The 56,493-nt window shown below is 69.8% G+C and carries 53 protein-coding genes and 1 pseudogene (1 of these 54 only partly in view); 27 read left to right on the top strand and 27 right to left on the bottom strand.

Features of this window, described 5'->3' with window-relative positions; genetic code table 11:
* Window positions 1-542: the 5' end (the start) of an AfsR/SARP family transcriptional regulator gene (locus Aph01nite_RS26015; protein ID WP_204043611.1), read on the bottom strand. The gene continues 2,449 nt to the left of window position 1, outside the view; 542 of the gene's 2,991 nt are visible here — the first part of the coding sequence; its start codon is at window positions 540-542; its stop codon lies beyond the left edge, outside the window.
* Window positions 543-927: 385 nt separating this feature from the next.
* Between Aph01nite_RS26015 and Aph01nite_RS26010 the strand changes: the two genes are divergently transcribed.
* Complete coding sequence (locus Aph01nite_RS26010) at window positions 928-1,479, top strand: hypothetical protein (RefSeq protein ID WP_204043610.1); 552 nt, start codon at window positions 928-930, stop codon at window positions 1,477-1,479.
* A gap of 103 nt (window positions 1,480-1,582) precedes the next feature.
* Here Aph01nite_RS26010 and Aph01nite_RS26005 read toward each other — a convergent pair whose 3' ends face one another.
* Together Aph01nite_RS26005 and Aph01nite_RS26000 are read right to left on the bottom strand one after the other, a co-directional pair.
* Window positions 1,583-2,227, bottom strand: coding sequence for a GNAT family N-acetyltransferase (locus Aph01nite_RS26005; RefSeq protein WP_204043609.1), 645 nt, complete (start codon window positions 2,225-2,227; stop codon window positions 1,583-1,585).
* A 160-nt stretch (window positions 2,228-2,387) separates the two neighbouring features.
* On the bottom strand, window positions 2,388-3,683 hold the full coding sequence (locus Aph01nite_RS26000) for a pyridoxal phosphate-dependent aminotransferase (RefSeq protein WP_204043608.1): 1,296 nt from the start codon (window positions 3,681-3,683) through the stop codon (window positions 2,388-2,390).
* Between the two features lie 112 nt (window positions 3,684-3,795).
* Here Aph01nite_RS26000 and Aph01nite_RS25995 point away from each other — a divergent pair, with 112 nt between their 5' ends.
* Both Aph01nite_RS25995 and rnhB read left to right on the top strand, forming a co-directional pair.
* Window positions 3,796-4,731 (top strand): LysR family transcriptional regulator, encoded by a 936-nt coding sequence (locus Aph01nite_RS25995; RefSeq protein WP_204043607.1) that lies wholly within the window; start codon window positions 3,796-3,798, stop codon window positions 4,729-4,731.
* A 17-nt stretch (window positions 4,732-4,748) separates the two neighbouring features.
* The gene (gene rnhB / locus Aph01nite_RS25990; RefSeq protein WP_204043606.1) at window positions 4,749-5,435 is read left to right on the top strand and encodes a ribonuclease HII; all 687 of its coding nucleotides are present in this window, start codon (window positions 4,749-4,751) and stop codon (window positions 5,433-5,435) included.
* Between the two features lie 47 nt (window positions 5,436-5,482).
* Here rnhB and Aph01nite_RS25985 read toward each other — a convergent pair whose 3' ends face one another.
* Entirely contained in the window at window positions 5,483-5,869 is a 387-nt protein-coding gene (locus Aph01nite_RS25985; protein ID WP_204043605.1) for an SCO5389 family protein, read from the bottom strand.
* A gap of 118 nt (window positions 5,870-5,987) precedes the next feature.
* Entirely contained in the window at window positions 5,988-6,929 is a 942-nt protein-coding gene (locus tag Aph01nite_RS25980) for an ATP-binding protein (RefSeq protein ID WP_204043604.1), read from the bottom strand.
* Window positions 6,930-7,951: 1,022 nt separating this feature from the next.
* Here Aph01nite_RS25980 and Aph01nite_RS25975 point away from each other — a divergent pair.
* On the top strand, window positions 7,952-8,449 hold the full coding sequence (locus Aph01nite_RS25975; RefSeq protein WP_204043603.1) for a hypothetical protein: 498 nt from the start codon (window positions 7,952-7,954) through the stop codon (window positions 8,447-8,449).
* 63 nt (window positions 8,450-8,512) lie between these two features.
* Here Aph01nite_RS25975 and Aph01nite_RS25970 read toward each other — a convergent pair whose 3' ends face one another.
* From Aph01nite_RS25970 to Aph01nite_RS25950, 5 genes are all read right to left on the bottom strand, one after another.
* Window positions 8,513-10,045, bottom strand: a complete 1,533-nt coding sequence (locus Aph01nite_RS25970; protein ID WP_204043602.1) for a serine/threonine-protein kinase — start codon at window positions 10,043-10,045, stop codon at window positions 8,513-8,515.
* Between the two features lie 91 nt (window positions 10,046-10,136).
* The gene (locus Aph01nite_RS25965; RefSeq protein WP_204043632.1) at window positions 10,137-10,535 is read right to left on the bottom strand and encodes an RrF2 family transcriptional regulator; all 399 of its coding nucleotides are present in this window, start codon (window positions 10,533-10,535) and stop codon (window positions 10,137-10,139) included.
* A gap of 9 nt (window positions 10,536-10,544) precedes the next feature.
* Window positions 10,545-11,414, bottom strand: a complete 870-nt coding sequence (locus tag Aph01nite_RS25960; RefSeq protein ID WP_204043601.1) for an ABC transporter permease — start codon at window positions 11,412-11,414, stop codon at window positions 10,545-10,547.
* Window positions 11,404-12,195 (bottom strand): ABC transporter ATP-binding protein, encoded by a 792-nt coding sequence (locus Aph01nite_RS25955; RefSeq protein ID WP_204043600.1) that lies wholly within the window; start codon window positions 12,193-12,195, stop codon window positions 11,404-11,406. Before Aph01nite_RS25955 ends, Aph01nite_RS25960 begins: the two co-directional genes overlap by 11 nt.
* Window positions 12,192-13,271, bottom strand: a complete 1,080-nt coding sequence (locus Aph01nite_RS25950) for an aliphatic sulfonate ABC transporter substrate-binding protein (RefSeq protein ID WP_204043599.1) — start codon at window positions 13,269-13,271, stop codon at window positions 12,192-12,194. The genes Aph01nite_RS25955 and Aph01nite_RS25950 overlap by 4 nt, the downstream gene beginning before the upstream one ends.
* Before the next feature lie 163 nt (window positions 13,272-13,434).
* On the opposite strand from Aph01nite_RS25950, the gene Aph01nite_RS25945 reads away from it, so the two are divergent.
* On the top strand, window positions 13,435-14,103 hold the full coding sequence (locus Aph01nite_RS25945) for a Uma2 family endonuclease (RefSeq protein ID WP_307836802.1): 669 nt from the start codon (window positions 13,435-13,437) through the stop codon (window positions 14,101-14,103).
* Between the two features lies 1 nt (window position 14,104).
* Here Aph01nite_RS25945 and Aph01nite_RS25940 read toward each other — a convergent pair whose 3' ends face one another.
* From Aph01nite_RS25940 to Aph01nite_RS25930, 3 genes are all read right to left on the bottom strand, one after another.
* Entirely contained in the window at window positions 14,105-15,481 is a 1,377-nt protein-coding gene (locus Aph01nite_RS25940) for an LCP family protein (protein WP_239161979.1), read from the bottom strand.
* Window positions 15,482-15,565: 84 nt separating this feature from the next.
* Window positions 15,566-16,936, bottom strand: a complete 1,371-nt coding sequence (locus tag Aph01nite_RS25935) for an LCP family protein (protein ID WP_204043597.1) — start codon at window positions 16,934-16,936, stop codon at window positions 15,566-15,568.
* A gap of 306 nt (window positions 16,937-17,242) precedes the next feature.
* Complete coding sequence (locus Aph01nite_RS25930; protein ID WP_204043596.1) at window positions 17,243-18,253, bottom strand: LacI family DNA-binding transcriptional regulator; 1,011 nt, start codon at window positions 18,251-18,253, stop codon at window positions 17,243-17,245.
* A 361-nt stretch (window positions 18,254-18,614) separates the two neighbouring features.
* Between Aph01nite_RS25930 and Aph01nite_RS25925 the strand changes: the two genes are divergently transcribed.
* From Aph01nite_RS25925 to crcB, 11 genes are all read left to right on the top strand, one after another.
* A complete protein-coding gene (locus Aph01nite_RS25925) occupies window positions 18,615-20,369 on the top strand; it encodes an ABC transporter substrate-binding protein (protein ID WP_204043595.1) in 1,755 nt (584 codons plus the stop codon).
* A gap of 96 nt (window positions 20,370-20,465) precedes the next feature.
* On the top strand, window positions 20,466-21,461 hold the full coding sequence (locus Aph01nite_RS25920) for an ABC transporter permease (RefSeq protein WP_204043594.1): 996 nt from the start codon (window positions 20,466-20,468) through the stop codon (window positions 21,459-21,461).
* Window positions 21,458-22,363 carry an ABC transporter permease gene (locus Aph01nite_RS25915; protein WP_204043593.1) on the top strand — a complete coding sequence of 302 codons (906 nt, stop codon included), beginning with the start codon at window positions 21,458-21,460 and terminating at the stop codon, window positions 22,361-22,363. Before Aph01nite_RS25920 ends, Aph01nite_RS25915 begins: the two co-directional genes overlap by 4 nt.
* Complete coding sequence (locus tag Aph01nite_RS25910) at window positions 22,363-23,304, top strand: ABC transporter ATP-binding protein (protein WP_204043592.1); 942 nt, start codon at window positions 22,363-22,365, stop codon at window positions 23,302-23,304. The genes Aph01nite_RS25915 and Aph01nite_RS25910 overlap by 1 nt, the downstream gene beginning before the upstream one ends.
* Window positions 23,304-24,083: an ABC transporter ATP-binding protein gene (locus Aph01nite_RS25905; protein WP_204043629.1), complete on the top strand. Its 780-nt coding sequence runs from the start codon at window positions 23,304-23,306 to the stop codon at window positions 24,081-24,083. The genes Aph01nite_RS25910 and Aph01nite_RS25905 overlap by 1 nt, the downstream gene beginning before the upstream one ends.
* Window positions 24,080-26,509, top strand: a complete 2,430-nt coding sequence (locus tag Aph01nite_RS25900; protein ID WP_307836801.1) for a glycoside hydrolase family 2 protein — start codon at window positions 24,080-24,082, stop codon at window positions 26,507-26,509. The genes Aph01nite_RS25905 and Aph01nite_RS25900 overlap by 4 nt, the downstream gene beginning before the upstream one ends.
* Before the next feature lie 57 nt (window positions 26,510-26,566).
* Window positions 26,567-27,523: an ROK family protein gene (locus Aph01nite_RS25895; RefSeq protein WP_204043591.1), complete on the top strand. Its 957-nt coding sequence runs from the start codon at window positions 26,567-26,569 to the stop codon at window positions 27,521-27,523.
* A 10-nt stretch (window positions 27,524-27,533) separates the two neighbouring features.
* Window positions 27,534-29,483 carry a glycoside hydrolase 5 family protein gene (locus Aph01nite_RS25890; RefSeq protein ID WP_204043590.1) on the top strand — a complete coding sequence of 650 codons (1,950 nt, stop codon included), beginning with the start codon at window positions 27,534-27,536 and terminating at the stop codon, window positions 29,481-29,483.
* A gap of 21 nt (window positions 29,484-29,504) precedes the next feature.
* Complete coding sequence (gene manA, locus Aph01nite_RS25885) at window positions 29,505-30,599, top strand: mannose-6-phosphate isomerase, class I (RefSeq protein ID WP_204043589.1); 1,095 nt, start codon at window positions 29,505-29,507, stop codon at window positions 30,597-30,599.
* Window positions 30,600-30,614: 15 nt separating this feature from the next.
* Window positions 30,615-31,061, top strand: a complete 447-nt coding sequence (locus Aph01nite_RS25880; RefSeq protein ID WP_204043588.1) for a FluC/FEX family fluoride channel — start codon at window positions 30,615-30,617, stop codon at window positions 31,059-31,061.
* Complete coding sequence (crcB, locus tag Aph01nite_RS25875; RefSeq protein WP_204043587.1) at window positions 31,058-31,414, top strand: fluoride efflux transporter CrcB; 357 nt, start codon at window positions 31,058-31,060, stop codon at window positions 31,412-31,414. Before Aph01nite_RS25880 ends, crcB begins: the two co-directional genes overlap by 4 nt.
* Here crcB and Aph01nite_RS25870 read toward each other — a convergent pair.
* Window positions 31,411-31,626, bottom strand: coding sequence for an RNA-binding S4 domain-containing protein (locus Aph01nite_RS25870; protein ID WP_204043586.1), 216 nt, complete (start codon window positions 31,624-31,626; stop codon window positions 31,411-31,413). The two genes, crcB and Aph01nite_RS25870, sit on opposite strands and share 4 nt — an antisense overlap.
* A gap of 16 nt (window positions 31,627-31,642) precedes the next feature.
* A complete protein-coding gene (locus Aph01nite_RS25865) occupies window positions 31,643-32,137 on the bottom strand; it encodes an anthrone oxygenase family protein (protein WP_204043585.1) in 495 nt (164 codons plus the stop codon).
* 93 nt (window positions 32,138-32,230) lie between these two features.
* Between Aph01nite_RS25865 and Aph01nite_RS25860 the strand changes: the two genes are divergently transcribed.
* The 6 genes from Aph01nite_RS25860 to Aph01nite_RS25835 all read left to right on the top strand — a co-directional run bounded on the left by Aph01nite_RS25860 (window position 32,231) and on the right by Aph01nite_RS25835 (window position 39,381).
* Window positions 32,231-33,943 (top strand): phosphatidylglycerol lysyltransferase domain-containing protein, encoded by a 1,713-nt coding sequence (locus tag Aph01nite_RS25860; RefSeq protein WP_204043584.1) that lies wholly within the window; start codon window positions 32,231-32,233, stop codon window positions 33,941-33,943.
* Between the two features lie 14 nt (window positions 33,944-33,957).
* Complete coding sequence (locus tag Aph01nite_RS25855; RefSeq protein ID WP_204043583.1) at window positions 33,958-34,770, top strand: PIG-L family deacetylase; 813 nt, start codon at window positions 33,958-33,960, stop codon at window positions 34,768-34,770.
* Between the two features lie 41 nt (window positions 34,771-34,811).
* On the top strand, window positions 34,812-36,578 hold the full coding sequence (locus Aph01nite_RS25850; protein ID WP_204043582.1) for an ABC transporter permease: 1,767 nt from the start codon (window positions 34,812-34,814) through the stop codon (window positions 36,576-36,578).
* Between the two features lie 82 nt (window positions 36,579-36,660).
* Window positions 36,661-37,215, top strand: coding sequence for a carboxymuconolactone decarboxylase family protein (locus Aph01nite_RS25845; protein WP_204043581.1), 555 nt, complete (start codon window positions 36,661-36,663; stop codon window positions 37,213-37,215).
* Window positions 37,216-37,312: 97 nt separating this feature from the next.
* The gene (locus tag Aph01nite_RS25840; protein ID WP_204043580.1) at window positions 37,313-37,855 is read left to right on the top strand and encodes a carboxymuconolactone decarboxylase family protein; all 543 of its coding nucleotides are present in this window, start codon (window positions 37,313-37,315) and stop codon (window positions 37,853-37,855) included.
* Complete coding sequence (locus Aph01nite_RS25835) at window positions 37,855-39,381, top strand: NAD(P)-binding domain-containing protein (RefSeq protein ID WP_204043579.1); 1,527 nt, start codon at window positions 37,855-37,857, stop codon at window positions 39,379-39,381. The genes Aph01nite_RS25840 and Aph01nite_RS25835 overlap by 1 nt, the downstream gene beginning before the upstream one ends.
* Here the strand turns inward: Aph01nite_RS25835 and Aph01nite_RS25830 are convergent.
* A complete protein-coding gene (locus Aph01nite_RS25830; protein ID WP_204043578.1) occupies window positions 39,370-40,527 on the bottom strand; it encodes a carboxylate-amine ligase in 1,158 nt (385 codons plus the stop codon). The genes Aph01nite_RS25835 and Aph01nite_RS25830 overlap by 12 nt on opposite strands.
* Before the next feature lie 144 nt (window positions 40,528-40,671).
* Between Aph01nite_RS25830 and Aph01nite_RS25825 the strand changes: the two genes are divergently transcribed.
* Window positions 40,672-41,547, top strand: coding sequence for a DMT family transporter (locus tag Aph01nite_RS25825; RefSeq protein ID WP_204043577.1), 876 nt, complete (start codon window positions 40,672-40,674; stop codon window positions 41,545-41,547).
* 1 nt (window position 41,548) lies between these two features.
* Here the strand turns inward: Aph01nite_RS25825 and Aph01nite_RS25820 are convergent, their stop codons facing one another.
* The 3 genes from Aph01nite_RS25820 to Aph01nite_RS25810 are packed head-to-tail and all read right to left on the bottom strand — an operon-like array spanning window position 41,549 to window position 45,269.
* Complete coding sequence (locus tag Aph01nite_RS25820) at window positions 41,549-43,801, bottom strand: xanthine dehydrogenase family protein molybdopterin-binding subunit (protein ID WP_204043576.1); 2,253 nt, start codon at window positions 43,799-43,801, stop codon at window positions 41,549-41,551.
* Window positions 43,798-44,790, bottom strand: coding sequence for an FAD binding domain-containing protein (locus Aph01nite_RS25815; RefSeq protein ID WP_204043575.1), 993 nt, complete (start codon window positions 44,788-44,790; stop codon window positions 43,798-43,800). The genes Aph01nite_RS25820 and Aph01nite_RS25815 overlap by 4 nt, the downstream gene beginning before the upstream one ends.
* A complete protein-coding gene (locus Aph01nite_RS25810) occupies window positions 44,787-45,269 on the bottom strand; it encodes a (2Fe-2S)-binding protein (protein ID WP_204043628.1) in 483 nt (160 codons plus the stop codon). The genes Aph01nite_RS25815 and Aph01nite_RS25810 overlap by 4 nt, the downstream gene beginning before the upstream one ends.
* A gap of 123 nt (window positions 45,270-45,392) precedes the next feature.
* On the opposite strand from Aph01nite_RS25810, the gene Aph01nite_RS25805 reads away from it, so the two are divergent.
* Window positions 45,393-46,109, top strand: coding sequence for a TetR/AcrR family transcriptional regulator (locus Aph01nite_RS25805; protein WP_204043574.1), 717 nt, complete (start codon window positions 45,393-45,395; stop codon window positions 46,107-46,109).
* On the opposite strand, the gene Aph01nite_RS25800 is transcribed toward Aph01nite_RS25805, so the two are convergent.
* The 8 genes from Aph01nite_RS25800 to Aph01nite_RS25765 all read right to left on the bottom strand — a co-directional run bounded on the left by Aph01nite_RS25800 (window position 46,043) and on the right by Aph01nite_RS25765 (window position 54,176).
* The gene (locus tag Aph01nite_RS25800; RefSeq protein WP_204043573.1) at window positions 46,043-46,705 is read right to left on the bottom strand and encodes a potassium channel family protein; all 663 of its coding nucleotides are present in this window, start codon (window positions 46,703-46,705) and stop codon (window positions 46,043-46,045) included. The genes Aph01nite_RS25805 and Aph01nite_RS25800 overlap by 67 nt on opposite strands.
* Window positions 46,698-48,056, bottom strand: coding sequence for a TrkH family potassium uptake protein (locus Aph01nite_RS25795; protein WP_204043572.1), 1,359 nt, complete (start codon window positions 48,054-48,056; stop codon window positions 46,698-46,700). Before Aph01nite_RS25795 ends, Aph01nite_RS25800 begins: the two co-directional genes overlap by 8 nt.
* A 157-nt stretch (window positions 48,057-48,213) precedes the next feature.
* Window positions 48,214-49,230, bottom strand: coding sequence for a zinc-dependent alcohol dehydrogenase (locus Aph01nite_RS25790; RefSeq protein WP_204043571.1), 1,017 nt, complete (start codon window positions 49,228-49,230; stop codon window positions 48,214-48,216).
* Between the two features lie 85 nt (window positions 49,231-49,315).
* A complete protein-coding gene (locus Aph01nite_RS25785; RefSeq protein ID WP_239161978.1) occupies window positions 49,316-50,260 on the bottom strand; it encodes a DNA polymerase domain-containing protein in 945 nt (314 codons plus the stop codon).
* Window positions 50,261-50,286: 26 nt separating this feature from the next.
* A complete protein-coding gene (locus Aph01nite_RS25780) occupies window positions 50,287-51,318 on the bottom strand; it encodes a hypothetical protein (RefSeq protein ID WP_204043569.1) in 1,032 nt (343 codons plus the stop codon).
* 121 nt (window positions 51,319-51,439) lie between these two features.
* Window positions 51,440-53,167: a cytochrome c oxidase assembly protein gene (locus tag Aph01nite_RS25775; protein ID WP_204043568.1), complete on the bottom strand. Its 1,728-nt coding sequence runs from the start codon at window positions 53,165-53,167 to the stop codon at window positions 51,440-51,442.
* 2 nt (window positions 53,168-53,169) lie between these two features.
* The gene (locus Aph01nite_RS25770; protein WP_204043567.1) at window positions 53,170-53,625 is read right to left on the bottom strand and encodes a hypothetical protein; all 456 of its coding nucleotides are present in this window, start codon (window positions 53,623-53,625) and stop codon (window positions 53,170-53,172) included.
* A gap of 71 nt (window positions 53,626-53,696) precedes the next feature.
* A complete protein-coding gene (locus Aph01nite_RS25765; RefSeq protein ID WP_239161977.1) occupies window positions 53,697-54,176 on the bottom strand; it encodes an NUDIX domain-containing protein in 480 nt (159 codons plus the stop codon).
* A gap of 208 nt (window positions 54,177-54,384) precedes the next feature.
* Here Aph01nite_RS25765 and Aph01nite_RS25760 point away from each other — a divergent pair, with 208 nt between their 5' ends.
* The 3 genes and pseudogenes from Aph01nite_RS25760 to Aph01nite_RS25750 form a co-directional block, all read left to right on the top strand.
* Complete coding sequence (locus tag Aph01nite_RS25760) at window positions 54,385-54,474, top strand: K(+)-transporting ATPase subunit F (RefSeq protein WP_204043566.1); 90 nt, start codon at window positions 54,385-54,387, stop codon at window positions 54,472-54,474.
* A complete protein-coding gene (kdpA, locus tag Aph01nite_RS25755) occupies window positions 54,475-56,109 on the top strand; it encodes a potassium-transporting ATPase subunit KdpA (protein ID WP_204043565.1) in 1,635 nt (544 codons plus the stop codon).
* Window positions 56,109-56,493: pseudogene (locus tag Aph01nite_RS25750) on the top strand (potassium-transporting ATPase subunit B); the annotation flags it as partial. The gene kdpA and the pseudogene Aph01nite_RS25750, both read left to right, overlap by 1 nt.

Raw genomic sequence — 56,493 nt, 5'->3', positions numbered from 1 at the left:
AGGGTCTCGACCACGCCGAGCCGCCGTTCGATCAGGCGGTCCCGCTGGTGGTCGGCGTACGGGCCGACGGCGCCGGCCAGCGGCTCCCCGGTCCACAGGGCGAGCGCGGTACGCAGCGACTCGGCCGCCGCCGCGGTCTCACCCTTGCGGTGCGAGGTGTCCGCGTCGGCCGCGGCGCGCTCGAAGACGGCCAGGTCGAGCGCGCCGGGGGATAAGCGCAGCGCGTAGCCGCGGCCGACCGAGGTGAGCAACTCCGGCGGCGTACGCGGCGAGCGGTCCGGCTCCAGCACGGTACGCAACCGGGACACGTAGGTCCGCAGGGCGCCCAGCGCGCGCGGGGGCGCGTCCTCGCCCCAGATCGCGTCGATCATTTCGGACGGCGTGACCGCCCGGCCCTCGCGCAGCAGCAACATCGCCAGGATGGAACGTTGCAAGGGGGTGCCCAGGTCCAGTTCGACCTCGCCGGCTTCGGTGTCCCGCCAGGCCCGGACTGGTCCGAGCACGGCGAAGCGCAGCCCGTCCTCGGCACCGTGACCAGCCATTCGCCATCCTCTTTGCCCTATTGGCATGTTATTCGACCAAATGATAGATCCCACTGGGGCTGTCCAGTAGTGCGGGTTCCTCTCGTTAAATGCGCCGTTGGTTGTCATTCACCTTATTGATCGGGCGTTGATCGGTCGTTGAGCGGGCCGGTCCACGCTGTAGTCATGTGAGTCATGACCCCTGCGGGGGCGGTCATGGCTCGTTCACATAGGTGCTCGACGTGAGGTCCCTTCCCCCTCAGGAAGGGGCCTTTTCGCTGGTCAGAGGGTGTCTTGCAGGGCCCTGGTAAGGAATCTGTAAGTGGCCTGCAGGCGGGCGCGCCTACAAATGAGCCAACCCCGGAACGGGGCGATCGTCCTCAGATCACAAAGCAGGAGCATCCTCATGCGCGTCCGTCAGATTCTCGGCGCCACCGCCGCGACCGCGATCCTCGCCTTCGGTGCGATCGGTCTCACCTCCACCCCCGCCTCCGCCGCCCCCACCACCTCCGCCAAGATCGCCTCCGCGGACTGGGACTACGACGACGACTGGGGCTCGTACTGGTCCTGGAACCACAAGGCCAAGGCCAAGGGCTGGATCGAGGTCGAGTACGACCACCACGAGGACAACAAGGTCGAGGTCGGCGGCAAGGTGTACGACAAGGACCACCGCAACAGCAAGTGCGGCTACGTGAAGTTCCGGTCCTACGACTGGGACGGCGGCAAGTGGGACTGGGACCACGTCTGGGGCTACAAGGCCTGCGGCTGGGACAAGCCCTTCCACTTCACCAAGCACGACATCGCCAAGCTCCAGGTCCAGGTCTGCCAGATCAACAAGTGGGGCGGCGCGCCCTTCAAGTGCGGCCAGTGGAAGACCATCTACGACGCCTGGGACCACGACTACGGCTACGACTGGGACCACGACCACGACGACCACGACGACCACGACGAGGTCTGAGCTCTCCATAGCTAGCTGAACTTCACAGGAAACGCAGCGCGGCCCGTCCCCATTCGGCAGGGGGGCGGGCCGCGCTGTTTCCGGTCGCGAATAGTAGGGGTGGTCAGGCTGCTACCACGAGGCCGAGCCTCGCGTGGAGCCGTTCTCGGACCATCGGCCATTCGGAACGGAGGATCGAGTAGTACGCGGTATCTCGGACCGTATCGTCGGCGCCCCGGCTGTCCGCCCGTCGCACACCGTCCAGGTGCGCGCCGAGGGCCTCGATGGCGGCCCGAGATCGTGTGTTGCGTACGTCTGCCTTGAGGGTGATCCGGTGAACCTGCCAGGTCTCGAAGGCGAGGGTGAGCATCAGCAGCTTGCTCTCCCGGTTCACACCCGTGCCCTGGGCGCAGGCGCCCAGCCAGGTGTAACCGATGTCCGCCACGGACGGGACCTCGCCCACCACGCCCTTGGTACCCGGCGGCCAGGGCATCGGGCCCTGCCAGTACTCCAGGTGCATCAGACGGGTGGCACCGACCACGCGATCGGTGTGCAGCCACCGGATGGCGAAGGGCATCGATCGGCCCTCCGCCTGCTCAGCCATGGCGGCCTCCACGTAGGAGACCATGTCGTCCCGACCGGCGGGAACGCGAGTGAAGGTGTACGTAGAACGATCCTCACTCGCCGCTGTGACGAGATCGTCGACCACCGCGAGGCTGAGCGGTTCCAGGCGCACAGAGCGCCCGGACAGGGTGACAAAAGCGGGCATGAGCACATGATGGGGGCTCCATGGCATGTGTGGTACCAAATGACACACGACATCTTGTGGAGACTCTGGTTAATCACCGAGAGGAACCCCGAAACCGCAGCTCAGCCGGTGTGGATCGTATCTTGATCGGCCGTTCCGCAGGGTAAAGATTCGAGAAAGATCACGGAGTCGCATGGGCGGGAGTGAGAACGCCCATCCGGCGCCGTTCCGGCGCGCCCGCGGGGGCCAGTCCGGCTAGGGCGGATTCGAGATGGATGAGCGATTCGGCCACCCACGGCAGGGTGAGCGGATCGTCGGCGTGCAGGCAGGCGAGCCGCTGTTCGGGGGTGTCCCCGTAGAGCAGGCTGGTGGCCACCCGGACCCGTGGCGTGCGCGGATCGTCGCCGAAGGCGCTCCCGGGAAGCACGCCGACCCCGTGCCGTTCGATGAGGGTGTGCGCCAGGTCAGCCGAACTCTCGAACCCCGAAATTTCGGGATACAGGTAGAAACCGCCTTGGGGGGTGGCGACGGACGCGCCGGCCCTGCTGAATCGTTCGGCCACCGCGCGGGCCACCAGGCCGTGCAACCGCCGGGACTCCGCCACGCGTCGCACGATCTCCTCCGGCTCGGTCAGCGCGTACGCGGCGGCGTGCTGCACGGGGGCCGCCGCGCTGGACCAGATCTCACTGGCCACCGCGAGCAGCCGCGCCCGCAGCGCCCAGCCCGCCGGGGTGTGCGCCAGCCTCGCCGTCCCGAGCCGCCAGCCCCCCACGGCCAGGCTCTTGCTCAGCCCGCTGGTGATGATCGTCCGCTCCGGCGCCACCTCGGCCGGGCTCAGGTACTCCGCCCCCGGATCGTGCACCAGATCCCGGTAGATCTCATCCGAGATGATCACCAGATCCAGCTCGCGGGCGATCTCGGCCAGCCGCCGGATCGTGGCCGGGCGCGCCAGCCTGCCGGTCGGGTTGTCGGGCAACGTCACCAGCAACGACCGCACGGTACGCCCCTGAGCCCGCGCGTGCAGCACCGCCGAAGCGACCAGATCGGGATCGGGCGCCCCACCCTCGCCGGGAGGCGCCGGAACCAGGATCGGCCGGACGCCGATGATCTCCGCCTGGGCGGCGTAACTGACCCAGCTGGGCCGGGGCAGTACGATGTCCGCCGGGCCGTCCTTGCCGATGGTCAGCAGCAGCCCGAACAGCAGCGCCTTGCTGCCGGGGCCGCAGACCACCAGATCGGGGTCGGTGGGCAGGTCGCGCCTGGTCCAGTAGCCCGCGGCGGCCTCGCGCAGCGCGGGTGACCCCGCTACCTGGCCGTAGCCGTTCTCGCCGCTCGCCTCGGCCAGGCGGGCGCGCAGGGCCGGGTGCACGGGCAGGCCGGCCTCACCGAAGGCCAGGTGCAGGACCCGTTGCCCGGCGCGGCGTCTTCGCTGGATGTCCTCGTTGGCGGCCAGGGTGGCCGAAAGGGTAACGTGCATGTCTTTTCCTCCATCGCTAGAACGTTCCCAGCGTGAGGCGGAGGTGGCATCGCTACAAGCGAGGCTTTTCGGTGCCCGGCATAAGGAGATCTGATGCTCAGGGGGAAGCGCCGTGCTTGATCTGAGGCGGCTGACCTTGATCTGCGAGTTCGCCCGGCGGGGGAGCATCGCGGCGACCGCGTCCTCGCTCGGCTACAGCGCCTCGGCCGTCTCCCAGCAGCTGGCCGCGCTGGAGCGGGAGGCCGGGGTGGCACTCATCGACCGGACCTCGCGCAGCGCGGAGCTGACCGACGCGGGGCGGCGGCTGGTCGAGCACGCCGAGCGCATCCTCAGCCTGGTGGAGAGCGCGGAATCCGACCTGTCCAGCCACGCGGCCACCCCGTCCGGCCGGGTGGTGGTGACCGCCTTCCCGACCGCGGCCGTCGCGTTCGCGCCCGCGCTGGCCCGGTCGCTGCGGCGGCACCGGGAGCTGTCGCTGCGGCTGATGCAGAGCCGGTCCGGCCGGGGCATGCGGGAGGTCGAGTCCGGCGAGGTGGACATCGCGCTGGTGGACGACTGGTGGGGGCGGGTCCGCCAGCACGCCACGCTGACCGTGTTCCCGCTGCTCAACGATCCGCTCGTGCTGGCCGTACCGCGTCGCCACCGGCTGGCGGATCCGGACGCGGCGATCGATCCGGCCGAACTGCGGGACGAGGCGTGGATGGCCACTCCCGAGGGCGAGCCGTCCCGTACCGCGGTGGACCGGTTGCTGGCCGATGTGGGCGGCGCGCCTCCGGTGGCCTGGGAGTTCGAGGGGCTGGGGACGATTCTGAGTCTGGTGGCCAAGGGCACGGGGATCGCCGCCGTACCGGCGCTGTCGCTGGCGGCGGGGGTGCGCGGGGTCGTGGTCAGGGAGTTCCCGGGCGAGACGATCGAGCGCCGGATCTACGCCGTGGCCCGCGCCTCCAGCGTGCACCGCGCCTCGGTGGCCGCCGTGCTGCGCGCGCTGCACGTGGCCGCCGGGTATCTCGCGGCGGATCTGCCGCATCTCAGTCTGGCCGCGCAGTAGCCCCGCGGGACAGTAGGTTGAGCGGCGTGACGGATGCCCCCACCTATGACCTGGAACGCCTGCTCACCACCGCGGGCGGGGCGACGGTCGTCGCCGGAGTGGACGAGGTGGGCCGCGGCGCCTGGGCCGGCCCGGTGTCGGTCTGCGCGGTGGTGACCGACCTGTCCGAGCCGCCGGCCGGCCTCACCGACTCCAAGATGCTCACCGTCAAACGCCGCGCCGCCATGGTCGAGGCGATCGAGGGGTGGGCGGTGGGCATCGGCCACGGCGAGGCCGGCGTCGAGGAGATCGACACGCTCGGCATGACCGAGGCCCTGCGGCGGGCCGCCCGCCGGGCGCTGGAGGCCCTGCCGGTGCGGCCGGACGCGGTGATCCTCGACGGCAAACACGACTACCTGGGCCCGCCCTGGCCGGTGCGCTGCGAGATCAAGGGCGACCTCACCTGCGTCTCCGTCGCCGCCGCCTCCGTCCTGGCCAAGGTCCGTCGCGACACCCACATGGCCACCCTCGGCTTCGACGCGTACGGCTTCGCCGACAACGCCGGCTATCCGTCCCCCGCGCACCAGCAGGCCCTGGCCGAGCTCGGTCCCACCCCGCACCACCGGCTGTCCTGGTCGTACCTGGACGACCTGCCGCAGTGGCGGCACCTCAAGCGCCACCGCAACGCCCTGGCGGGCGAGGGTCAGCTGTCGCTCTTCGGCTGATCGCATCCGTGGCCCCACCCGGCTGGGCAGGGCCACGGGGGATCGGTTCAGCAGTCCACGAGTTCGGGCTTCTGGTTCAGGATCTGCGCCCGGGGGCTGGTGAACTCGGCGAGCGCGGCCGTGGCGCCCGGGTGGAAGACCGCGACGCGGTGGCAGTTCTGGAAGGCCAGGCGGATGCCGAAGTGGCGTTCCAGGGCACCGCGCATCGAGTCGCTGGCCAGGCAGCGCAGGAGCTGGCCACGGGCGGCCTCGTCCGGCGGTGCGACGAGGTTGTCGGCGAACTCGGCGCCGCTGGTGGCACGCTGCTCGACCAGGCCGCTGATCACCGACCAGGCGTAGGGCAGCGAGTCGCGTACGCAGGCCACGAAGGCCGCGTCGTCGACATCCCCTTCCGTGGCCTGGTCGAGCAGATCGCGGGAAACGGTCAGCGACATGTGCTTTCTCCTCTCAAAGAGATCTAACTGACTCAAAGAGATCCATCCGACGCTATGTCGGCATCTCGGTGCCTCCACCTGTCGGGGAGGAGACACTCGTATCCACTCGTTCAGGCCGTCAAGCCAGGGCGGGGGCAGGGCCGTAGGCGTGGTCGGGGTCGATCTGGGTCGTCAGGTCGGTGCCGGTGGCGCGGTTGGCCCAGGAGTGGGCGTTCTTCACGTGGAACTCGGCGGTCTGCCGGGCGAAGCGGTCCCAGTCCTTCTCCTGGGCGTCCACGGCGGCGCGCATGGCGGCCAGGGCCGCGAGGTTGCCGGGCTCCAGGTCCCGGAGCGTGAACGACCGACCTTGCTCCATGGCCCGTACGGCGGGGGAGTGCGACATCGTCGTGAGCAGGGCGTCGCCGACGTGGTCCCGCAGGAAGGCGACGTCCCCCGGCGACTGCACCTTGTTGCCGACGACCGCCAGCGGCACGTCGAACCCGGCCGAGTACTCCCGGTACTGCTCGTAGACGCGGATGCCCTGCCGGGTGGGCTCGGCCACCAGGAAGGTGAGGTCGAAGCGGGTGAACAGGCCGGAGGCGAAGGAGTCCGCGCCCGCGGTCATGTCCACCACCACGTACTCCCGCGGGCCGTCCACCAGGTGGTTGAGGTAGAGCTCGACCGCGCCGATCTTGGAGTGGTAGCAGGCCACGCCCAGGTCGTCGGCGTCGAAGGGGCCGGTGGCCATCAGGTGCAGGCCGCCGTCGCGGACGCCGAAGTTGTCCAGGAAGAACGCGTCGCCGACGCCCGGCCTGCGGGAGCCGCGGCCGGGCGGCGTGGTCTTGACCATGGCCGCCGCCGACGGGATGAGCGGGTTGTCGCCGCGCAGGTAGTCCTTGATGTCGGTGAGGCGGGCGCCCATCGGCGGGGGCGTCGTCTCGACGCCTAGGGCCAGGCCGAGGTGCTGGTTGATGTCCGCGTCGATGGCGACGACCGGGCCACCCGTCGTCGCGTACCTCGCGAAGAGGGACGACATGGTGGTCTTGCCGCTGCCGCCCTTGCCGACGAACGCCACTCGCATGAGCGCACTCCTGAGTGAATGTGAAAACCGTTTCCACTGTCAGTCAGCATCATGCCACAGGTCGGGGCGGCCTGGGGAGGCGGTACTTCGGGCTGGATATCGCGGTAATTGTGTTAGCAGTCGGAAATCAACGAAAACGCTGGGGCAGGGCCATTCAGAGGCCCTTCAAAGGCTTCATTGGTGATGGAAGTGGACGTTTATCTTTCTAGGTTTTGAGCTCGAAGCGCAGGGTAGGTCTGGCGCTGTCGCAATGAGCAGCCAATTGAGGTCGCAGACCTTTCACCCCCGAATTGGCCGGCAGGCGGTGGACGTCGTTAAGGGGGAAGTGTGTACCGATTCTGGGATGTTCAGGCGAGTTGGGGGGCTAAGCGCCTCCTCGCTCTCCTGACTACCTACGTGCTCACGCTCGTCGAACTCGCGCGAAAGGTTCTTCCGAAGCGCGCGGAATTTAGCAAAGGCGTAGCTGGTCAGGCTATGTCCGAAACCCGGCGACCGGCCCTTTTTCCGAGTTCACCGCGTTGGCCGGCCGGGGAGCGCTCGGCTCGCGGCCGGTGGGCCTACGGGGATCTGGCCTCGGAAATCCCGGTTCCAGGGAAACCATCGCTGATGTCCGGAAAATGCTGCCGGGGCGTCGCGGAGGCCGTACCACGGATAACGGTGCGTGGGAATTGGTGCCGGAAGGTCCCGGATTCCGGGCGGTCGGCGCCGGTCTCCGGGGATAGATTCGGGGAAGCCGGGGTTTCGTCCTTCCGTGCGGTCATGCGGCTTTTTGAAGGGTTCACTTGTGGCCGTCTCATCCCATTTAGGTGCCGTGCTCCGCCTCCATTGTCGTTCTTTACTTGAGTAACACCAGTCACGTGTTTAACGGCAATAACCCAGGGCATCAAAGCCCTTGAGAGCTTCAATCCCCCCGTAAGTGAATGCGTGTTTTGTCGATTAGGGGATTGTCTATGTCTGTTATGGCATTGACTGGGCGGTGTCGGCGCACCGTCTCAGCGGTCAGACGGGCCATGGTGGCGGCCGTGGTCATGACACTGACGCTCTGCGCGGCTTTCGTGCTGCCCTTCGCGGCGGCCTCCCATGCGTACGCGCAGCAGCGGCCGGCCCAGCAGATAGACGTCTCCAGCGGCATAAACGGCGTCAGTGAAATACGCGGTGTCGGCGAGATGCGCGGGGTCCTGGTCATGACTCCGCACCGCTCGCACCGGGTGAACCTGCGAACGTCGGTGTGGACCACCACGACACGCGGGGCGCCCGATCAGAATCGCCCAGATCCAGCCTTCATGGGCGTCAAACTGACCGACCTCACCAAGCTCCACACCTGGTATGCCAGCGTGCGCAATCCCGGTCAGGCCTCCAACATGGCCGTCTCGGCCCTGGCCGGCCCGGCGGGCGCGCCGCAGATCCGGCAGCGCGGTCAGCACGGTCACGAGACCGCGCACCTGGCGGCGTTCACGGTTCCCGGAGCACGCGGCCCGCCCACCGGATCAGCTGGGCACCACCACACTGATCATGATTGATTTGCAGTTTCTCCAGCCGAGACCACGCTGACCGAATGCCGCGATCACAGGTGTCACGCGGCGTCAGGCGGGGTCCTTCGGCGGTTCGTACAGGCGGAAGACGCGGACCATGGTGGGGCGCAGGCGATCCCAATCGTCGGCCATCGTGGTCCAGGTGAGCACGCTCGTGGTGGTACCGGTGGAGATGACCCGCCGGTACTGGTGGTAGGAGACGCCCTTGACCAGGTGTGTGTCGGTGGAGGTCTTCCGCTGCAGCCAGGCGAACTCCCAGTCGGCGGCGGTGCCGTGTTTCGACGCCACCGTGCGCAGCCGTACCTTGTCGTAGTTCTTCACGTTCGGATACAGGAACGCCTCAGCCTCGTGCAGCGCCGCCAGCGGGTCGGTGCCGCTCTGGTTGGTGACTTCCACGTTCAACTGGGCCCGGCCGTCCGGGTCGAGCCACCAGAGCGAATACTGCGTTTCCTCCAGGCGCCATTTCCGGGGCACGGCCGCGCGCCACCCGGCGGGCGCCTCGTACCAGGCCAGTTTGAGCCGCGGCGCCGCGACCGGGCTGGGCGAAGGCGAGGGTGTGACGGCTGACGCCGCGCTCGGCGTCGGGCTGGACGAGTACGCGCTGAGCGTCTCGGTCACCCCCGGCTGCGGCCGCATCAGCGCCCACCCGCCGACCGCGCCCGCCAGCACCACCGACGCCGCGCCCAACGCGATCAACCGGCCACGGCCCCGCCGCGGCTTGGCCTCCGGCACCGGTGGCGGCGGCTCCAGCTCCGCCAGCATGCGGTCCGCCACGTCCGGCGGCAACCGCCGTTTCGGGTCCCGCGCCAGCAGGCCGGTGAGCAGCGGCTTCAACTCCGCGGGCACGGCGGACAGGTCCGGGCCGCCCATCGCCTGCCCGGGTTTCGCGCTCGGCCACACCGCCGCGGGCGGCCGTCCGGTGACGGCCAGATACAGGCTCGCCCCCAGCGACCACAGGTCGGAGGCGTCCCGCGCGCCCTCCCCGCCGGAGCGCTCCGGCGCCAGGAACGCACCCACACCCCGGGTCGCGCTGGCCGCTTCCCCATGCGCGGGGGAACGTTCCCCCGCACGCCCGGCGAAGGCCGGATCGTCGGCCAGGACGCTCACCCCGAAGTCGGCTAACAGCACCCGCCCGTCGTGCCCGACCAGGATGTTGGCCGGGCGTACGTCACCGTGCCGGAAGCCGGCGGCGTGCGCGGCGGTGAGCGCGGCGAGGATCTGCCGCATGATGGCGGCCGCGCGCTCCGGGCTGAGCACGCCGTCGCTGGCCACGATCCCGTCCAGCGACCGGGACCGTACCAATTCCATGATGATCCAGGGGGTGCCCTCGTCCTCGGCGACGTCGTAGACGGCGGCCACGTTCGGGTGCCTGAGCCGTTCGGCGTGGCGGGCCTCCCGGGTGACGCGCTGGGCGAGGGCCAGGCGGCGGCTCTCCCTGAGCCCGGACGGGAGCAGCACCTCCCTGATCGCGATCGGGCGGTCGAGGAGGGTGTCGTGGCCCTCCCAGACGATGCCGGTGCTGCCCTGGCCGAGTGCCCGTACCAGCCGATATCGCTTCACGATCAGCTGACCCGGAGTTCCCATCACGCCTGCCTCTGCACACGGCGAATACCACTGGATGGGGAGTCTTCCATAACTAGAGGGGCGTAAGGGACCTACCGCGCAGTCCGTCACATCAGCGTGATAGGTCGGGCAAGGAGCCCCCTGCGACGTGCGCGAGCGTGATCTCCGCGAGCAGGTGGTTCTGATGCTCGCGCAGCGCTCCCAGCACCTTTTCCAGCGGTTCCGACACCCCGGGGAAACGGTCGTTCTCCTGGGTGACGCCCTCGATGACCAGGATGATGTCGGCCAGGCTGATCTCCGCCGCCGGGCGGGCCAGCCAGTAGCCGCCGTCCGGCCCGCGCTGGCTGTTGATCAGCCCGGCCCGGCGCAGCTGGAGCAGGATGTTGTCGAGGAACCGGCGCGGGATGTGCTGCGCGGCGGAGATGCGTTCCGCCGGGACCGGGGCGCCGGGCGCGGCGGCGAGTTCCACCGCCGCGCGCAGCGCGTACTGGGTGCGTGCCGACAGGCGCAGCACCTGCCGTCAGCCGATCCGCTGGTCCAGGCCCCACCGCTGGCGCAGGGCGCTGTCCGCCACCCCGAACAGCACGTCCACCAGCACACCGATGATCAGGATCACGATCATGGTGGCCAGCAGGCGGGCCGAGTCGGCCAGCTCACGCGCGTAGTGCAGCTGCTCGCCCAGCGAGGGCTGGTTGGCGATGATCACCAAGATCTCGCCCGCCATCAGCGACCGCCAGGCGAACGCCCAGCCCTGCTTGAGCCCGGCCAGGAACGACGGCAGCGAGGCCGGCAGGATCAGGTGCCGGTAGAGGGCGATCCGGCGCAGGCCGAGCACGTGCCCGGCGCGCAGCAGGATCGGCGGGGTGTAGTCGACTCCGGTGATCAGGCCGTTCGCGATGGACGGCGCGGCGCCCAGCACCACCACGAACGTGATGGCGCTCTCGTTCAGGCCGAACAGCAGGATGGCCAGCGGGAACCAGGCGATCGACGGCATCGTCTGCAGGCCGGTGATCAGCGAGCCGAACGCGGCCCGCAGCAGCCGGATCCGGGACACCGCGGCCCCGATCACCACACCGACCAGGATGGACAGGGCGAACCCGCTCAGCCCGCGGCGCATGGTGGTCGCGATCGCGTGCCAGAACTCGGCCGTGCCCAGGCGGTTCGCCAGCTCCTCCAGCGCGGTGAAGGGGCCGGCGAAGACGTACTCCGGCCAGAAGCCGGCCAGCACCACGCCTTCCCAGATGGCCAGCACGATGCCGACCGCGATCAGCATCGGCCAGATCCGGCCCCACAGCAGGGCCGCGACGCCGCGCTTCCGCTTGACCTGGATCTCCAGCGCGTCCAGACCCGCGATCTGCTCGTTCAGCCGGTTGGGCGCCTCAACGGCCATGGCGGCGCACCTCCTCCTTGAGCCGCTCAGTGATCGTGCCCGCCAGCTCGGCCACGTCCGCCGACTCCGTACGGCGCGGGCGCGCCAGCCGTACCGGATAGTCCTCGATGACCTGTCCGGGGCGGCTGGACAGCAGCACCACCCGATCCCCGAGCCGTACGGCCTCGCGGACGTTGTGGGTGACGAACAGGACGGCCAGGTTGCGCTCCCGCCAGATGCGTTCGAGCTCGTCGTGGAGCAGGTCGCGGGTCATCGCGTCGAGGGCGCCGAACGGCTCGTCCATCAGGAGCAGGTCGGCCTCCTGGGCGAGGGCGCGGGCGAGGGAGACCCGCTGGCGCATACCGCCGGAGAGTTCGTGGGGGCGCTTCTTGGCGAAGCCGCCCAGGTGCACGACGTCCAGAAGTTCGGCGGCCCGGGCACGCCGGGCCCTGCGGTCCAGTCCCTGGACGCGCAGGGCGAGTTCGATGTTGCCGGAGACGGTGAGCCACGGGAACAGCGCGGGCTCCTGGAACATCATCGCGATCTTGCGTTCGCCGGTGTCGATGTCGCCGGTGGTGGGGCGGTCGAGGCCGGCGACCAGGTTGAGCAGGGTGCTCTTGCCGCAGCCGGACGCGCCCAGTAAACAGACGAAGTCGCCCTGCACGGCGTCCAGGGACACCTTGTCGAGGGCGAGCAGGCTGTTGGCGCCCCGGCCGTACACCTTGGAGACGGCGTCCAGCCGGACGGCGGGGCGCTGCCCATCCGTCCGGCCGGATCCGAGCTCCTGAGCAGGAGCTGTCACTTGTCGCTCACCGCCGTCTCTCCCTTGGCGGCCAGGACCCCGTTGAGGACGGTCAGGTCGTAGATGCCGTTCAGGTCCACCGGCTGGAGCAGGCCGACCTTGATGGCGTGGTCGGCGCTGCCGACCAGGGAGGAGGCGATCGGGTCGTTGGTGAACTCGATGTTCTTGAACGCGGCGTCCAGGACCTCGGGCTTGATCGGCTTGCCGGTCAGCGCCTCCAGCTGCTTGTTGACCGCGGCCGCGGCTCCCGCCGGGTCGGACTTGATGAACGCGGTGGACTCGACGTGGCCCTCGATCAGCTTCTTGACCAGGTCAGGGTGCTCCTTCGCCCACTCCTGCCGGACGATCAGGTGGGTGATGACGAACTGCTTGTTGGGCCACAGGTCCCGCTCGTCGATCAGGACCTTGCCGCCGCTCTCCTGGATGAGGCGGCTGGCGAACGGCTCCGGCACCCACGCGGCGTCGATGTCGCCGGTGGCGAAGGTCTGCAGGGTCAGCGAGTTCTCCTGCGGCACGATGGACACCTCGCCGCCGCCCTTGGTGTCGGTCTTGATGCCCTTCTCGTCGAGGTAGTAGCGGAGCGCCACGTCCTGGGTGTTGCCCAGCTGCGGCGTCGCGACCTTCTTGCCCTTGAGGTCCTCGATCGTGTTGATCTCCGGCTTGACCACCAGGTAGACACCGCCGGACGCGGCCCCCGCGACGATCTTGATGGCCTGGCCCTTGGACTTCTCCCAGGCGTTGATCGCCGGGTTCGGGCCGATGTACGTGGCGTCGATGGCGCCCGAGAAGACCGCCTCGATCGCCGCGGGCCCCGCGTTGAAGGTGCTGGTCTTGAGCGTGACGTTGCTGCCGAGCGCCTTGGTGAAGAAGCCCTTCTCGACCCCCACCAGCGCGGTCGAGTGCGTGATGTTCGGGAAGAACCCGAGCCGCACCTCCCCCGCCGCGGCCGGCGCCTCGCTCCCGGCCCCGGTCGTCGTCCCAGCGGAGCCCCCGCCCCCGCCGCAGGCGGCCGCGAGCGCGGTAACCGCCACTGCGACCAACGCGGCCGCCACTCCGCGAACCCTGCGAGCATCCATGCGCTTCTCCCTGATTCCTACTTAATAAGTCGGGTTATCAGTATTTAAAGCGATCCCCACATTCCCGTCAAGTTCAGTAGGTATTCGTTACCGTGCCGTGAGAGATCGTCACGCCGCGATCGGCTCACTACGTCACGTAGCTGCACGTATTGTGTCGGTGAGCATGTCGAAAGCGGGTGACTGTCTGCCGGTGTCTTGGCCGGTGGCTGACCGGACGAGCCGAAGGCGAGGGCGCGTGGGTGTCGTTTACGACGACCGGATCCACTCCTACGATCACGGGCCCTACACGATTACCGATCTCGATCGGATGCCTCCGGACGTGCGATACGAGCTCGTCGATGGATGGATCCTGACGTCCCACCGGCCCAGCGCTCGCCGTGATCATGTGGCTAGCGCCATGCGCTCCCTCTTCGAGCGGGCAGTGGCCGATGTCGACCTCTCCATCCACGGCCCTTTCAGTGTCTTCACCGGCGCGGGCATCCGAGTCCCCGACATCGGCATCGTCGACGGGGCGGCCGCGCGGCTTTCCGTCCAGCGTGGGGAGCGAGCCCATCAGGGACTGGACGTGCGGCTGGTCGTGGAGGTCGTTTCTCGCGGCAGCGGGAGCGAGCGCACCGCCCGGTACGAGAAGCCGGACGAGTACGCCGCCAGCGGGATCGCGCACTACTGGATCGTGGATCTGGAACCCACGGTCAACATCACCTGCCACAGCCTCGTGCCCGGCTCCCGCGTGTATCGCCGGGTTGGTCGGGTCTTCGCCGGAAGCGTGTTCAAGGTCGACGACCCCCTGCCGATCGAGTTCGACCCCGGAATCCTGCTCGACCTTCCCTGACTCAGCCGCAGGTGGTGTCGAGGGAGACCGTGTCGGCGGGTGGGGTGAGGCCGAGGTCGCGTTTGGTGGGGAGTTCGCGGTGGAGTGGGGCGGTGAGGGCCTCTTTGACTTTGGACTGGATGAAGGGCCAGTCGGGGGTGGCGGTGTTGATGAGTGGGGGGACGAACTGGAGGCTGCGGATCTGCGCGAGTTTGACCTTGGCGGCGAGGGTCATGAGGGGTGGCAGGAGGGTCTGGGGGATGTCGGTGGAGATGTAGCGTTTGGCGACCGTGGCGAGCTGGTCGAAGCCGCGGAGGACGACGAGCGGGTTGGCCTGTTTGGCGACGGCGTTGAGCAGGCACTTCTGGCGGCCCATGCGGACGTAGTCGTCGCTGTCGGTGCGGGAGCGGCCGAACCAGAGGGCCTCCTCGCCGGTGAGCCTGCGGGTGCCGGCCCGGACCAGCCCTTCGCGGTACGTGCCGTAGACGATGTCCTCCTTGACGGTCACGGTGATGCCGCCGATGGCGTCGATGAGCTGGGCGAAGCCCTTCATGTCGACCATCGCGTAGTAGTCGATGTCCAGGCCGAGGATGCCGCCCACGGTGGCCTTCAGCAGGGTGCTGCCGCGCTTGCCGTCGGGCACGCCGGGGACGATGGACGGGTGGTCCTCGCCCCACTGGTAGACCTCGTTGAGCAGGCCGGGTGAGTCGCCGCCGCCGGTGAAGCCGTCCGGGAAGGCGGTCCTGGCGGGGCCCTCGGGCAGCGGGACGTTCTGCAGGTTGCGCGGCAAGCTGAACAGGTAGGTCTGGCCGGTCCTGGTGTCGACGCTGGCGACGGTCATGCTGTCGGTGCGCGCCCCGGGACGGTTCTTGGCGGCGTCCGCGCCGATCAGCAGGATGTTGACGCGCGGCTTGGTGGACAGGTAGCTCACGTGCCCGCGCTCGTCGCCGGGCGGGAAGCCGGACTTTTCCGCGGCCGAGAACACCGTGGTGACCAGGTCGTTCGACACGTACGCGACGCGACCGGCGTACGCCAGGGGCGCCGCCACCACCAGGCACATCGCGCCCACCAGGGTGCCCGCGAACACGCGCCGCCGCCCGCCCAGCCGCGGAGGCCGGACCAGCCGGTAGGACCACATGATGACCAGGGCCCAGGCCACGGCGATCCCCACGGTGAGCACGACGGTGGCGGTGAGCCAGCCGGGCCGTACGAGCAGGGCGAAGGCGGCGGTGCGGAAGCTGGTCACGATGGCGATGCCGGTCGCCAGCAGGAGGGTGTAGACGCCGGCGAGGATCAGGCCGGTCTTGGTACGGCCCGCCCACAGGTGGGCGATGCCCCAGAGCAGCGCGGAACTCAGGGTCAGGCCCAGGGCTCGCCCCAGGCTCCTGTTTTCGCGCATCCGTGCTCCAAGTCAGCTATGCCCCTCTATGCCCTCAGGCCGGGGCTAGTAACAGGCTAGTTGGCTGGTCAGAGCATCGGATGATCAAGCGCACGTGTCGTGGGTGGCGTCGAAACTGTCGATGTCGTCCAGTGTTTTCGGGGGTTTCAGGCCCTGCCAGTCGGCCCCCAGGACCAGAACCAGGCGCGGCGTCGTGCCCGATTCGATGCGGAATGTTGTCGTTTGCGTGATTTCGCGATAGAGGCGCGGCGCGCGGGTCAGGCCCGCCGGGGTGTACTTGATCACGGTCTTCGGGGCGACCTTGGGCGCCTGCTCGACCCGGACGATGTGGTAGCCGCGCTGCTCCAGGTTGGCGGCGGCGACGCTGCCCAGGCTGCTCCGGCCGGAGGCGTTCCGCACGATGACGTGGATCTGGGACTTGGGGATCTTCTGCTCGCCGGTGGCCAGGTCGCTGGCGACCTGGTCGGAGGCGACCATCTTGAACAGGCGCTCGGCCTGGGGCTGCACCCACTCGACCCGGCCGGGGCTGGTCAGCGAGTACCGCCAGGGCGTGGTGACGAAGCGGATCTGGCCGGCCGTGATGCCCTTCGCGCTCAGCGCCAGGTCCTTCATGACGCCGACGGACAGGTCGGGGTCGGTGGTGATCGAACGGGTGACCGCGTCGAGGAAGTCGAAGAGCTGGGCGGGATCGGTCAGGGTCTCCCCGCTCATCGCCTTCTTGGCCATCGCGGCCAGGAACATCTGCTGGCGCTGGATGCGCCCGATGTCGGAGCCGTCGCCGAGGCTGTACCGGGCCCGGACGTAGCCGAGGGACTGCTCGCCGGTCAGCACGTGACGGCCCGCGCTCAGCGTCAGCAGGGCCTTGCGGTCGGCGATGCCGGGCGGCGGCACACAGACCGGTACGCCCCCGAGCGCGTTCACCATCTCCTTGAAACCGGTGAAGTCCACCTTCACGAAGTGGTCGATCCGGATGCCGGTGAGGTTCTCGATGGTCTTCCAGGTGCAGCCGATGCCACCCGAGTTGAACGATTCGTTGATCATGCCCACGTGCGCGCGCTGGCCCGCGAAGCCGGCCCTGGCCGGGCAGGCGGGAAGCTGGACCAGCGAGTCCCGCGGGAAGCTGATCAGCAGGGCGCCGTCCCGCTTCGGGGAGACGTGGGCGAGGATGATCGTGTCGGTGCGCTCGCCGCCGAACTTGCCGTAGCGGGCGTTGGCGCCGTCCCGCTTGTCGGAGCCGACGAGCAGCACGTTCACCGCCTCGTTGACGATCTTCACAGGGCGGTCGGCGCCGAGGTCCTGGGGGGCGACCCGCTCGTGCGTGACGTTGCCGGTGAGCTTGACGTACGACGTGGTCAGGAAGATGCCCGTGCCGGCCAGCACACCCAGGGCGCCGGCCAGGAACGACCACACCCACGCCCGCCACTTGGGCACCGGGCGCACGTCAACAGCACTCACGTGCTCACTCCTGCAGGGGGGTTCGGCGAGAACGGCGGAAAGTGTAGCGAGCGATCCTGAACGTCAGATTTCAGGCCACACATCCACCACAACATGAGATGCCGAAATTTCGCGAAAAGTTGTGGTTCGTTCTTGTGTGCGGCCGCGCTCTCAGGGCCGGCGGCGGTGCCCCCTCCGGGGGTCGGCCAGGCGGCCCGAGGGAGCGAAGCACTCGAAGCACGTGGCCATCAGGCCCGGAACGGGTCAGCCGGGCGGCCGAGGGGCGAGGCTAGGCCGGGAGGGCGAGGCTAGGCCGGGGGAGGGAGGCTAGGCCGGGGGCGGGCCGGTGCTGCCCCGGGGGTTCAGCCGGGCGGCCTGGTCCTCCAGGGCCGTCACCGAGGTCCCATCGATCAACGCCAGCAACAACTGCGCGGCATGCGCCCCGTACGCCGGGATGTCCCGGCTCAGCGCGGTCAGCGGCGGCCGGACCACCTGCGACAGCGGCGAATCGTCCCACGCCACGATGGACAGGTCGGCCGGCACGCTCAGCAGCATCTCCTGCGCCACCGACAGCCCGGCCACCGCCATGATGTCGTTGTCGTACACGATCGCGGTCGGCCGGTGCGGCGCGGAGAGCAGCCGCCGGGTGGCCCGTGCCCCCTCCTCGCCCGTGTAGTCGGTGTGCACGGTCACGCACAGGTCGAGCCCGGCCCCCGCCTCGCTGAACGCCCGATCTCTTATCGCGGTGTGCACCAGTTTGGGCAGCCCGGCCACCCGCGCGATCCGCCGGTGCCCGAGCGCGACCAGGTATTCCACGGTCTCCCGTACGGCCGCCTCCTCGTCGGACCAGACCGATACCAGCGACCCGGACTCGGACGGGTGCCCGATCACCACGGCCGGCATGTCCAGCGCCTCCAGCGCGGGAATGCGCGGATCGTCCATGTGCAGGTCGACCACGATCGCGCCGTCGATGCGCCCTTCGCCCCACCAGCGGTGGTAGACCGCCGTCTCCGCCTCGTGGTCCCGGACCACCTGGAGCATCAGCGCGCAGGAGCGGGCGGACAGCTCCCCCTCCAGCCCGCTGATCAGTTCCATGAAGAACGGCTCCATGCCGAGGATGCGCGCCGGGCGGCAGAGCGCGAGCCCGACGGCGTTGGCCCGCGCGCCGTTGAGCGCCCGCGCGGCGCTGTTCGGCCGCCAGCCGATCTCGTCGGCGATCGCCAGGATCCGGGCCCGGGTGGTCTCCGAGACCCCCGGCTGTCCGTTCAACGCATACGAAACCGCGCCCTTCGACACCCCCGCCTGTCGTGCGATGTCCGCGATGGTCGGTCTTCTCACTGTCCACCTGACGTCTACTGAACCGGTCTAGTTGCTGCCCGAACAGGGCACACCTTACTACGTCAACTGACTCAAATGTCTCGGTGCCATCACACCTCATAACGCACCTATTGACACCCCCGACATCCAGATTTTACGGTCACGGTACTTATCCGGTTCAGCCACCCGTACGACGGGAAAGGAGTCGAGACGCGGAGGCTGTTCGGGGCCGGGAGCATGTTGTTTGCAAGTGTGGGAGCGCTCCCACGTACGGTCCAGGGGAGGCGAAGGCACCGCCTCTCACGGTCGATCCATCGGGGATTAGGCCTGCTGATGTACGGACCTCCACGCGGGTGACCCGCGAGGAGGAAGGAGACAAACGATGCGAAACCGAACTCGGTTTCTGATCCCGTTCGTGGCGGTCGGCTTAGTGACGGCCGCCTGTTCGAGCGGGGGCACGACGCCATCGACGCAAGGTTCCGCCCCCGCGCCGAGCGCGGCGGCCCCCGCCGACTCCAAGTCGTTCCCCCGGAACGAGACGCTCTACTCCAGCGGCACGATGTGGGGCCCGCCGGCGAACTGGAACCCGCTCCGCGAGTGGGACTCGGCCACCGGCACCAAGGGCCTGCTGTACGAGACGCTCTTCCTCTACGACGCGGCCACCGACAAGTTCCAGCCGTGGCTGGCCGAGAGCGGTGAGTGGACGGGCGACAAGGAGTACACGCTCAAGCTCCGCTCCGGCATCACCTGGTCGGACGGCAAGCCGCTGACCGCCGACGACGTCAAGTTCACCTTCGAACTCGGCAAGATCGAGACGGTTCCGTACCACAACATCTGGACGTTCCTGGACTCGGCCGAGGTCGTCGACCCGCAGACGGTCAAGTTCACCTTCAAGGAGGCCCGCTACCAGCAGTGGGCCAACCACGTCTACCAGCGCGCGATCGTGCCCAAGCACCTGTGGGAGTCGGTCAAGCCCGAAGAGGTCGTGGACTACGCCAACGAGAACCCGGTCGGCACCGGGCCGTACAAGTACCACAGCCATGACCAGGACCGGCAGGCGTGGGTGAAGCGGGACGACTGGTGGGGGATCAAGGCCCTCGGCAAGGACGTCAAGCCCAAGTACATCGTGGACATTGTGAACTCCAGCAACGAGGTCGCGATGGGTCTGCTGCTCCAGAAGGGCCTGGACCTCAGCAACAACTTCCTGCCCGGCGTGGCGAACCTGGTCCGCGGCAACTTCGGCGTCTCGACCTACTACGCGGACGCGCCGTACATGCTCTCGGCCAACACCGCGTGGCTGGTGCTGAACACGAAGAAGAAGCCGATGGACGACCCCGCCTTCCGTAAGGCCATGGCCTACTCGGTGGACACCAAGCGGATCGTCGAGAACGTGTACGGCAACCTGGTCAAGCCGGCCGACCCCACCGGCATGCTGCCCCAGTGGGACAAGTACGTCGACAAGACTGTGACCGGCTCCATGGGCTTCGCCTACGACCCCGAGAAGTCCAAGCAGCTGCTGGCCGACGCCGGCTACAAGGACACCGACGGCGACGGCCTCATCAACAACAAGGACGGCTCGAAGATCGACCTGAAGATCATCGTGCCGACCGGCTGGACCGACTGGATGGAGTCCATCCGCGTCATCTCCACCAGCGCCAAGGAAGTCGGGATCAGCCTGACCCCCGAGTTCCCCGACTACAACGCCCTGGTCGAGGCCCGCAGCACCGGCAAGTTCGACATGCTCATCAACAACGAGCGCCAGCTGTCGAACACGCCCGAGCGGTACTACGACTACATCTTCAACCTGCCGGTCCAGAAGCTCCAGAACACCGTGAACTTCGGCCGGTACGAGAACAAGGAAGCGTGGGACCTGGTCGGCAAGCTCGACGCCACCAAGACCGACGACGTCGAGGGCATGAAGGCCATCACCTCCCAGCTGCAGAAGATCCAGCTGGAGGACATGCCGGTCATCCCGCTCTGGTACAACGGCCTCTGGTCGCAGGTCAGCAACTCGGTCTGGAAGAACTGGCCGAGCGACGCGGCGAACACGCCGAAGAACCCGCCCACCATGTGGCGTAACTGGCTCGAACTCGGCGGCGTGCTCGTGCTGACCGAACTGCAGCCGGCCGGCGCGTAGCCACCAGGAATGGAATCGAGGATCGGGCGGGCCTGAGGAGGCCCGCCCGCATCCCCCGCCTGGTCAGGCTGGGGGACCAATCCCCCGGAGGATGGTTTGCGACAATATTTCGGCCGGAAGCTGCTCATCTACGGACTGACGTTCTTCGTCGCGGTCACCGTGAACTGGATGATCCCGCGGTTCATGCCGGGGGATCCGGTGGCGAGCATGGTCGCCAGGGCGCGGATCTCCGACCCGGAGGCCGTGGCGGCGATGCAGCAGTACTACAGCAATCTCTTCGGCTTCGATCAGCCGATCCTGGCCCAGTACTTCAACTTCTGGGGCGCGCTGTTCGCCGGGAACTTCGGCATCAGCATCTGGGCGTATCCGCTGCCGGTGTCCGAGGTGATCATGGACGCGGTCCCGTACTCGCTGGGGTTGCTGATCCCGTCCATTCTGCTCAGCTGGTTCGTCGGGAACTGGGCGGGTGCGCTCGCGGCCCGGCGCAAGATCCTCGACAACACGGTGCTCCCGGTCGGATACGTGCTGACCGCGATGCCGTACATGTGGATCGCGATCCTGCTCTGCTGGGGGTTCGGGGTCGTCTTCCAGGTGTTGCCGGTGGCCGGAGGCTACAGCTTCGCGTTGCAGCCGGATCTCTCGTGGGAGTTCGTCTGGAGCCTGTTCCAGCACTGGCTGCTGCCGTTCGTCTCGCTGTTCCTGGTGGCGCTCGGCGGCTGGGCGATCGGGATGCGGAACATGATCATCTATGAGCTGGAAGCCGACTACTCCAACTATCTGGCCGCGCTCGGCGCGCCACACCGGCTCATCCGGCGGTACGCCTTCCGCAACGCCGTCCTGCCGCAGATCACCGGACTGGCCCTGCAGCTGGGCGTGCTGGTGGCCGGCGCGCTGGTCACCGAGATCGTGTTCTCCTATCCCGGCCTCGGCAGCCTGATCCTCAAGGCCATCCAGAACCAGGACTTCTTCCTCCTCCAGGGCACCTTCCTGTTCATCGTCCTGGGTGTGCTGATCGCCAACTTCGTGATCGATGTCGTGTACGTGATCGTCGACCCGCGGACGCGGGCGGGAATGGCAGGGGCGACCACATGACCACCACTGACCCGATCACCGCGATCACCGCGCCGGACCCGGACACACCGCCGATCAGCAATCGTCGCGAGGCCCTCTACTTCGCCGTACGGAACGGGAAACTTCTCGTCGGCGTGGGCATCGTCACGATATTTCTCCTCATCGGGATCGTCGGGCCGTTCCTGGTGAAAAGCCCGCCCATGGAATACGTCGGCCAGCCCATGATGCCGCCGGACGGCGAGTACTGGCTCGGCACCACCACGTTCGGCCAGGACGTGCTGGCCCAGTTCGTCTACGGCGTGCGCAGCGCCTTCGTGGTCGGCGTGCTCGCCGGCGGCCTGGCCGCGCTCATCGGCATGGTGATCGGGTTCGTGGCCGGCTACCGGGGCGGCCTGGTCGACGAGATCCTCAACATGCTCACCAACGTGGTCCTGGTCATCCCGACCCTGGCCGTGCTGCTGATCATCAACGCCTACCTGGGCGTCCGCAGCGTCGGCATGCAGTCCCTGTTCATCGGCCTCACCTCCTGGCCCTGGGTGGCCAGGGCGATCAGAGCGCAGACGTTCTCGCTGCGGAGCCGCGACTTCGTGGACCTGGCGCGGCTGAGCGGGGTGCGCACCGGCCGGATCATCCTGCGGGAGATCGCGCCGAACATGAGCTCCTACCTGTTCATGACCTTCATCCTGCTGTTCGGCAGCTCGATCCTGATCGCCTCCTCTCTCGACTTCATCGGCCTCGGCCCGACCGACGGCGTGTCGCTCGGAGTCATGCTCAACCACGCCAACCAATGGAGCGCGCTCCCGCTGGGTCTGTGGTGGTGGTTCATCCCGCCCGGCGTCGCGATCACCGCCATCGTGGGCGCGCTCTACGTCGCGAACGTCGGCCTCGACGAGGTGTTCAACCCCAAGCTGAGGGAGCTCTAATGACCCTGAGTGTGCAGGACCTGAGGGTCTACTACCGCACGCTGCGCGGCGAGGTGAAGGCCCTCGACGGAGTCAGCTTCGACGTGGCCGACGGCGAGATCCTCGGCCTGGCCGGCGAGTCCGGCTGCGGCAAGACCACGCTGGGCAAGTCGCTGATCCGGATGGACGGCCGGATGAAGCACGTCGGCGGCCGGGTCGAGCTGGACGGCGAGAACCTGCCGATCGGCGACACGGTCAAGATGAACCCGTTCCGGTTCACCGAGGTGTCGATCATCCCGCAGTACTCGATGAGCGCGATGAACCCGACCCGCAAGATCGGCCGGATGGTCCGCGAACTGCTCGACTCGCGCGGCGTCACGGTGGACCTGGACGAGCTGCACCGCCGGCTCGACCTGGTGGAACTCAACCGGGACGTGCTGGGCAAGTATCCGCTGGAGCTGTCCGGCGGGATGAAGCAGCGCATGGTGATGGTCATCTCCACGCTGCTCAACCCGTCCCTGCTGATCGCCGACGAGATCACCTCGGCCCTGGACGTCTCCACCCAGAAGGCCGTGGTCACCACGCTGAAGGGCTTCCGCGAGCTGGGCTTCGTGAAGAGCATGATCTTCATCACCCACGACATCTCGCTGACCAACCAGCTGGCCGACACGATCATGGTGATGTACGCGGGCAAGCTCGCCGAGAAGGCGCCCGCGGACGCGATCGTGAACCGGTCGCGGCATCCGTACACGCAGTTGCTCATCTCCTCGCTGCCCGAGGTGGGCGTGCGGTACGCGGAGAAGAAGCTGACCGGCATTCCCGGCAATCCGCCGTCGCTGCTCAACCCGCCGGTGGGTTGCCGGTTCCAGGATCGTTGCCCGCTCGCCTTCGACAAGTGCCGGGAGGAACCGCCGGCCGTCGAGGTCGAGAAGGATCACTTCGTCGCGTGCTGGAAGGCATGATGCTGAAACTCCAGGAAGTCTCGAAGGTCTTCAGGGTCGGCGCCTTCGGCGGCAAGACCATGACGGCCGTGGACGAGGTCAGCTTCGAGGTCGGCCGCGGCGAGGTCGTCTCGCTGATCGGGGAGAGCGGCAGCGGCAAGAGCACCATCGGCAAGATGGTGCTCCGGCTCATGTCGGCCAACGGCGGCTCGATCACCTTCGACGGCGACGACATCTCGAAGCTGGACAAGCGCGCCTACTACCGCAAGGTCCAGGGCGTCTTCCAGGACCCGTTCAGCTCCTACAACCCGATCTTCAAGGCCGACCGCGTGTTCAGCATGATCAAGGAGGTCTACTTCCCCAAGGAGGCCGACCGGGTCTGGCGCGACAAGGTGGCCTCCGCGCTCAACGACGTCCGGCTCGACGCCGGGCAGGTGCTCAACAAGTTCCCCCACCAGCTCAGCGGCGGCCAGCTGCAACGCCTGCTGATCGCCCGCGCGCTCCTGCTGGACATCGACTTCCTGGTGGCCGACGAGATCACCAGCATGCTCGACGCGTCCACCCGGATCGACGTGCTCAACCTGCTGGCCGACCTCAAGCTGCGCGGCCTCGGTGTGCTGTTCATCACGCATGACCTGGCACTCGGCAACTACATCAGCGAACGTACGGTGGTGCTGCACCAGGGACGGATCGTCGAGTACGGGCCGACCGCGAAGGTGTTCGAGACGCCGGAGCACTCCTACACCAGGAAACTCCTCGCCTCGGTACCGCAACTGCACCGCAAGTGGGAGGGCGTGTGATCACGACGTTGCACGAAGGCTGGACCGTCACGGCGGTCTCCTCGACCGGGCAGTCCCGCCCGGTCGTGGCGGGACTGCCGGCGACCGTGCCCGGATGCGTGCACACCGACCTGTTGACGGCCGGGGTCATCGCCGACCCCTATCTGGACGACAACGAGGTCAGGCTGACCTGGATCGGCAGGACCGGCTGGTCGTACGAGACGGCCTTCGTCTGGGAGGGGACCGAGGACGACCGGGCCGACCTGGTCTGCGAGGGCCTGGACACGGTGGCCACGGTGCTCCTCAACGGCGTGCAGCTCGGGCAGACGGCCAACCAGCATCGTTCGTACCGGTTTCCGGCCAAGCATCTGCTGGTGGAGGGCCGGAACACGCTGAAGATCCTCTTTGAGGCGCCGTACACGTACGCGGAGCGGCAGCGGGCCGCGCTGGGGGACCGGCCGGGGGCGTACGGGCAGCCGTACCAGTTCATCCGGAAGATGGCGTGCAACTTCGGCTGGGACTGGGGCCCGACCGTGGTCACCTCGGGCATCTGGCGGCCCATCTACCTGCACACCTGGAGCGCCGCCCGGCTGGCCGAGGTGCGCCCGCTGGTCACCGTGGCCGACGGCGTGGGCGAGGTCGAGGTGCACGTCACCGCCGACCGCGCCAGCCAGGTCCCGCTCACCCTGACCGCCACCGTCGCCGGTGTCGTCGAGCAGGTACGGCTCGCGCCCGGCGAACGCACCGCCGTCCTCAGGCTGACCGTCCAGGACCCCGACCTGTGGTGGCCGCGCGGCTACGGCGACCAGCCGCTCTACCCGCTGACCGTGCGGCTCGGCGACGGCGTGTCGACCGACGTGTGGACCAAGGAGATCGGCTTCCGCACGGTCGAGCTGGACCGGGAGGCCTTCCGGATCGTCGTCAACGGCGTACCGGTCTTCATGAAGGGCTTCAACTGGATCCCCGACGACTGCTTCCCCAACCGGGTGACCCGGGAGCGGCTGGCGCAGCGTTTCGAGCAGGCGATCGGGACCGGGGCCAACACGCTGCGGGTGTGGGGCGGCGGGCTGTACGAGAGCGAGGACTTCTACGCCCTGGCCGACGCGCTCGGCATCCTGGTCTGGCAGGACTTCCCGTTCGCCTGCGCGGCCTACCCGGAGGAGGGCGCGTTCAGGTTCGAGGTGGAGGCCGAGGCGCGGCAGCACGTGACCCGGCTGGCCAGCCATCCGAGCCTGGTGCTGTGGTGCGGCAACAACGAGAACCTGGAGGGGTACGCGGACTGGGGCTGGCAGGAGAAGCTCCAGGCGCGCAGCTGGGGTTCCGGGTTCTACTACGAGCTGCTGCCCCGGGTGGTGCGGGAGCTCGACCCGACGCGGCCGTACTGGCCGGGCAGTCCGTACGCGGGGTCGCCCGAGCTGCCACCGAACGATCCGGCGCACGGCTCCACCCACATCTGGACGGTGTGGAACCGGGAGGACTACACGTTCTACGCCACGTACCAGCCGAGGTTCGTGGCGGAGTTCGGGTTCCAGGGGCCGCCGACGTACGCGACGCTGCGCCGGTCGGTCAGCGACGAGCCGCTGACGCCCTCCTCCAAGGGCGTGATGCACCACCAGAAGGCGGTGGACGGCAACGGCAAGCTGCTGCGCGGCCTGGGCGACCACCTGCCGGAGCCGGGGACCTTCGACGACTGGCACTACTACACCCAGCTCAACCAGGCCCGCGCGATGATGTTCGGGGTGGAGCGCTTCCGGGCGCTCGCGCCGTACTGCATGGGCACGATCGTCTGGCAGCTCAACGACTGCTGGCCGGTGACCTCCTGGGCCGCCGTCGACGGCGACGCCCGCCGCAAACCCCTCTGGTACGGCATGCGCCGCGCCTTCGCCGACCGCCTGCTGACCTTCCAGGACGCCTCCGTCGGGGCGGCGCACGGCGTGGCCGGGGACGTCGCCGTGCTCGCGGTGGTCAACGACACGGGCGAGCCGTGGGCAGGGGAACTCGCGGTGGTCCGGCAGTCGATCGCCGGGGAACCGCTGGCCAAGCAGGAGTTCCCGGTCACCGTGCCCCCGCGCGGCACGCTCGCCGTTCCGCTGCCGGCCTCGCTGGGCGCCGCCGACCCGGCCCGCGAGCTCCTGATCGCCACCCTGGGCGACGCCCGCGCGCTGCATTTCTTCACCGAGGACCCGGCGACCGACTTCCCGCCGGCCGAGTTCGAGGCGACCACCGAGCCGACCGGCGACGGCGTGCGCGTCTCCATCACCGCCCGGACCGTCCTGCGTGAGCTGGCCATCTTCCCCGACCGGCTGGACCCGGAGGCCACGGTGGACGACCAGCTCGTGACCCTGCTGCCCGGCGAGACGGCCACCTTCCAGGTGACCGGGGACGTGGATCCGGACGCGCTGCTGGCCTACCCGGTGCTGCGGTGCGTGAACGAGGCCCAGCTGTGATGCCGTAAGTCCGATATGGGATGGTTCCGACAAAGTTTTCTTACTGAGGGGCGGAACATGACGGTTTTGGCGATCGATATCGGAGGGACCAAGTTCGCGGCGGCCATGGTGGAGCCCTCCGGGACGATCACCGCCCGGCTGGAGCTGCCGGTCGGCCCGGACGCCACCGCCACCCTGGCCGAACTGGTCGGCCGGATCGCGGTGCCCGGCCTGACCAGCGAGTCCGGGCTGACCGGCGTGGGCATCGGCTCGGCCGGGCCGCTGGACGTGCTGGCGGGCACGGTCAGCCCGGTCAACATCCCGGGCTGGCGGGACTTCCCGCTGGTCAAAACGGTGAGCGAGCTGCTGCCCGAACTGCCGGTACGGCTGGCGGGCGACGCGCAGTGCATGGCGCTGGGCGAGTGGTGGCAGGGCTCGTACGGGGTGCGGGCGTCGGACGCGGGGCCGTACAAGACCTTGCTGGGGATCGTGGTGTCCACGGGGATCGGCGGGGGTGTGGTCGTGGACGGTGCGCCCTACCTCGGCCCCACCGGAAATGCCGGACATATCGGTCACATCAGTGTGGATCGGGATGGCGAGGTCTGCCCGTGCGGGGCCATCGGCTGCGTCGAGACCATCGCCAGCGGGCCGAGCATGGTGCGCTGGGCGCTCGACAACGGCTGGCGGCGCGCGGTGGAGCCGTCCTTCTGGGCCGGCCGCCAGGTGGACGCGCGCGCCCTCGCCACCGACGCCAAACGCGGCATCCCGGTGGCCACCCTCGCCTTCCAGCGGGCCGCGGACGCGCTCGGCACCGCCATTCTCACGGCCGGCGCGCTCTTTGACGTAGACAACGTTGTCATCGGTGGTGGCGTGGCCGCGGCGGGGGCGACCCTGATGGTCCCGCTCCGGCAGGCCATCGCACGCCAGGCCGGCATGGACTTCCTCCACCGCCTGCGCGTGGACGCCACCTCCCTCGGCCGCGACGCCGGCCTGTACGGCGCGGCGGCCCTCGTTCTCGGGGACCAACCATCCTGAAGGAGCATCCGTGAGATTGACCGCCATCCTGACCATGGCGTTATCGGCGGCACTGATCGCCACCCCGGCATCCGCGACGTCCACCACGCACCACGACGATTTCGTGAAACGCCAGGGCGCCAAACTCACCCTGAACGGGAAGCAGTTCCACGTCTCAGGCTCGAACAACTACTACCTGATGTACAAATCGCAGGCCATGACCGACGACGTGCTCAACGACGCGGCCGCCGCCAAGTTCAACGTCATCCGCACCTGGGGCTGGCTCGACATCGGCAACCAGGACGGCAGCAACTCGGTCGCCGGCAAGGCGGACGGCGTCTACTTCCAGTACTGGAACGGCACCCGCCCCGCCTACAACGACGGCGCCGACGGCCTGCAGCGCCTGGACTACGTGCTCTACCGGGCCCGCCAGGCGAAGATCAAGCTGATCATCCCGTTCACCAACAACTGGGCGGACTTCGGTGGCATCGACCAGTACGTGCGCTGGGCCGGCCTGGACAACCACGACGACTTCTACACCGACCCCACCATCCGCGGCTGGTACAAGGACTGGATCGACCACGTCCTCAACCGCACCAACACCCTGACCGGGATCAAGTACAAGGACGACCCCACGGTCATGATGTGGGAGCTCGGCAACGAGCCGCGCTGCAAGGGCTCCGGCCTCTACCCGCAGTCGGCCACCTGCACCCCGCAGACCCTCACCACCTGGGCCGACGAGATGACCAGGTTCATCAAGTCCAAGGACGCCAGGCACCTGGTCGGCGTCGGCGACGAGGGCTTCCGCTGCACCGACCCGGCCAGCTCGGACTGGACGATCAACTGCGGCGAGGGCGTCGACAACACCGCCCTGGCCAAGCTGCCCGCCGTGGACGTGATGTCCTTCCACCTCTACCCCGACCACTGGGGCAAGGACGCCGCCTGGGGCACCGAGTGGATCAAGAGCCACATCAGGACCGCGCGCCAGATCGGCAAGCCGTCCGTGCTCGGCGAGTTCGGCTGGCGCGACAAGGCCACCCGCAACGTCGTGTTCCAGCAGTGGACCGAGGCCGTGCGCTCCTCCGGCGGGACCGGCTGGCTCTACTGGATCCTGTCCGGCATCCAGGACGACAACTCGCTCTACCCGGACTACGACGGCTTCACGGTCTACTGCCCGTCGCCCGTCTGCCAGACGCTCACCAACGCCGGCACCGAGCTGGCGGACGGGCAGCGCTCGCTGCCTCCGGTGGCCGACCACGACACGGTCACCGTCGACTTCGGCACCGGCGCGACGCTGGACGTGGCAGCCAACGACATCGCGTACCGTACGCAGGTGAAGGCGAGCACCATCGATCTGGACCCGGCCGTGCCCGGGCGGCAGACCAGCTTCGGGAACTTCACGCTGGCCGCCGGCAAGGTCTCCTACACCCCGCCGGCCGAGTTCGCCGGGCGCGCCTTCGCGCACTACACGATCAAGGACGCGGCCGGCCGTACCTCCAACGTGGCCGACATCACGGTCGTGGTGAAGCCGGACCCGACCGGCGCGATCAAGCTGTTCTCGTTCGAGGACGGCGTCCAAGGCTGGGCTCCGGGCAACTGGCAGACCGACGCGGGCACCGTCGAGCAGACCTCGGCGTACGCGACCGACGGGGTCTCCGGCCTGCGGATCAACTCCACCGGCGGCGCGTGGTTCGGGGCGCCCTTCACCGAGCCGGTGAACCTGGCGAACAAGTCGCAGTTCAAGTGGGACCTGAAGACCGGGCCCGCGGGCACGTCGGTCGCGGTGGCCCTGCAGTTCGGGCCACAATTCACCTGGTGCCAATCCAACTTCACCTGGGCGAACCAGGACAGCGTCGTGCCCGTGGAGATCGACCTGACCACGGACATGTCCTGTTCACTGGAGGATCTCGCTGATGTGCGGGGAATGTTCCTGTGGATTAGCCCAGGTTCGTTTGACATTGACAACATAAGAGCTGAATAGCCGCTTACCGAAGGACGCCACGTGGATCTGCTGACCAACCCGATCAAGGACTACGCCTGGGGCTCTCGCACGGCGATCGCCGCGCTGACCGGGCGGTCCGCGGCTGGTCCCGAGGCGGAGATGTGGCTCGGCGCGCATCCCTCCGGCCCGTCGCTGCTCCAGCGCGACGGGTCGGAGCGGGCGCTGACCGCCGTCATCGCCGCCGATCCCGTGGCCGAGCTCGGAGCCGGGGTGATCGAGCGGTTCGGGGAGCGGCTGCCGTACCTGCTGAAGCTGATCGCGGTGGATCGGGCGCTGTCCATGCAGGTGCACCCGTCGCTGGAGCAGGCCGCGGAAGGCTTCGTGCGGGGGGACCACAACTACAGCGATCCGTGGCCCAAGCCGGAGATGATCTGCGCGCTCACCCCGTTCTCCGCCCTCGCCGGGTTCCGCCCGCCCGCCGAGGCCGCCGAGCTGGTGCGCGCCCTCGGCCTGCCGGCCCTCGCGCCGGTCGCCGACGCGCTCGCCGCCGGGGACGTGCTCGCCGCGCTGCGCGTCCTGCTCGGCTGGCCGTCCGCCGGCCGCGCCGGCCTGGTCCGGGACGTGGTACGGACGGCGGGGAACCCCCTGGTCACCCGGCTGGCGGAGCAGTACCCGGACGACCCCGCCGTGCTGGCGCCGCTGCTCATGCGCCACCACGAGCTGGCCCCCGGCGACGCCCTCTACCTGGGCGCCGGCGTGCTCCACTGCTACCTGGACGGGTTCGGGGTGGAGATCATGGGCAGCTCGGACAACGTGCTGCGGGCTGGGCTGACCCCCAAGCCCATCGACATCGAGGAGCTGCTGCGCGTCACCGACCCGGCCGCCCAGCCCACGCTCATCGACCCGGTGGCCGACGTCTACCTGACGCCGTCCCCGGAGTTCCAGCTCCGCCGCTTCACGCCCGGGGAGAGCTACCGCGTTCCCGGCGGGAGCCCACGCATCCTGGTCTGCGTGGAGGGCGTGGTGCGCGTCAGGAACGAGGAGGGCGACGAGGTCAAGCTGGGCGCGGCCGACTCGCTGTTCGCGGCGGCGGGCGAAGGGCAGCTGGAACTGTCCGGCAGCGGCATGGTGTTTTGCGCGGAACCCCGCCTGTGACGAAGCTGGGTGGTCATGCGTGAGCCCATCGACCCCGACATCGACCTGCACGTTCCGGCGGAACGCGCCGAGCTGAGCCCGTCGCCGTACCCGGTGCTGGCCGCCATCGCGGCGGGCGGCGTGCTCGGGGCCCTAGCCCGGTACGGCGTCGCCACGGCGATCCCGCACCCGCCGGGCGGCTTCCCCTGGTCCACGTTCCTGGTGAACGTGTCCGGGTGCCTGCTGATCGGGATCCTGATGGTGCTGGTCACCGAGGTGTGGACGGGCAGGCTGCTGCGCCCCTTCCTCGGCGTGGGGGTACTGGGCGGGTACACCACCTTCTCCACCTACGTCCTGGACATCCACCAGGCGATGACCGCCGGGTCCGCGCACGTCGCGCTCGCCTACCTGGCGGGCACGCTGGTCGCGGCGGTGCTGGCGGCCTGGGCGGGCATGGCCGTGACGAGCTGGGTCCTGCGATGACCGTGCTGCTGGTGGCGCTCGGCGCCGCGGTGGGCGCGCCGCTGCGCTACCTGACCGACCGGTACATCCAGTCGCGCCACGACTCGGTCTTCCCGTGGGGGACCCTGACGGTCAACGCGGCCGGCTCCTTCGTGCTCGGCCTCCTGGTCGGCCTGCCCGTCCCTGGACCGGTGTCCGCGCTGCTCGGCACCGGTTTCTGCGGCGCGCTCACCACCTACTCGACCTTCAGCTACGAGACCGTGCGCCTGGTCCAGGAGGGCTCCCGGGGGTACGCCGCCGCCAACCTCGGCGCCAGCGTGCTGATCGGGCTCGGGGCGGCCACGCTGGGCCTGATGGTGGCCCAGGCGGTCTAGCCGGCCACCACCCGGATCTCGAAGCCGTCCCCGCTCACGACCATGCCGTCCCGGACCTTGCGGCGTTTGCGGAACTCGACCTCGCCGTCCACGAGCACGTTGCCCTCGGCGATGAAGTGTTTGGCCTCGCCGCCGCTCTCCGTGACGGCGCAGTATTTGAGCAGGTCGCAGAGGGCGATGTAGTCCGATGCCAGGGTGAAGGTCTCGCGCACCCACCCAGCATAGGTCTCACCAGGAGGAGGCCCAGGTGGCCAGGGCGATCCCGGCGACGAGCAGGCTCAGGCCGCTGAACACCGTACGGCCGTGGTTCCACCGGGTCCAGCGGGGGTAGAAGGCGGCCCAGGCCTCGGCGTCGGGGGCGGTGGAGCGGTCGATGGCGTTGTTCAGCGGGATGTTCACGGCGATCGTCGGGATGAACGTGCCCGCCAGGTAGACCGCGGTGGAAGCCAGGAAGAGCAGTCCCGGCCGGGTCTGGCCGTCGAGCAGCAGGAGCACACCGGTCAGGATGCCCGCCGGGATCGTGCCGAGGAAGGACAGGAAGAACACCGGGTTCTGGATCTTGGCGTTGATCTGGCGCATCACGGGGACGGCGTGTTCCGGGCCGGCCGCGTCCAGGCCCCACATCACCGAGACCGAGTACGCGTAGAAGACCCCGGCGATCCAGCCGGTGAGGACCAGCGTGGCGAACGCCGCGATTACCGTCAGGGCGAACATTCCAACCATCTCCCCTCGTTTGGTCAAGCCTACGAAATGATCGTCCGGCCTGCACCATCTCCCGTACGACCTGCGTAGCGTTGGTCCCCGGGGGGAGAACGGATGCCTGGGCGTTCGCGTGTGCCGCGGATCCTGTCGATTTTCTTGACGGTGCTGGCGGTCTATTCGACGGTGATCGCGTTGATCCCGCCACTGCGGCGGCTGCTGTCCGGGCTGACCGGGTTCGTGGACAGCTGGCTGTTCCCGATCGCGCCCAATCTCGCGTACGCGGCGTTCACCGCGCTGCTGGCCGGGGCGCTGGCGCGGCGCAAGCGGGTCGCCTGGCAGGTGGTCGTGATCGTGCTCGGGATCTCCCTGGTGCTCAGCGTCGCGGGCATCCTGGTGCAGGTCTCGGCGCCGCGCGGCACGGTCGCGGGCGGCGCGCTGGTCCTGGCCGAGACGGTGTTCAGCCTGGTCGTGGTGGTCCTGCTGCTGGCGCTGATGGTCTGGTCCAGGCCGGAGTTCTACGCCCGGGTGCAGCCCGCCTCGGGCCGCAAGGCGGCGCTGACCCTGGCCGGTCTGCTGCTCGTCGTGTTCGTCATCGCGTACCCGCTGGTGACCGCGTTCGACGGGACCATGCCGCCGCACCTGCGGACGCTGTGGACGCTGAGCCACACCCTCGGCGGGGTGATCGACGTCCCAGGACAGGGACATCCGCCCACGTGGGTGTCGTTCCTGATCGGGCTGATGAGCGCGAGCGCGCTGATCATCTCCTTCGCGGTGCTGTTCCGGTCGCAGCGGGCCAAGGCCGTGCTGGCCGACGAGGACGAGGAGCGGGTCCGGCGGCTCATGGGCGAGCGCGACTCCCTGGCGTACTTCGCGACCCGCAGGGACCGGAGCGTGATCTTCTCGCCCAGCGGCAAGGCGGCCGTCTCCTACCGCGTCGTCAACGGCGTCAGCCTGGCCGGCGGCGACCCGGTGGGCGACCCCGAGGCGTGGGACCACGCGATCCGCGCCTGGACCGACCAGGCCGCCGCGTACGGCTGGACGCCCGCCGCCATCGGCGCCAGCGAGGACGGCGCCCGCGCCTACCAGCGGGGCGGCCTGAAGGTCCTGGAACTCGGCGACGAGGCGGTCATCGACGTGCGCTCGTTCACCCTGTCCGGCCGGGAGATGCGCGGCGTACGCCAGGCCGTCAACCGGGTCGAACGCGCCGGATACACCCTGCGCATCCGCCGCCACGCCGACCTGAGCCCGGACGAGATGCGCGCCATCATCGACCGCGCCGAGGCCTGGCGCGACACCGAGACCGAACGCGGCTTCTCGATGGCCCTCGGCCGCCTCGGCGACCCGCGCGACGGCCAGTGCGTGCTGGTGGAGGCGCTGCGGGCGGACGGCGACGAGGCGGCCCTGCTGTCGTTCGTGCCGTGGGGCAGCACCTGCCTGTCGCTGGACCTGATGCGCCGCGACAGGTCCGCCGAGAACGGCCTGATGGAGTTCATGGTCGCCGGTCTGGTCGCCGCCGCGCCCGGCCTCGGCGTGGACCGCGTCTCGCTCAACTTCGCCGTCTTCCGCTCCGCCTTCGAGGAGGGCGCCAGGATCGGCGCGGGCCCGGTGATCCGCGCCTGGCGCAAGCTGCTGCTGTTCCTGTCCCGCTGGTGGCAGCTGGAGTCGCTCTACCGGGCCAACGTGAAATACCACCCCGAATGGGTGCCCCGATTCCTCGCGTACGGGGATACCAGGGACCTCGTGAAAGTGGGCATCGCGTCCGCCGTCGCGGAGGGATTCCTGCGCCCGCCGAGCCTGCCTCAGCTCCTGCGGCGCGGCCAGCCGTGACTTAGGGTGGGCGGATGGAGCTGACGCTGATGGCCGTGCACGCCCACCCCGACGACGAGGTGATCAGCACCGGCGGGATCCTGGCGCGCTACACCGAGGCGGGCTTCCGTACCGTCCTGGTGACCTGCACCAACGGGGAGGCGGGTGACGGGCCCGGGGGCGTGAAGCCGGGCGACGACGGCCACGACGGCGAGGCCGTGGCCGAGCGGCGGCTGGCCGAGCTGCAGGCGTCGGTCGCCCACCTGGGCGTCACCGACGTGGAGCTGCTCGGCTACCGCGACTCCGGCATGGTCGGCTGGGAGACCAACAACGACCCGCGGGCGTTCTGGAACATCCCCATCGAGGAGTCCACCGCCAAGCTGGCCGCGCTGATGGAGCGTTACCGGCCGCACGTCGTGGTGACCTACGACGAGGGCGGCGGCTACGGACACCCGGACCACATCCAGGCGCACCGCATCGCGGTGGCCGCCACCGAGGCGACCGGCATTCCGGACAAGCTCTATTACACCGCCGTGCCCCGGGCCCGGGTCAGGGCGATGGTGGACTATCTGCGCTCCACGGGCGTGGAGCTGGGCTTCGAGCCGCCCGCCGACTTCGGCACCCCGGACGAGCTCATCACCAGCGTCGTGGACGTCACGCCGTACGTGGACAGGAAGATCAAGGCGCTGCGCGCGCATGCCAGCCAGGGCGAGAACATCTGGCTCCTGCAGATGCCGGACCAGGCCCAGCAGGTGGCGCTCGGCCACGAGTCCTTCGTCCGGGTCCGCTGCCGGATCGACGCCCCTGACCAGGAAGAGGACCTGTTCGCGGGCTTTCCCGCGGGCTAACACCCTGCCCGGGGCCGGCCGCCCCGGCCGAGACTGGCGGCGTGATTCCGGTTGCCGCGCTCTGGCTGCGCCTCGAACTGGGCAGGCGCCGCCGAACGCTGCTGGTGCTGGGCCTGCTGGTGGCGTTCGCGGGGGCGACCGTGCTGACGTCGCTGGCGGGGGCCCGGCGCGGCGACGGCGTGGCGGACCGGCTGCTCGCCGTCGTCCCCGCCGGCAGGGCCGCGATGGCCACCATCGAGTCCGCCTGCCTGGCCGCCTTCGGCCTCGCCGCCCTGCTGGCCGCCGTCGTCCTGATCGGCCAGGCCGTCATCCGGTACGCCTCCGCCGGCGCCGCGGAACTGCGCGCTCTGGTGGCGCTGGGCCTCACCCGCCGCCAGGGCACGGGGCTGAGCGCGCTCGCCCCGGCCGTGGCCACCCTGGCGGGCTCGATCGCCGCCGCCGGGCTGGCCGTGGCCGCGTCCTCGTGGATGCCGTTCGGCGTGGCGGCGGACCACGAGCCGGCTCCGGGCGTGGACGTGGACTGGCTGGTGCTCGGCGCCGGCCTGGTGCTCACTCCGGCGCTGGCGGCGGGCGCGGCCGCGGTGTCGGCGTGGGTGGGCCTGGCCGCCCCGGGGCGTACGCGGCCGGGACGGCGGTCGGCGGTGGTGGGCGCGATGAGCGCGCTCGGGCTCCCGGTGGGCGTGGTCGTCGGAACCAGGTTCGCGCTGGAGCCGGGACGCGGCCGGTACGCGGTGCCGGTGCGGCCCGCCCTGGTCGGCGCGGTGACCGGCGTGCTCGGCGTGCTGGCCGCGTTCACCTTCTCGGCCGGGGTCGCGGACGCCGCCGGGAACCCGGCCAGGTTCGGGCAGAACTACCAGCTGATGGCGATCTTCGGCTCCGACGGGCGGGACTTCCAGCCGCCCCGGCCCGTGCTGTCGGCGCTGGCCGAGGACCCCGACGTGACCGGGGCGACGGACCTGCGGATCGGGGCGGGCAGGATCGGGCGGCTCACCGTGCTCACGCACAGCTTCGACCCGGTCGGCGAGGCGGTCCCGCTGGTGCTCACCGAAGGCCGCCCGCCCGCCGTCGCGGAGGAGGTCGTGCTGGCCCCGGCCAGCGCGCGGCAGCTCGGCGCGGCCGTGGGCGGCACGGTCACGCTCGGCGGCGACCTGGCCGCCCGCGAGCTGACGGTGACCGGCATCGGCTTCGGCGTGGAGACCTCCACCCGGGGGTACGAGTCCGGCGCCTGGGTCACCTCGGACGGCTACGACGTGCTGTTCTCCGGTTTCAAGGAGCACGGGAGCCTGCTCGCGCTGCGCGCGGGGGCCGACCGGGACGCGGTCGCGAACCGGCTGCGGCAGCGGCTGGGCGGCGGCCTGCTGATCTTCACGCCGGTCGTGCCCCGCCAGTTCGGCGAGATCAGGCACGTCCAGGTGCTGCCGCTGGTGCTGGGCGGCTTCCTGGCCCTGCTCGCGGTCGGCGCGGTCGGCCACGCCCTGATCACCGCCGTGCGCAGGCGCGGCCACGATCTGGCGGTGCTGCGCGCGCTCGGGATGACCCGCGGCCAGTGCCGCCTGGTGGTCGTCACCCAGGCCTGCGCGATCACCCTGCTCGGCCTGCTGGCCGGTGTGCCGCTGGGCATGGCGCTCGGTCGCATCCTGTGGCGGGCCGCCGCCGGGATCATGCCGGTGCAGTACCACCCGCCCACGTCGCCGTGGACGCTCATCCTGATCGCGCCGCTGGCCCTGCTGATCACGGCGCTGCTGGCGACCGGCCCGGGACGGCACGCCGGGCACCGCAACCTGGGTCAGGCATTGCGGGCGGAATAGCGCGCAATTCCGGAGATGCGGCGAAGATTGCGCCGGGCGAATCTGGTCAAGTCACATGATTTCGTCTGCGGAGGAGGCGTTCATGCCACACATCACCCTCAACTCTGATGAGCCTGGCATTCGGGGGCTGTTCAGGTTCCGGCCGGAGACGGCCCTGCCACTGAACGAGCTGGCGGAAGTGCTGCTGTGCGGGGAGAGCACGCTCTCCCGCGGCGAGCGCGAGTTGATCGGTGCGTACGTGTCGGCGCTGAACGCGTGCCGATTCTGCTACTCCACCCACGCGGCCATCGCGGCCGTGCAGCTGGGGGAGGACCTGGTGCTGGTGGAGAAGGTCCGCGCGGACGTGGCCAGGGCGCCGATCTCCGACAAGCTCAAGGCGCTGCTGGGGATCGCCGGGGCCGTGCAGGAGTCCGGCCAGAAGGTCTCCGAGCAGCACATCACGACGGCCAGGGAGGCCGGCGCCACGGACATCGAGATCCACGACACCGTGCTGATCGCGGCGGCCTTCTGCATGTTCAACCGTTACGTCGACGGGTTGGACACTTTCGCGCCCGACGACCCGGCGGTTTACGCGGCCCGCGCCCAGCGTACCGACGGGTATTTGGCCGTATTGGCCGATTCGCTACGTTTGGGATAGTACGCAATTTGCGGCATAAAACCGCCGGGCTTGACCGGTACGGGGCGATCACCCACCCTGCGTGGTGGAGGCCACGTCTGATCGCCTAGGAGTGTTGATGCCGCACATTAAGCTGGGGAACGAAGCACCGGGAATCATCGGCCTGTTCGATTACCGGCCGGAGACCGCTCGACCGATGAGCGCGCTCGCCGAAGTGCTCCTGCGCGGCGAGAACTCGCTGCCGCGCGGCGACCGGGAGCTGATCGCGGCGTACGTCTCCTCGCTGAACGACTGCCGGTTCTGCTACAACTCGCACGCCGCGTTCGCCGCCGCCCAACTGCCCGAGGGCATGGACCTGGTCGAGCAGGTCCGCGCCGACCTGGGCGCGGCCCCCGTCTCGGCCAAGCTCAGGGCGTTGCTGACGATCGCCGGGGCGGTCCAGGAGAGCGGCAGGAAGGTCGGCGAGGAGCACATCGCCGCCGCCAGGGAAGCGGGCGCGACCGACGTCGAGATCCACGACGCGGTCCTGATCGCGGCGGCCTTCTGCATGTACAACCGGTACGTGGACGGCCTGGCCGCGCTGACCCCGGACAACCCGGCCGACTACGCGGTGATGGCCCAGTTCATCGTGGCCGCCGGATACATCCGGGACGAGGTCTGATGCCCCGGTACCTCATCATCGGCGCCGGTCCCGCCGGCCTGCAGCTCAGCTACTACCTCAAACGCGCCGGAGCCGACTACGTCACCCTCGAACGTACGGAGGCTCCCGGCGCCTTCTTCAAGGAGTTCCCCCGGCACCGCCGGCTGATCTCGCTCAACAAGGTGCACACGGTCGAGGACGAGCCGGAGATCAAGCTCCGCTGGGACTGGAACTCGCTTCTCAACGACTCGCCGGACCTGATGTTCCCGCGCTATTCGAGCGAGTACCTGCCGGCCGCGGACGACCTCGTCCGGTATCTCGCGGACTTCCAGCGGGAGCACGAACTCAATGTAAGTTTCATGACTCCGGTCGACCGAATTGAGAAAGTCGACGGCCGATTCCTGGTGCACACGCCCGCGAAGACGTACGAGGCGGAGTGTGTGATCGTGGCCACCGGCTGGGGCGGTCCCAATATTCCGGATATTCCGGGCATCGAGCTGGCAACCGGCTACGAGGACATGGAAGTCGACGGCTCCGCGTACGCGGGCCAGCGCGTGCTCGTCATCGGCAAGGGCAACTCGGCCTTCGAGACCGCGCAGGCCATCCTGCCGCACGCCGCCATCGTGCATCTGGCCAGCCCGCACGGCGTACGCCTGGCCTGGCACACCAAACACCCCGGCGACGTGCGCGGACAGTACGGCGCGTTCCTCGACAGCTACTGGTTCAAGACCCTGCACGGCGTGCTCGAATGCGACATCAACCGCATCTGGCGCGAGGGCGACAATTTCAAGGCCGCCATCACGTACACCCTGGCCAACGGCGAGCAGGCCCTCCTGGAGTACGACTCGGTCATCCGCTGCACCGGCTTCACCATGGACCGGAGCATCTTCGACGAGTCCTGCCTGCCCGACCTCGCCCCCAACAAGCGCATCCCCGCGATCCGGCCCGACTGGCAGTCGGCCAACGTGGACGGCCTCTACTTCGCGGGCACCCTCATGCAGGCCCGCGACCTCAAACGGGCGTCCTCGGCGTTCATCGACGGCTTCCGCTACAACCTGCGCACGATGACCGCCCTGCTCGCCGAGCGCTACGAGGACACCCCGCTGGAACGCCAGGTCATCCCGCTGGACCACGAGAAACTCGGCGCGACCATGCTCGACCGGGTCAACTGGAGCTCCGCGCTGTGGACCCAGTTCGAGTACCTCTGCGACGCGTACGTGATCGACCGGGCCAGCGGGCAGATCCAGCAGTACCAGGACCTGCCCGAGGACTACGCGGTCGAGCGCTTCGGCGACCAGGCCGAACTGTTCACGATCACGCTGCGCTGGGGGCGGCAGGACTACGGCGACGTGTTCGCCATCCAGCGCGACCCGACCCCCGACATGGCCCACGAGAGCGCCTTCCTGCACCCGGTGATCCGCTCCTGGCGGCACGGCGAGCAGGTCGCGGAGCGGCACCTGCTGGAGGACCTGCTGGCCGTGTGGCGCAACCCGGTCCGCCATGTGGAGCCGCTCTACGCGTTCCTGGCCGAGCAGCTAGCCCGCTGAGAGCGTCTCCTCGATGAGGTGATCGACCACGTCCGCCGCCGAGCCGCGGCGGGCGTGGACGGCCATCTGCCGGGCCGCGCCCGTGCCGACCTGCTCCAGCCGCGCCACCCGCTCGGCCACCAGGTCGAGGTCCCCGGTCTCCTCCAGGGCCGGGCGGATGTGCCGCAGCAGCTCCGCCACCTGCTCGGACGCGGGTGAGAGCCGCCCGGTGATCGGGTCGATGGCGTCTCCCGCCAGGCCGTCCCTGGCCGCCTGCCAGTACGACGCCCGCAGCAGTTCGCCCCGGAGTTGCGGCCCCGGATCGCCGCGCTCGACGCGTTCCAGCGCGGTCACCACCAGCCCCCGGATCACGGCCGCGAGCAGCGCCGACTCCGCCGCGGTGGCCGGCACGTCGGTGACCCGGACCTCCAGCGTGGGGAGCCGGGCCGACGGCCGGATGTCCCAGAAGATCGTTCCGGGGTCCACCAGGACCTTGGCCTCGGTCAGCTTCGCGATCACACTGTCGTACTCGGCGGCCGAGCCGAAGTACGGCGGCGGGCCCGCCACCGGCCACTTGCCCCAGCAGAGCGTCCGCCAGCTGGCGTAGCCGGTGTCCCGGCCGCACCACAGCGGCGAGTTGGCCATCATCGCGATCAGCGCTGGCAGCCACGGCCGCAGGTGGTTGCTGACCAGCACGGCGCGTTCCCGGTCGGGCAGGTGCACGTGGACGTGGCCCGCGCAGATGCTCTGCTCGTCGTGGAGGGAGCGGTAGTTGGCGATGCCGATGCCGTACCGGGGGTGTTCGGTGATCAGCGGGGGAACCACGTCGCCGAGTACGGCGGTGCCGGAGGCGACCACCCGCAGCCCCTCGCCGGCCGCGGCTGAGGCGACGGCGGCCCGCATGCGGTGGAGCTGGGACTCCAGTTCGGCGGTGTCGGCGCAGGGGTTGGTCTTGGCCTCCACCTGGTAGCGGGTGATCTCGGTGCCCACCCGCGCGCCCAGGGCCGCCTCCGCCCTGGCCACCACGGCCGCCGACGCGGGAGCCACCTCGCGGGTCTCCGGATCGACGACCAGATACTCCTCTTCCACTCCGACGAGGGGACAGGCCGCGTCGAAGGGCGCCGCTTCTTCGGTGTCCGCTTTTTCGATGTCCGCGGTGGCAGTCATGCCGCTCCTTGTTTCCGTACCCCTGACGCGCGAAAGGGTAGCCGTGCTTCTGGAGGCGCGGGCGGAATCCCCTGGAGGAGCGCACAAATTAGGTGTCCGAATATTTCGATCGATATCGACATATCCGCCGAATATCGTCGTTCCATGAACGAAACGGTGACGGCGGTGGACAGGCGGGCACTCGTTGCCGCTGGGATCACCCTTGTGTTGTGGGCTTCGGCCTTCGTGTCCATCCGCAGCGCGGTCGCGTCGTACTCGCCGGGCGCGCTCGCCCTCGGCCGGCTGCTGGCCGGATCGCTCACGCTCGGGGCGATCCTGCTGGTGCGCGGCGAGCGGTTACCGCCCAGGGCCGCCTGGCCGGGGATCGTGGTGAGCGGCGTGCTGTGGTTCGGGGTCTACATGGTCGCCCTCAACTGGGGCGAGCAGGAGGTGGACGCGGGCACCGCCGCGATGCTCGTCAACATCGGGCCGCTCGTCATCGCGCTGCTCTCCGGATTCCTGCTGAAGGAGGGCTTCCCGCGCCCGCTGCTCGCCGGGCTGGCGGTCTCGTTCTGCGGTGCCGTACTGGTCGGCTACACGATGTCCAGCGGGGGCTCGTCCTCGGTGCTCGGCGTGGTGCTGTGCGTGCTGGCCGCCGTGACGTACGGCATCGGCGCCGTGGCCCAGAAGCCCGCGCTCACCCACGCGTCGGCCCTCCAGGTGACCACGTTCGGCTGCCTGATCGGCGCGCTCGTCTGCCTGCCGTTCGCCGGCGACCTGATCACCCAGGCCGGGACCGCGCCCCTCTCCGCCACCCTCAACCTGATCTACCTGGGCGTCTTCCCCACCGCGCTGGCCTTCACCACCTGGGCGTACGCGCTGGCCAGGACCACCGCGGGCAAGCTGGGCGCCACCACCTACCTGGTGCCCGCGATGGTCGTGCTGATGGCCTGGGCGCTGCTCGGCGAGGTGCCGGGCTGGCTCACCCTGGCCGGGGGCGCGCTCTGCCTGGCCGGCGTCGCGATCTCCCGCAGGCGCTGAGTCAGAGCAGCTTGTCGAGGGTGATCGGCAGGTCCCTGATCCGCCTGCCGGTGGCGTGGTGGACGGCGTTGGCGACGGCGGCGGCCACACCCGTGACGCTGACCTCGCCGAGGCCGACCACGCCCAGCGGCATGGTGGGATCGGGGTCGTCCAGGCAGCGCACCTCGATCGTCGGGATATCCGCGTGCACGGGCACGTGGTACTCCGACAGGCTGGCGTTCACGATCCGGCCGGTACGCGGATCGACCAGCGTCTCCTCCGCCAGCGCCATCCCGATGCCCATGATGATCCCGCCGCGCAGCTGGCTGGCCGCGGTCTTGGTGTTGATCACCCGGCCCACGTCGAAGACGCCCAGCCAGCGGGAGACCCGCACCTCGCCGGTCTCGGCGTCCACCCGGACCTCGCAGAACTGCGCGCCGCAGGCCGCCTTCATCCAGCGCCGCCGGTCCATCAGGAACTTGGACATGAACCTGACCTGGCCGGTGAGCTCGCCGAGCCGGGTCTCCGAGCCGACCTGCGCGTCGATCGACTCGCGGCCGGCGCGGCGCAGGATCTCGCCGTAGCTCTCGCCGCGGGAGTCGCGGTAGAGGCCGCCGTCCCTGGCCGTCACGTCCTGCCGGCGGTGGCCGCGCAGCGGGGAGCCCGGCGTCTTCCTGGCCAGCGCGAACACGCCGTCGGTGAGCTTCTCGCAGGCGTCCAGCAGGCTGGCGGTCACGGTCGCGGTCTGGGCGGACGCGCCGGCCGTCCCCGCGCCCGGCAGGTCGCTGTCGCCGTACTCGATGGTGACCGCGTCCAGGGGCACGCCCAGGGTGTCGGCGGTGATCTGCGAGATGGCGGTGGCCGTGCCCATGCCCATCTCGTGGAAGCCGCAGCGGACCAGGACGGTCCCGTCGGCCGACAGGCGCAGGGTGAGGTTGGCCTGGAACTGCCAGGCCGGGTGGTACGCGGCGGCGACGCCCATGCCCACCAGCCACCTGCCGTCCCGCGTGGCCCGCGGTTGCGGCGCGCGCTCGGCCCAGCCGAACTCCTTGGCGCCCTGCTCGAAGCAGTCCAGCAGCAGGCGGTGCGAGAACGCCTTGCCGTCCACCGGGTTGCGGGCGGGCTCGTTGCGGGCGCGCAGCTCGATCGGGTCCAGGCCCAGCTGGTACGCGAGCTCGTCCACCGAGGATTCCAGCGCGAACGAGCCGATGGACTCGCCGGGGGCCCGCATGATCGTGTTGGGCAGCGCGTCCAGCCGTACCAGGCTCTGCCGGACCTGGAGGGCGGCGGCGTCGTACATGTGGCGGGAGACCGTGGTGATCTGCTCGGTCCAGCCGCCGACCTTGCCGACCCGGCTGACGCTGCTGTGGATGAGCGCGGTCATCGAGCCGCCGGCCTCCGCGCCGATGGCCACCCGCTGGATGGACGGCGTGCGCCCGCCGACCGTGCGGTAGACGCTTTCCCTGGTCAGCATCAACCTGACCGGCCGTCCCGTCACCTTCGCGGCGAGCGCGGTGAGCACCGTGCCGGGCCAGACGAGCGACTTGCCGCCGAAGGCCCCGCCGACGAACGGGGAGATCACCCGGACGTTCTTCTTGGGCACGTCGAACCGGATGGCGAGCTGGTCCCGCGCCCAGGTGGTGTTCTGGGTGGCGTCGTGCAGGACCAGCTGGTCGCCGTCCCAGTACGCGGTGGTGGAGTGGGGTTCGATCGCGTTGTGGTTGACCCCGGGCGTGGTGTACCGCAGATCGACCGAGAAGGGCGCCGCCGCCAGCGCCGCCTCCGCGTCCCCCTTCTGGGTGTTCGCCGACGAGAGCAGCGTGTTCTTCTGCGGCCTGGCGTTGGCCTCCTCGGCCGCGAAGTCCACCGTGGCCGGCAGCTCCGTGTACTCCACCTCGACCAGGTGCGCCGCCTCCCGGGCCGCGTCCAGCGTCTCGGCGACCACCACGGCGACCGGCTGGCCGTTCCAGTGCACCTCGTCGGTGTTGAGGAGGCTGACCGAGGAGCTGGTGGCCATCGTGCTCAGGTCCATCGGGGTCGGCTTGGGCGGCGGCTTCATCGCGGGCGCGTTCAGATGCGTGATCACCGCCACCACGCCCGGCGTCTTCCGCGCCAGTCCCGCGTCGATCCTGGTGATCCGCCCGCGCGCGACCGTCGCATGGACAAGAGCCGCATAGGCCAGATCCGGGTACGGAAACTCCGCCGCGTACCGGGCCGCCCCGGTGGCCTTGAGCGTGCCGTCCACCCGGTCGACCGGCTTTCCGACGTACGTCATGCCGCGCTCCCCTCCACGTGCAGCTGCCGCAACGTCGCCGTGATCGCCCGCTTGGCCAGCTCGATCTTGAATCCGTTCTGGGACAGCGGCACGGCCGCCGTTAGCTCCGCCTCCGCCGCGCGCAGGAACGAGTCCTCCGTCGCCGGAGCGCCCAGCAGCACCCGCTCGGCCTCGTGGGCCCGCCACGGCCGGGCGGCGACCCCGCCCAGCGCCAGCCGCGCCTCCGTGATCACGCCGTTCCGCACCTCGGTCGCGGCGGCCACGCTCACCAGGGCGAACGCGTACGACGAGCGGTCCCGCACCTTGCGGTACCGGGACCGCGCCGCCGCCGGCAGGTCGGGCAGCTCGATCGCGGTGATCAGCTCGTCCGGCGCGATGGCCGTCTCGTGCTGGGGTGAGTCCCCCGGCAGCATGTGGAAGCCGACCAGCGGGAGCCGCCGCGTCCCGCGTACGCTCTCCAGCTCGATGATCGCGTCCAGTGCGGCCAGGGCCACGCACATGTCGGACGGATGGGTGGCGACGCAGTGCTCCGACGCGCCGAAGATGGCCGCGTTGCGGTTGAACCCGCCGATCGCGTCGCAGCCCGAGCCCTGCTCCCGCTTGTTGCAGCGCGCGGCCAGATCCGCGAAGTACGGGCAGCGGGTGCGCTGGAGCACGTTGCCGCCCACCGTGGCCATGTTCCTGAGCTGGCCCGACGCGCCGGCCAGGATCGCCTGGGCGAGCACGGGGTAGCGCGTGCGGATCAGCCGGTGCGCGGCCAGCCGGCTGTTGCGGACCATCGCCCCGATCCGCAGGCCGCCGTCCGGCAGCTCCTCGATCTGGTCCAGCGGCAGCTGGGTGATGTCGATCACCGTGTCCGGGCGTTCGATGTTCTGCCGCATCAGGTCCACCAGGTTGGTGCCACCGCCCAGGAACTTGGCCCCGGGTGTGGTGATCGCCCGTACGGCGGTGGGCACGTCGTGGGCGGTGAGGTAGGCGAAGTCCTTCATCGCGCGCTCCCGGCGCTCTCCTGGATGGCCGCCACGATGCCGTTGTAGGAGCCGCACCGGCACAGGTTGCCGCTCATCCGCTCCCTGATCTCCTCGGCCGTCAGCTCGATCTCCTCGTCGGCCACGTGCTCGGTGACCGCGCTCGCCATGCCCGCCGCGTGCTCGGCCAGCATGCCGAGGGCCGAGCAGATCTGGCCCGGGGTGCAGTAGCCGCACTGGAGTCCGTCGTGCCGGACGAACGACTCCTGGAGCGGGTCGCTGACTCCCTCGATCGTGGTGATGTCCCGGTCGGCGTACTGCACGGCCAGGGCCAGGCAGGAGCTGATGCGCTCGCCGTCCACCAGGACCGTGCACGCGCCGCAGGCGCCCTGGTCGCATCCCTTCTTGGTGCCGGTCAGCCCGAGGTGTTCGCGCAGCGCGTCCAGCAGGCTGACCCGCGGTTCGACGTCGAGCTTCTCAATCGAGCCGTTCACCCGCATGCGTATATCGGCCACGAGGCTCCTCCGATCGAAATCCCTGGGCACGACGTTAACGGAACGGTGCTCTCTTAACAAGATGCAAAAGAACGGTGTTCTTTTAATTGACTGTATGCTTGCGGGGACATGGCACAGGTGACCTTCATCCGGGCGCGGCGACCGGAGCAGAAGCGGCTGCGGCGCGAGGCGATCCTCGTCGCCGCCCGTGAGCTGGCCATACAGGTGGGCGTGCAGCAGGTGAGCCTGGGCGGCGTGGCCGCCGCGGTGGGCCTGGCCAAGTCGAACGTGGTCCGCTACTTCGGCACCCGCGAGGAGATCTACCTCGAACTCGCGGCCGACGCCTGGCAGGAGTGGGGGGAGGCCGTCACGCCGCTGCTGCGCGCCGGCGGCGACCCGATCGCCGTGCTCACCGAGACCCTGGAGGCCAGGCCGCTCTTCTGTGACCTGCTCAGCCAGACCGTGATCACTTTAGAACGCAACGTCTCGATGGAGGCGGCCCGCGTCTTCAAGCGGCTCATGCTGCGGATCATCGCCGAGGTCGGCGCCGAGGTGGCGGCGGCCCGTCCCGGCCTCACCGAGAGCGAGGGGGCCGAGCTGGTCGGCACGGCGAGCGCCCTGGCCGGAACGCTCTATCCGATCGTCAACCCCTCACCGGTCATGGTCGAGCTCTACGCGCAGAACCCCGACATCGCCGCCGCCTGCCCGCGGTTCGCCCCCACGATGCTCAGGACCCTCACCGCGATCGCCATCGGCCTGCCCGCGATGCGGGAGCGGGATCAGGGGAGTTCGGCGAAGCGTTCCACGTCCTCGGTGGGGCCCGAGACGATGATGATGTCGCCGTAGGAGAGCTCGGTGTCGGCCGTGGCGTAGGTGAACCTCTCGTCGGGGGACTTGACGGCGACGATGGTGACGCCGTACTTGCGGCGCAGGTTGGAGCTGCCCAGGGGCATGCCCACGTACTCCTTGGGCGGGTGGGTCTTGGCCAGCGCGAAGCCCTCGTCCACCTGCATGAAGTCGAGCATCCTGCCGCTCACCAGGTGGGCGACGCGCTCGCCCATGTCGTGTTCGGGGAAGACCACGTGGTGGGCGCCGATGCGGCGCAGGATCTGGCCGTGCTGGACGGTCACCGCCTTGGCCCAGATGTCGTTGATCTCCAGCTCGACCAGCAGTGACGTGGTCAGGATGCTGGCCTCCAGGTCTCCGCCGATGGCCACCACGGCGCGGTAGAAGTCGGGCACCCCGAGCTGCTTCAGCGCCTCCAGGTCGGTGGAGTCCGCGCTGGCGAGTTGCGTGATCTGCCCGGCCAGCGCCTGCACGACCTTGGGCCGGCGGTCGATGGCCAGCACTTCCGTGCCGCGCCGGGTGAGTTCCAGGGCCAGCGCGGTCCCGAACCGCCCCAGGCCGATCACCACGACCGGATAGCTCGATTTCTCAGCCAACGATGACCCTCTCCTCGGGGAGTTCGAAGCGGCGGGTACGGTCCTTCAGGGCGAGCGCCGACCCCAGCGTGAGGGGGCCGATCCGGCCGACGAACATCAGCACCGCCAGCAGCACGTGCCCGGCCACGGACGTGTCCGCGGTGATCCCGGTCGACAGCCCGTTCGTGGCGAAGGCCGAGATGACCTCGAACAGCACCCGGTCCAGACTGTAGGGCGTGAGCACCAGCAGCGCATAGGTGGAGACCGTGACCAGGGCGACCCCGACCAGGGTGATCGTGACCGCCTGCCGCTGGGTGCTCTCCGCCAGCCGCCGGTGCCCCACGTTGACCTTGCTCTCGCCGCGCAGCTCCGCCCAGATGATGAAGGCCAGCAGCCCGAACGTGGTGACCTTGATCCCGCCCGCCGTGCTGGCGCTGCCGCCGCCGATGAACATGAGCACGTCGGTGACCAGCATGCTGGACGGGTTCATGGCCGAGATGTCCACCGTGTTGAACCCGCCGGAGCGCGGCATCACGGCGGCGAAGAAGCTGGCCAGCACCTTGCCCTGGTCGTCCAGGGCGCCCATGGTCCTGGGGTTGTTCCACTCGGTCGCCAGGTAGATGAGCGTGGCCAGGCCGATGAGGACGACGCTGACGCCCACGGTGACCCGGGTCAGCACCGACCAGCGGCGGGGATGCCGCCAGGATCTGGCCAGCTCGAACACGACAGGGAAGCCGAGCCCGCCCAGGACCACCGCGAGCGCGATGGGCAGGCAGATCCACGGATCGCTCACGAATCCCATCAGGTTGTCCGGCCAGAGCGCGAAGCCCGCGTTGTTGAAGGCCGACACCGCGTGGAAGGCGCCCAGGTAGAGCGCCTCACCGAAGGGCTCGCCATATCCGATCATGAAGCGGCCGGTGAGGAACACGGCGGTGACGGCCTCGCCCGCCAGGGCGAAGAGCACGACGTTGCGGACCACCCGGCGCACGTCGCTCATGCTCAGCGACTTGGTCTCGGTCTGCAGCGCGATCCGGGCCCGCAGGCCGAGCCGGCCCGCCAGCAGGACGGTGAACAGGGTGGCGAGGGTCATGATGCCCAGGCCGCCGATCTGGATCAGGCCGGCGATCACCACTTCGCCGAAGACCGACCAGTGCGCCGCGGTGTCCACCACCACCAGCCCGGTCACGCACACCGCCGACGTGGCCGTGAACAGCGCCGTCAGCAGACCGGCCGACTCTCCGGTCGTGCTCGCCATCGGCATGGCGAGCAGCATGGACCCGATCACGACGGTGAGGCCGAAGCCGGTGGCCACCACCTGGGTCGGATGATGGAACCGGTCGAGGAAGACCGAGCCCCAGGTGCCCCGCCTCACGATCCCATGCCCTTGCAAATCACGTACCGAAGGTAGAGCAAACCTGGGGCAGTCCGTTACCTCCGGTCGATCACAGCAGCGACGGCGACGCCGAGTTGGTCAGGTGGGCGACGGCGAACGCCGCTACGGCCACGAGCAGGGTCCCACAGCGATTGCATCACCGGTGGCGTGGATCCACGTGGATCTTGGGGGCGTGGCCCCAGGCGGCGGGGCGGGTACCGGTGAGGGCGCCGGCCAGTTCGTCCAGGCCGATGGTGGCGGCCACGAGGGGGCGGGGGTCCACGGCGCCGGAGGCGTACAGGCCGATGGTCTCGGCGAGGCCGCCGGAGGCGCTGAGCACGCCCACGACGGTGACCTCCTTGAGCACGGCGGTGCGGCTGTCGAGCAGGCTGGGGTCGCTGGAGATGCCGATGCAGACGACGCGGCGGCCGGGTTCGACCAGGTCGAGGGCGCGGGCGGGCAGGTGCTCCGCGGTGGAGGCGTCCACGATGGCGTCCCAGCGCAGGGCCGGCAGGGTGTCGGCGGTCCAGACGTTCGCGAAGCCGAGGGAGCGGGCGAAGTCCAGGGAGGGCAGGTCGCGCCCGAGAAGGTGCACCTCGGCTCCGCGCGCGGCGGCGATCTGGGCGGTGAGCAGGCCTATCGTGCCCGGCCCGAGCACCAGCAGGCGTTCCCCCGGCGCGACGTCCGCGGCCCGTACGGCCCGCAGCGCGTTGCCGCCCGGCTCGACCAGCGCCCCGAGGGTGGCGTCCACCGTGTCCGGCAGCGCGTGCAGCGCGACGACGGGGACCGGGAGCCGTTCCGCGAGGGCGCCGGGCCAGCCGCCCCTGATGCCGATCTCGTAGCGGTCCTCGCACAGGTGCTGCCGTCCGGCGGCGCAGCGCTCGCAGCGGCGGCAGCCGAGCATGGTGTCCCCGGTCACCCGCCTGCCGAGCCAGCCGGGATCGACGCCGTCCCCGAGCGCGGACACCACGCCCATCCACTCGTGACCGATCCTGATCGGGTACGGCGCGTCGCCCGAGTGCACGTAAGCCATCTCCCCGGCGAAGAACTCGGCGTCGGTGCCGCAGAACCCGGCGCGCTCGACGTCGACGACCACCTCACCCGGACGGGGCTCCGGCGGCGCGACCTCCTGGACTTCGGCGGTACGCGGCCCGGTGATGACGAAGGCGCGCATCTAGCGTGGAACGATCTGAGGCACGTTGTTACCGTATACGTTTGATCATGATTCTGATAGTTGCAGGCTGAATGGCCGAATTGCTCTAACTCTCGCGGCGCGCCCGGGCCCGGCGTTTGCCCTCGTGCATGGCCTGCACCCGGGCCACCGGGATCGTGTGCCCCTCCTCGATCAGGTCAGCCGGCAGCGCCTGCGGCTCCGGCATACGCTCCGCCCACGGATCGCCGTCCCCGAGCAGCCCCGGCGCGGTGTGGATGGTGAAGTCCGCCGGTACGACCCGGTCCAGGTCCTCCCACGCCACCGGGAACGACACCGGCGTGCCCGGCCGGATCCGCGGGCTGTACGCGGCCACCACGGTCGCCCCGCCCGCCCGGGTCGAGTCCAGGAACACCTTGCCCGCGCGGTCCTCCCGGATGAACGCGGTGGTGGCCAGCGCCGGGTCCACCCGTTCGGCGCGGGCGGCCAGCGCGCGGGTGGCGGCGGCCAGGTCCTCCATCGGGATGCCGTCCACGACCGGGACGAAGACGTGCACGCCCTTGGCGCCGCTCGTCTTCACCGCGCCCGCCAGACCGGCGTCGTCGAGGGCCTGCCGTACGAGGCGGGCGGCCTGGACGACCAGGGGGAACGCCTCGCCCTCCGGGGGGTCCAGGTCGAGGATGAGGTGGGTGAAATGGGTGCCGCGGAGGAGGCCGGGGTGGTATTCGACCGCGCGCTGGTTGGCGAACCAGATCAGGGTTTTGCGGTCGTCGCAGAGGGCGTAGGTGATCTCCCGGTGGGAGGCCTCGGCCCAGAGTTTCGCGGTCTTCACCCAGGAGGGCGTGTATTTGGGGAGGTTCTTCTGCATGAAGGGGGGCTGGCCGGGCCGTACGCGGATCACGGAGAGCGGGCGGCCCTGGAGGGCGGGGACGATGCGGTCGCTGACCGCGTCCAGGTAGTCGACCAGATCCCGTTTCGTCGCGTTCGAGCCGTCGAACAGCGGCTGATCGAGGTTGGTCAGCGGCACGCCGTCCCGTGCCTCATCGCTGGTCACCCTGTCCACTATGCCACCAGCGGACGTCATTTTCCGGTGCGAAGGCGGCGGATCAGGGCGTAGCCCGACATGAGGGCGATCACGAAGCCGCCCGCGGCGAGCGCGCCGTTGCGCGGGGTCACGGCCACGGCGGTGCCGAGCAGCCCGGTCAGTTTCACCACCGGCGCCTCGCCCTCCCGGGGAAAGGTGATCGTCGCCTCGGTGCTGTGCTGCGTACGGCCGCTGGCCAGGGCGAGGGTGGCCAGCCACGGCCCTTCGGGCAGGGTCCGGTCCAGGGGCACCACGACGCGCGCCCGGCCGCCGGGCGGCAGGGAGACGCCCGGCTTGACCGGGAAAGGGCCCGCGCTCACCCCGCCCGGTCCCTCCGACAGGCGGAGCGTGCCGGACATGTCCACCGCGCGCTGGCCGCTGTTGTGCACCAGGGCCTTGAACGCGGGACGGCCGTCGGCGGCGCGGAGCGCGATGAGCTGCTCGATCCGGAAGTCCGAGGGCGGCTCCCCGCCCGCGCCGATGTCCAGATACATGCGGACTCCGGCGCGGTCGGTGCTCATCGCGCGTGTGCCGCCGGCCGGTTCCGTCTCGGCCCATAGCACGCCGTACCGTTCGCCGCGCCAGGCCTCCCGGGGGATGCGGATGGTGGCCTTGACGGTGGTGCTGCCGTGCGGCGGGAGGACGGCGGTGGTGCGGTCGAACCGTACCCAGTTGGTGAGCTCGTTGGCGGTACGGTTCTGCGCCGCGACGAAATGGCGTTTGAGCACGTCGGCGGCGCCCGCGTAGAGCTGGACGCGCTGCGGGCGGGAGGAGTTGCTGGTGACCTGGAGGCGGCGGCGGATGGAGGAGCCGGGGGACAGGTGGTCGACGATGTAGATCCGGGCGCGCGGGTCGCCGCGCCGTACGGCCGGCTCGTCCATCAGGCGGATGCCGATCAGCCCGGGGGCGTCGGGACGGTCGGCCCAGGCCGGGGCGATGCCCACGAGGCCCACGATGCCCACGAGGACCGGGTTGATGCCCAGGAAGACCAGCAGCAGGATGAGCGGACGCCTGAGGACGATTCGCATCTTCCCCGCCCTCCGAAGCCCAGAGATGTGGACATGTCTGGACGAGCGTAAGAAGCCGTACCAGGGATGACTCGGGAAGCGCTCCGGTGCTTGGCGGGAAAATGACCTAACCCGATGCAGATTACGCCGACGAGGCGGTCCGGGGGTTTCTCGCCGTATACGGGATCTGAATCACGTCGCTCGCGGCTCGCTGACCGGGACGGTGCAGCAGCAGCGCGTTCAGCACCAGCCCGAGATAGAGCAGCACCCCGAGCCGCTGGTCCGCCTGCGCCTCCGGCAGCCAGGCCAGTTCCAGACCGGGGAACCACTCCGCGCCCTGGATCGGACCGGCCAGCAGCACCGAGGAGACCACCGCCTGCGCGGCGACGACCACGCCGATCGCCGTCCACGGGCGCGCGACCACGAAGAACACCGTGCCGGCGGCGGCCAGGTAGAGCAGGACGACGAGGCGGACGGCCAGCATGGACTGCGACAGCTCGTACAGCGGCGTCAGGAAGAGCAGGGGCAGCGGCAGCGCGTAGGCCAGCGCCGCGACCGCCGGGCGGATCGGCACCGGACGGCGTATCAGGGCGAGCGGCAGGCCCAGCGCGAGCAGCACCGGCCCGACCGTGCCGACCAGCGCGTACTGCACCATGTGCACCGAGAAGATGGCGCGGGCGTAGACGCCGACCCCGCCGGTCATGCCGTACGCGATGACGGCCAGCCCGGCGAACCAGGCGAGCGTCCGCCAGCGCGGCCACGACGGCATGCGCCGGACCCCGGCCAGGTAGGCGATCCCGGCCGCCGCCACGGCCAGGAGCAGCAGCGGGTCCAGCCGCATCTCCGTGACCAGTCCGACCGCCGTGAACGGCGCGAGGTCGAAGCCCAGTACCGCGTGCGTGCTGTCGCCGCCGCCGGGCGGCGGGGGTGTGCGGGACAGCGCGACCGCCAGTCCCATGCCCGCCGCCATCAGCACCAGCTCGCCCCCCGCCAGGCGCAGGAACGGCGCGCGGGCGCCCGACTCCATGGCGACGATGGTGGACCGGCGATGCTGCCACCCGACGTACCCGAGCACGACGAGCGCGATCAGCTTGCCCAGGACGAGCAAGCCGTAGCGGGATCCGAACAGCTGGGTGAGCGAGCCCAGCCGGACCCACGCGTTGACCGCGCCAGAGATCGCGACCGCGCCGTAGCAGCACAGCGCGATCGTGCTGAATCGTCGCACCGCCGGGAGCGGCTCGGCTGATCTGCGCAGGAAGACCAGCAGGCCGAACAGGCCGCCCACCCACAACGTCACGGCCGCCAGGTGCACCATCAGGCTGGAGATCGCGAAGTCGTGGTCGGCGGCCGAGGCGGAGTGCCCGGCGTACGCGGGTGGCAGCAGCGCCAGCAGCGCGAGGCCGAGCAGGAGCCACGGCTTCGCGCGCAGGAAGGTGAGCAGGGTGATGGCCAGGGTCAGGCCGTACACGATGAGGAAAGCCAGTCCTTGCGGGACGTAGAGGACGAACGTCGAGAGGGCGCCCGACTGGAGGGCCTCGCCGACCGGCGCGCCGACGAAGTCGGACAGGGTGAGCAGCACGGTGACGGCCGCGCTCGCCGCCCACGCGAGGGCCCAGCGCGGGACGGCGCGCCGCAGGATCCCGCCGCGCTCCTCCCCGAGCAGCACGGCCGCGAGCAGCGAACCGGTGGTCGCCACCGCGCACAGGTCGTGCAGGAGCCGCACCACCGGCAGGCCCCACGAGGTCAGCGGTCCCGGCGACGGAAGGCCGCGGATCGCGGGCAGATCCCGGTCCCCGCCGAACCAGAAGGCGAGCAGGAGCACCCCGAAGCCGGCGAAGAGGACGCCGAATCCCAGCAGTCGGTTCCGCATGTTCAGGAGTGCCCACCGTGGTCGGCGTTCTCCACCCGTCCGCCGAGTTTCCCGGCCAGCGGATCGATCACGTCAGGCTGCCCGACGACCACCCAGCGGGTCCCGATCAGGTACGTCCCGCCGTAGGCCTCCGCGGCCGTCAGCCAGTCCTTCTGGTTCACGTCGGTGTCGAAGGTGACCAGCGTGAGCGGGTTGCCCTGGCCGGAGCACGACCCCTGCCGCAGGTCCTTGCCCTGGCCCTGCACGGAGAGCGTGCACCCGATCTTGGCGGCCAGCTCCTCCAGGGTCGCGGGCCCGGCCGCGGGCTTGGCCTGGTGCTGGTGGTGCGCGGCGGCCAGCGGCGTGGCGTTCGCGTCGCTTGAGGATCCGTCGCTTAACGACCCGGCGATCAGGGGCACCGAGCCCACCAGAGCCACCGTCCAGCACACGCGGCTGACCACCTGGCGCAGAACCGTCATGAGATCACTTCCCAGCGCGGGACATCGTTCGGGCCCCGCGCTGGGAGGTACGGCTCACCGGGCTCCGGCGTTCACCCGCCGTTGAAGTACTTGGCCACGACCTGCGTGTGCAGCGGGAACGCCAGCTCCTGCGCCTTGTCGATCACCAGGAACTCGGTCGCCTCGGCGGTGGCCGTGACCGGCGGCAGCGCCTCCGCGGTCGTCCACGCGGCCAGGCCGAAGATCAGCACGGTCCCGTCGGGCGCGCTCAGCGCGTCGAACAGCCGCACCCCGGACACGTCGGTCACCACCCCGGTCTCCTCGCGGAGCTCGCGTACGGCGGCCTCCTGCCAGCTCTCGCCCACTTCGATGAAGCCGCCGGGCAACGCGAGACCGCCGAGCCGCGGTTCGATGTTGCGGCGCAGCACGAGCAGGCCGCTGTCGACGGGCAGCAGGATGACGGCCACCGGGAGGGGGTTGCGGTAGCTGGTGTTGCCGCAGCTGGCGCAGGCGCGCGGCCAGGGCTGGTCCGGCGCGAAAGCCGTACCGCAGTGGGAGCAGTGCGTGTTCACGGGGGTCAGGGTAGAGGCTCACGTCAAGACATGAGGGGAAGAGCTCAGTAAGGCGTAAAGATGAGGGGAGTCGCCGGAATCACGGTCTTTGCTGGTGTCGTACAGGAGGCGCTAACAAAGGATCGGGGATGGCCGACGTCATCTTCCTCACCCTGACGATCGCGATGTTCGTGATCTTCGGGTTCGTGGTCAGGGCGGTGGAGCGACTGTGAGCGCCGAGAACGCCGTCGGCCTCGCCGGCGCGATCCTGCTCGGCCTGTACACGGTCGCCGCCCTGCTCTTCCCCGAGTGGTTCTAGATGCTCTTCATCGGTTCACTCGTGCTCGCGCTCGCGCTGGCCCAGCGGCCGATGGGCGACTACATCTCCCGCGTCTACTCCGGCGCACCCGGCCGGGAACGGGTGCTCTACCGCCTGCTCGGCGTGCGACCCGGCAGCGATCAGCCCTGGCCCGTCTACGCCCGCGCCCTGCTCGCCTTCGCCCTGATCTCCGTCCTCACCGTGTACGGCCTGCAGCGCCTCCAGAACCACCTCCCCCTCTCCCTCGGCTTCGACGCGGTCCCCGCCCCCCTGGCCTGGAACACCGCCATCAGCTTCGCCACCAACACCGACTGGCAGGCGTACGCGGGCGAGAACACCCTGGGCCACATGGTCCAGATGTCCGCCCTGGCGGTGCAGAACTTCGTCTCCGCCGCCACCGGAATGGCGGTCGCGGTGGCCTTGATCCGTGGTTTCGCGCGGCGCGGCAGCCCGGGCGTGGGCAACTTCTGGGCGGACCTGATCCGGGGAACCGTACTGATCCTGCTGCCGGTCGCGTTCGTGGCCGCGCTCGTCCTGGTGGCCGGGGGCGTGGTGCAGAACTTCGCCGGTCCGCACGAGGTCGCCACCATCGCCGGGGGCACGCAGCACCTGACCGGCGGCCCGATCGCGAGCCAGGAGGCCGTCAAGCTGCTCGGCACCAACGGCGGCGGCTTCTACAACACCAACTCCGCCCACCCCTACGAGAACCCGCGAACCTGGACGAACTGGATCGAGATCTTCCTGCTGCTCCTGATCCCGTTCTCGTTCCCGCGCGCCTTCGGCCGGATGGTCGGCCAGCCCCGCCAGGGCTACGCCATCCTCGCGGTGATGGCCACCCTCGCCCTGCTCAGCGTCATCCTCCTCAACGCCTTCGAACTGAGCGGCGACGCCACCGTCCCGAAGGCGGCGGGCGCGGCCATGGAGGGCAAGGAGACCAGGTTCGGCGTGGGCGACTCGGCCACGTTCGCGGCGGCCACCACGCTCACCTCCACCGGCGCGGTCAACTCCGCCCACGACTCCTACACCCCGCTCGGCGGCATGATGACCATGCTCAACATGATGCTCGGCGAGATCGCCCCCGGCGGCACCGGCTCCGGCCTGTACGGCATGCTCATCCTCGCCGTCATCACCGTCTTCATCGCCGGCCTGATGGTCGGCCGTACGCCCGAGTACCTGGGCAAACGCATCAGCGCCCGCGAGATCAAACTCGCCTCGCTCTACATCCTCGTCACCCCGATCCTGATCCTCGTCGGCACCGGCGTCGCCCTGGCCAACCAGGCGGGCCGCGCGGGCGTGCTCAACCCGGGCCCGCACGGCTTCTCCGAGATCCTCTACGCCTTCACCAGCGCCGCCAACAACAACGGCTCCGCCTTCGCCGGCCTGTCCGCCGGCACCGACTGGTACAACGTGGCCCTCGGCCTCTGCATGGCTTTCGGCCGGTTCCTGCCGATCATCTTCGTGCTGGCGCTGGCGGGCTCGCTGGCCGGGCAGCAGCCGGTGCCGGCCTCGGCGGGCACGCTCCCCACCCACCGCCCGCAGTTCGCCGGCCTGCTCGCGGGCGTGACCGTGGTCGTGGTCGCGCTGACCTTCCTGCCCGCCCTGGCGCTGGGCCCGCTCGCGGAGGGCCTGCGCTGATGGCGGTGGCCGCCGGGCTCCTCGATCCCCGGCAACTGCTCACCTCGCTGCCCGACGCGGCCAGGAAGCTCAACCCGTTCACGCTGTGGCGCAAACCGGTCATGCTCATCGTCGAGGCAGGCGCGCTCGCGACCACGGTCCTGGCCGCCCGCCAGCCCTCCTTCTTCGCCTGGGCCATCGCGGTCTGGCTCTGGCTCACCGTGCTGTTCGCCAACCTGGCCGAGGCGGTCGCCGAGGGCCGGGGTAAGGCGCAGGCGGCCAGCCTGCGCGCCGCCAAACGGGACACCACCGCCCGCATGAGCGAGACCGGCGGCGTGGTCAACGCCTCCGACCTGCGCCCTGGCGATCTCGTGGTGGTCGAGGCGGGGGAGATCATCCCGGGGG

This window comes from Acrocarpospora phusangensis (assembly GCF_016862995.1).
Lineage (GTDB): Bacteria > Actinomycetota > Actinomycetes > Streptosporangiales > Streptosporangiaceae > Acrocarpospora > Acrocarpospora phusangensis.
This window is presented reverse-complemented; position numbering and strand designations above follow the sequence as displayed.

Coding starts and splice junctions, on each gene's coding strand:
- Aph01nite_RS26010 (WP_204043610.1), top strand. CDS start 928: ATGCGCGTCCGTCAGATTCTCGGCGCCACCGCCGCGACCGCGATCCTC.
- Aph01nite_RS26005 (WP_204043609.1), bottom strand. CDS start 2,227: ATGCCCGCTTTTGTCACCCTGTCCGGGCGCTCTGTGCGCCTGGAACCG.
- Aph01nite_RS26000 (WP_204043608.1), bottom strand. CDS start 3,683: ATGCACGTTACCCTTTCGGCCACCCTGGCCGCCAACGAGGACATCCAG.
- Aph01nite_RS25985 (WP_204043605.1), bottom strand. CDS start 5,869: ATGTCGCTGACCGTTTCCCGCGATCTGCTCGACCAGGCCACGGAAGGG.
- Aph01nite_RS25980 (WP_204043604.1), bottom strand. CDS start 6,929: ATGCGAGTGGCGTTCGTCGGCAAGGGCGGCAGCGGCAAGACCACCATG.
- Aph01nite_RS25970 (WP_204043602.1), bottom strand. CDS start 10,045: ATGGGAACTCCGGGTCAGCTGATCGTGAAGCGATATCGGCTGGTACGG.
- Aph01nite_RS25960 (WP_204043601.1), bottom strand. CDS start 11,414: ATGGCCGTTGAGGCGCCCAACCGGCTGAACGAGCAGATCGCGGGTCTG.
- Aph01nite_RS25950 (WP_204043599.1), bottom strand. CDS start 13,271: ATGGATGCTCGCAGGGTTCGCGGAGTGGCGGCCGCGTTGGTCGCAGTG.
- Aph01nite_RS25945 (WP_307836802.1), top strand. CDS start 13,435: ATGTCGAAAGCGGGTGACTGTCTGCCGGTGTCTTGGCCGGTGGCTGAC.
- Aph01nite_RS25940 (WP_239161979.1), bottom strand. CDS start 15,481: ATGCGCGAAAACAGGAGCCTGGGGCGAGCCCTGGGCCTGACCCTGAGT.
- Aph01nite_RS25925 (WP_204043595.1), top strand. CDS start 18,615: ATGCGAAACCGAACTCGGTTTCTGATCCCGTTCGTGGCGGTCGGCTTA.
- Aph01nite_RS25915 (WP_204043593.1), top strand. CDS start 21,458: ATGACCACCACTGACCCGATCACCGCGATCACCGCGCCGGACCCGGAC.
- Aph01nite_RS25910 (WP_204043592.1), top strand. CDS start 22,363: ATGACCCTGAGTGTGCAGGACCTGAGGGTCTACTACCGCACGCTGCGC.
- Aph01nite_RS25905 (WP_204043629.1), top strand. CDS start 23,304: ATGCTGAAACTCCAGGAAGTCTCGAAGGTCTTCAGGGTCGGCGCCTTC.
- Aph01nite_RS25895 (WP_204043591.1), top strand. CDS start 26,567: ATGACGGTTTTGGCGATCGATATCGGAGGGACCAAGTTCGCGGCGGCC.
- Aph01nite_RS25880 (WP_204043588.1), top strand. CDS start 30,615: ATGCGTGAGCCCATCGACCCCGACATCGACCTGCACGTTCCGGCGGAA.
- crcB (WP_204043587.1), top strand. CDS start 31,058: ATGACCGTGCTGCTGGTGGCGCTCGGCGCCGCGGTGGGCGCGCCGCTG.
- Aph01nite_RS25865 (WP_204043585.1), bottom strand. CDS start 32,137: ATGGTTGGAATGTTCGCCCTGACGGTAATCGCGGCGTTCGCCACGCTG.
- Aph01nite_RS25860 (WP_204043584.1), top strand. CDS start 32,231: ATGCCTGGGCGTTCGCGTGTGCCGCGGATCCTGTCGATTTTCTTGACG.
- Aph01nite_RS25855 (WP_204043583.1), top strand. CDS start 33,958: ATGGAGCTGACGCTGATGGCCGTGCACGCCCACCCCGACGACGAGGTG.
- Aph01nite_RS25845 (WP_204043581.1), top strand. CDS start 36,661: ATGCCACACATCACCCTCAACTCTGATGAGCCTGGCATTCGGGGGCTG.
- Aph01nite_RS25840 (WP_204043580.1), top strand. CDS start 37,313: ATGCCGCACATTAAGCTGGGGAACGAAGCACCGGGAATCATCGGCCTG.
- Aph01nite_RS25835 (WP_204043579.1), top strand. CDS start 37,855: ATGCCCCGGTACCTCATCATCGGCGCCGGTCCCGCCGGCCTGCAGCTC.
- Aph01nite_RS25830 (WP_204043578.1), bottom strand. CDS start 40,527: ATGACTGCCACCGCGGACATCGAAAAAGCGGACACCGAAGAAGCGGCG.
- Aph01nite_RS25825 (WP_204043577.1), top strand. CDS start 40,672: ATGAACGAAACGGTGACGGCGGTGGACAGGCGGGCACTCGTTGCCGCT.
- Aph01nite_RS25820 (WP_204043576.1), bottom strand. CDS start 43,801: ATGACGTACGTCGGAAAGCCGGTCGACCGGGTGGACGGCACGCTCAAG.
- Aph01nite_RS25815 (WP_204043575.1), bottom strand. CDS start 44,790: ATGAAGGACTTCGCCTACCTCACCGCCCACGACGTGCCCACCGCCGTA.
- Aph01nite_RS25810 (WP_204043628.1), bottom strand. CDS start 45,269: ATGCGGGTGAACGGCTCGATTGAGAAGCTCGACGTCGAACCGCGGGTC.
- Aph01nite_RS25805 (WP_204043574.1), top strand. CDS start 45,393: ATGGCACAGGTGACCTTCATCCGGGCGCGGCGACCGGAGCAGAAGCGG.
- Aph01nite_RS25790 (WP_204043571.1), bottom strand. CDS start 49,230: ATGCGCGCCTTCGTCATCACCGGGCCGCGTACCGCCGAAGTCCAGGAG.
- Aph01nite_RS25780 (WP_204043569.1), bottom strand. CDS start 51,318: ATGCGAATCGTCCTCAGGCGTCCGCTCATCCTGCTGCTGGTCTTCCTG.
- Aph01nite_RS25775 (WP_204043568.1), bottom strand. CDS start 53,167: ATGCGGAACCGACTGCTGGGATTCGGCGTCCTCTTCGCCGGCTTCGGG.
- Aph01nite_RS25770 (WP_204043567.1), bottom strand. CDS start 53,625: ATGACGGTTCTGCGCCAGGTGGTCAGCCGCGTGTGCTGGACGGTGGCT.
- kdpA (WP_204043565.1), top strand. CDS start 54,475: ATGCTCTTCATCGGTTCACTCGTGCTCGCGCTCGCGCTGGCCCAGCGG.